Origin of the sequence: Hugonella massiliensis, assembly GCA_001486445.1 — a bacterium.
In the GTDB taxonomy this organism is placed as follows: Bacteria; Actinomycetota; Coriobacteriia; order Coriobacteriales; family Eggerthellaceae; genus Hugonella; species Hugonella massiliensis.
Genome location: LN908984.1, coordinates 56,154 through 111,750 on the forward strand (window position 1 = coordinate 56,154; position 55,597 = coordinate 111,750).

Genomic DNA, 55,597 nt, shown 5'->3' on the forward strand with positions numbered 1-55,597 from the left:
CCTCAAAAATATTGGATAAAATGTCCGATTTGTAACGGAAAGACGAGAGTTCAAGTATTTCATAATACTGTATTAAAAGATTTTCCTCTTTTCTGCCCTAAATGCAAATTGACGCATATCATTGATGTAGAAAAATTAGAGATTGTAATCAAAAATACAGAAAAACAAACTTTTATTATTTAGAAGAAAGGATATAAAAATGAAACGTTTACCTAAATATACGCCTGCGGAAGTACGGAATGATCCATACGGATTTACTTACAAAGAAATGTCGGAAGTTATTGGCGAGAATGAAGCAAAAGCCTTATATGAAGAATTATATAAGCAATTACCACGCAAAAAAAATCTATCAATGTTGGTAAAAAATATTTGCAAAAGCAGTGATACTGAAAAGTATGTTTACGAACTGAAAGACAACAAATACATTGAAACGGTTTTTATCAAGCGGCGAGATGGTGGAACTGTTTGCGTGAGCACACAAGTCGGTTGTCCTGTTGGTTGTATTTTTTGTGAGTCCGGGCGAAATGGCTTTGTTCGTAATCTAACATCGTCAGAAATCGTACAACAGATTATATTGTTGCGTCGAAAAGTAAACCGTATCGTTTTTATGGGTATGGGAGAGCCTTTATTCAATTATGACAACTTGATAAAAGCAATCCATATTCTCCGAGATAGATATGGGCTCAACTTTCCAACCGACGGCATTACCATATCAACAGTTGGTCCGGTCGATCAATTAAAAAAATTGCGCGAGGAACATCTTAAAATTCAGTTGACAATATCTTTACACGCAGCAACACAATCTGCAAGAAATCGTATTATTCCTCACATGCGCATATATGCTATTGAAGATGTTGTTAAGCAAGCCTTATCCTATTCTGAAAGGCATAATCGCAAAATTGTCTTTGCGTATTTGCTTTTACCGGGTATAAATGACCGGCCCTCAGATGTAAGACAACTTGCAAAATGGTTTCGGGGCAAAAAAGTTATGATTAACGTGTTACAATACAACCCAACAAGCAATTCAAGAATTAAAGCACCACAGAAACGGGAAATAGTTGCATTCAAACATCAATTAGAGCAAGCAGGACTTGAAGTTACTATAAGAGTTTCTCATGGCAGAGAGATTAACGCGGCTTGTGGACAGTTAGCTAACACATATAATAAATTCAAAAAAAATGATTAAAAGTGCCAGACGCATAGACGCAGAGCCGATAACGCATTAGGTCAAAAAACCTATGTGTTATCGGCTTTTTTAGAGGCTTCGGTAGTTTGTGTGACAAGGGGCTAGCCTAGGCAGCAACGCTCTTCGCTCCCTTCACGCCCTTCTTCCTCGCCTTCACCGGGCGACCCGGGAGCTGGGGCTGGCAGTCGCCGCACCTGAGCATGAGCAGGGCCACGAGGTTGTCGGTGTTGCGGAAGCCGTAGCCCATCCTCACCGTCACCTTGATCTTGTTGTTGATGGCCTCTACGCGCCCGTTGCTGATGCCGAGCTCGACTGCGGCGATGATGTCGTCGCGCCGGCGGCGCACCTTCTTCTCCACGGCGACGACCTTGGCGATCTTGCAGTAGGCGGCCCTGTGCATCCAGTCGTCGAGCAGCTCGGCGGCCTCGGAGCCGTCGGCTGCCCGGAAGACGGCCCGCAGGTCCTCCTTGAGCTCCCAGGCCCTGACCAGCCGCGAGCCGGCCCTCTTCTTGAGCGCCTCGAGCCTCGCCCTCTGGCCGTCGGTGAGGTCCTCGGGGTTCTTCACGAGCGCGTAGCGGCTGCCCTTGATGGAGGCCGCCTCCTCCTCGAGCGCCCTGACCTCCTCGGGCGGCAGCTCGCCTTTGGCAGGCCTGCCGCGCTTGCCCTCGGGCCTGGGCCTGGCGGCCCTGGCGGCGGCCCTGGCGGCGTTCCACTCCTCGCAGCGCACGGCGTCGAGCGCGTCGTTCATCCACTGGACCACGTGGAAGGGGCCCATGACCCACCTCGCGTTGGGGCAGCGGCGCTTGACCAGCTGCCTTATCCACCTCGCGCCGTCGGCGGTCACCACCTCTATGGCGCGCCTCTGCTCGCGCGTGAGCTCGTCGAGGAACAGGTTGAGCACGTCCTTGCCGGTGCCCTCGTGCGCCCAGATGAGGCAGCCGCGGTCGTGGTCGACGACCACCGTGACGTACTTGTGGCCCTTCTTGTACGACGTCTCGTCGATGCCGATGCGGCGCACGCCGTCGAACCTCGAGGCGCCGCGCGCTGCTCGAGCTGGGGCGTAGAGGTGCATGCCAGCGCCGCCCACGCTGTGCCACTCGACGCGGGCGAGCTCGGAGACCGCCGAGGCGGTGCAGCGGACCGCCAGCCACGCCACCCAGTCCTCGAAGTCGCGCGTGAAGCGCGCCCCGTGCCGCGCCCAGGGGACGGCCTCGGTGCGCACGCCGTGCTCCGGGCAGCGCACCCTGCAGGGCGCGTACTCCAGGTAGCAGGCCGAGCGCGCCAGGTCCATCGCCCTCCACAGCCTGGGGGCCCCGCGGTTCGCCATGTCGTAGAAGTCGCAGGCCCTGCCGCATACGGGGCAGCGGCGCTGCTCGCGCTTGTAGGGCCGGACGCTCACGACGATGCGCTCGGCCTCGATGCGCGCGCCCAGGACGACCGTGCGGGCCAGACCGAGGGCGAGAAGTAGTAGACTCTTCATGCGTCACACCTCTTCGGTTGTCTGAATTTGGCTTAGCAATCATAGGCGGATGACGCGGAAACGGCCCCTCCCGGGGCCGTTTCAGTTCCAGATCGTTGTTTTCGCCCGCTGAGCTGGGCCTATGCCGGAATCTCTCCCACAGAAACCACCGAAGAGCCATATTTTTCCATTGAGCAGGATGCTTCCGACCCGCATAAAATTAAGATTTCGAACACGAAGGCAGTCGACCGATCAACAACCACGTACGTGCGCTTCATGGTCGATATGAGCAACGTGCCCGTCGGCTACACCGTGAAGAACTCGGTTGGCGGAAACACGACGAAGACCACGAAGTACGGCGGTGGGCTGGTGCTGACGGCGAAGAAGACCATTGACGGCAACGGCACCCCGAAGGACGGACAATTCGCATTCCAGCTGGTGTCTGACAACGATACGGCGATTCAAACGAAGCGCTGCGATGGCACAGGCGCCATAACGTTCGACGAGATTTCCTACAGCATCAGCGATGTAGGAAAAACCTTCACGTACCAGGTGAAGGAGGCCCCCGGAGATGACGCCTCTTATACTTACGATTCCAGCGTGTACACCGTGACGGTGACGCCGCAGCTCGAAACGGACAGCGACGGGAACCCGACCGGGATCATTATCGCCACCCCCAGCATCAGCAAGGCTGGCACCGCCGTTGACGGCATGGCGTTCGACAACACTTCTAACACCGGTAGCCTGAGGCTGACCAAGACCTCCACCGGGCACGAGACGCCCGCCTCGGCCGAATTCGCGATCTCCGGGCCCGGCGGCTGGAGCAGGACCGTCACCTACGGCGAGCTCCAGGGCGGCAGCATCACGCTGGACGGCCTGCCGGTGGGCACCTACACCGTCAAGGAGAGCGGGGCCGACGTCGCCGGTTGGACGCTGTCGGTCGGCGGGGACGCGACGGCCGAGGTGACGAAGGGCGGCACGGCCGAGGTCTCGCTCGAGAACGCCTACACGCAGGACACCGGTAGCCTGAGGCTGACCAAGACCTCCACGCAGAGCACAAGCAATTCGGCAAGCACCGTGGAAACGCCTTCTTCGAGTTCCAGCGTGCCCGAAACGGGCGATTCCGTTGGCATGGCATCCTGGCCGCTAGCGTTGATTGCCGCGAGTGCTGCAGGGGCGCTACTCTTGGCAAGCCGCCGACGGAACAAGGGCGGCGACAAAAATGCGCGATCAGCGGCGTCTTCGAAAAGCTAGTCTGCCATAGTTTCGGTCATTTCAAGGCGAGCCGCATGAGGACGGGCGGCTCGCCTTTTTTAAGGCACTCAGGATCGAGGCACAGTCAGGCGTCGTTTTACGCTCCCCCCGCGATTGAAGAGGTTTAGGAATATCCCTTTCTCGATGTTGCTAATCAATGCGTCTCACCTGTGTCCCCAGCACCTTGCGGGCGGCGATCACGACGTCGCCCGCCCTGGTAAAAATCGGGGCTCACGTTGCCCGCAAGTTACATCGGTACGTCCTGCAATCGAGGCACCGCCTGAAATCGGTCTCATTCTACTGCAGCAAGCCCGATGACGGCTGCTGGACGCGATTGGCAGCCATCGGGCTTGCCGCCTCTGGGTGGGGCTCCGTCGGCACAGGATTATTCCGCTTGTAGCAGGTGGCTTAGAGGTGATGTCGGAAACCGTGCTCTCGAATGGCGGTATCCGCAGGTCAACAGCATTATTCCGAAAAGATGCCGATTATTCTCCGAGGGCCGCGCGGGCGTTGTTTCGGGATAATCGCGTCTGGGACCGATTGCGGTACCAGCGATTATTCTTCTCCGTTGTTTTCGCAGATGGGAAGCCCTGCCGAGCAGTACCGGCAACTACTGCATGTGTTGGGTGGTACTGCATCGGTACCACCCCTGGTACTGCGGTGGTACCGCGATTTCGGGCCATTTACGAGCATAGAGGATAAAAGTATACCCAGGTCAATGCCCGGGTTGGTGCTATGGGAAGTGCTAATTTTCATTATCGAGTGGGAGTGAAGTCCATGCCCTCCATGCAGCCCGCAGGGTTCATGGAGCCCGATTTGATGCGCTGACATGTAATAGCCACTTGCAACTTTGAATGAATAATTTTCCGACGGACGGCTCCGAAAATCGCTTTCGGAGCCGTTTCTTTTGCGCATTCACCTGCGCTTTTATTCTCGAGCCATTACACAGCAGCGACGAGACGCGACGAAACTCGGCTCGGTGCCAACCCAGACAGCACGTGAAACGGCAACTTTTACAATGAATAATTAAAAACGGCCGATTTCGCGGTTTGCAGTACCAGCACGGTACCGCCTCCTCCCAAAAACGCTTTCCAAAAAAGAAACCGCAGGTAAAGTGCGAGAATTATTTTCGTCCGATGCGGGTCTTGACAAACGAAGGGCCACGGAGCGGTGAGCGTTTCGGGACGCCTTCCCGTCTGGGGATCCAGACGAAATTATTCTCGCGATTCGTCCCAATACCCCTGAAAACCCGTTTCTGGGACGGGCTCCATCCCGTTCGGGGCCGGGGAATGGCTTCGCCGGCCAAACACGGGCGCGATCCCCGCGGACCGCGCCGGGCGTTCCGGCGCCCTCGTCCCGGCAGTGCGCGGTGGGACCCTCGACAGCCCAGCCCGCCCGTGGTATAAACTGATTGGCGATCCCAATAGGATGGCCTCCAAGTGCCGGGGCCTTTTTCCCCGGCGTTTTCTTTATCTAGGAGTTCCCCCTTGAAAGAAGTGAGCTGCTTCGTAGACGAGTCGGGGTCGGACAACCTTCGGGACCGCTACTACCTCGTCGCCCTCGTCCTGCACGACCAGTCGGACCCCATCGCGCACGAGATCGAGCGCTACGAGTCCTCCCTGCGCGACAGGGGACTCCCGGACATCCCGCTGCACGCGGGGCCTCTCATGACGGGCCACGAGGACTACGAGGGCATGGCCATAGCGGACCGCAAGAGGATGCTCTCGTCGTTCCGCGTCTTCTTCCGGAACATCCCGATACGGTACACGTGCATAGGGCTCAGGCTCTCCGAGTACGCGGACGCGGAGCGCGTCGAGGCCGCCATGCGACGCGGCATATCCGACTTCCTCTTCGACCACCTCGAGTACTTCCAGGGGTTCGACGAGGTGAAGATCTACTACGACAACGGCCAGGCGACCGTGGCCCATGCGCTGCACCGGGCGATGGACTTCGCCCTTTCCAAGGACGCGGTCGTCTACCGCGCCGCCGCGCCCGAGAAGTACCGGCTCTCCCAGGCGGCCGACTACGTGTGCACTATGGAGCTCGCGGCCCTGCGGTACCGCGACAAGCGGGCCACGGCCACCGACGAGAAGTTCTTCGGCGGCTGGTCGCAGTTCAAGAAGGGCATACTGAGGGAGATGCGGGCGAAGCGCTTGTGAGGTGGTTTTCGGTAGCCCTGACGATGCGGCGACGTTTCTCCAAAGCATAAGGTTTCCGGATGTGCAGCCGCACTTCTGACAGCAGTTCCCGGCTTAACGCCAACACCGAATGGAAGTACGCTCTCCATCAGTTCGGGCCTGTAATTCTTCGGCCGCCGGGAAGCGCTCTCCTAAAGCGACTGCGTGGCGCACAGCCGCCCAGGCAAGATTCGAAGGAGGACCGCAATGTTCGACATGACGCTCGATGAGGAGAACGACTTCCTCGATGAGCTTCTGCGGAGATCTGACATCATCTGCGGCGACAGCAGACCGGACGAAGACTGCCCGGTCGATGGCTATGTCGCGCTGACATGCCCGAAATGCCACCGCGGAAAGATCCAAACCACGTGCATGTCCACCGTCGGGACGGCAAGCTGGTCTTATGGAGCTTCGAGCATCGCTGCGACAATTGCGGAGAGGCGTTCGAGACCGGCCGGCTCCGGAAAGGCATGAGGCTGATGAGTCGGTTCGATGTGCTCCATTCCCTGGAGACCCCTTTCGGGAGGTTTCATGCGCTCGTCGGCGAATCCGGGATTCCGTTCAGGCATCGGGCAATCAGCCACAAAATCGGCGGCAGGTACGGAGAAGTGCGGTTCCACGACATCGACGTAGACATATCCGGCTGCTCCGTCGGCGACGTCGTGAGCTGCCGCTTCGAGGGGCCCGCTTGGTGCACTACGACGCCGACGTGCGAATCGAGTTCAAATGCGGGGTCAGCGAGGAATTCGCCATCGAGGTTGGCGCGTACAATCCGGAGTTCGACATCTACGGGGGGGACGGAATATGAGAAAGAGCTCGAGGGGGAGTATCCCTACGACCTCCTCAGGGAGACGTGGGAAGGGTTCGACTACGTAATCCAGAGGGACCCGAAAGGCTACGACGCCGAAGCCTTCTACCCTCCGGGTTCATCTCCCTCGGGGTCGCTGTGATGCGGAAGCCGTACGAATCCTTCACCTTCGACGACGCGGTGGAGCAAGACCTCGATTTTCGGCTATGGCCTTACTGACCGAACTAAGGACGGGCGAGAACATCCGCCAAAGCGGCGCCCGAATCTCCTCCCGTAGACTGACGCGAAATTAAACCATTAGTTGCAGGTGGCTTGCAGGTGATGCCGGAAAACCGCGCTCCAGAATTGTCGTTTCCGCAGTTCAACGCCATTATTCCAGAAAGTTGCCGATTATTCTCCACGGACCGTGAAAACGTCTTAACGGGTGGATTCGCTCCCAAGCCCGGTTACAGTACCAGCGATTATTCCTTTTCGGCGTTTCCGCAGGTGGGAAGGGTCGTCGGGCAGTACCAGCAACTACTGCAGGTCCGGGGTGGTACTGCAGCGGTACCACCCCTGGTACAGCGGTGGTACTGTGATTTTCGGCCATTTCCGGGAACTGGGAATAATGAAAAGCCCAGGTCAAGGCCCGGGCTGGTACTGCGGAAAATGCTCGTTTTCATTATTGAGTGGGAGTAAATTGGGCGTTTACCTGGGGTTTTGCGCATACTCTTCATGTGTTCCACAGGGTTCATAAAGCCCAAACTGGTACTGTAATTCACGATAGCCACTCGCAACTTCATGTGAATAATTTCATCGAGAACGGCTCCGGAAATCGCTCTCGGAGCCGTTCCTTTTGCGCGTTCACCTGCGCTTTTATTTTCGGGCCATTACACGGCAACGACGAGACACGACGAAAATCGGCTCGGTGCTAACTCAGACAGCACGTGAAGTTGCAACTTTTGCAATGAATAATTAAAAACGGCCGATTTCGCGATTTACAGTACCAGTACAGTACCACCCCCTCCAAAAAACGCTTCCCAAAAAGAAACCGCAGGTAAAGTGCGAGAATAATTTTCGTCCGATTCGGGTCTTGACAAACGAGAGGTCATGGAGCGGTATGCGTTTCGGGACGCCTTTCCATCTGGAGATCCAGACAAAATTATTCTCGAAATTCGTCCCAATACCCCTGAAAACACGTTTTAGGGACGCTGGCTTGGCGGTTCGAGGTCGAAGAATAATTTCGGCAAGCAAAAAAGCGGGGCGCGATCCCTGCGGACCGCGCCCCGCTGCATCACGCTTTGAACGACGCCTTCCAGCGCTCGTAGTCGTCTTCCGAGACGTCTCCGGCCTTCAGGGCGTCCCTCATCCTCTTCCAGGCTTTCAGGGCCGCAGCGGACTTCTGAGCGCCCGGAGCGTCTGGGCTCACGGCGATGGCTATCCCGTCTTTCGTCTCGACGGGCTTGAGGCCGAGCGTCCCCTCGAGCCTGAAGAGGACCTCGAGGACCTCCCTCGCGTTGTTGGCGTCTATCTCGTAGAGGGCCTCCGGGGCGATGTCCATGGCCTTGGCCATGGCGTCCAGCTGCTCCTTCTTCGGGGTTCTGATGTCCCTTTCGTAGTTCCTCACGGCCGATTCTCCGAGACCGATTGCCTCACCGAGCTGCTTTTGCGTCAGCCCGGCCGCCTTCCGATAGCGCTTGATGCGAGAACCTACGGACATCGCCCCTCCTTCTGCTGATAACCAGGCAGATTATACAGCACGCCGATGTGCTGCATTTGACAGCACGATACCGTGCTTTTATTATTCATTGGAAACAGCACGTTACCGTGCTGTTTCCAATCTGGAATGGGGCGATGGCAAGTGAATGTGACGAGGGAAGAGAACGGGACCTGGACGGCGCGCGTCTACTACCGCGACTACGGCGGGGACCAGCGCCGCAAGACCAAAAGGGGCTTCGAGAGCGAGGCGGAGGCCGAGGAGTGGTGCGAAAGCTTCGCGCAGGAGAACTCCGGCGCGGTGGATGTGACCTTCGAGAAGTTCTTCGAGACGTACAAGGCGGACGTGGCTCTCCGGATCCGCTTGAACACCTGGCTCACCAAGGAGAGCATCGTAGAGAAGAGGATCATGCCCTGGTTCGGCTCGATGCGCATGAACGAGATCAAGCCCGTCGACGTCGTCCGCTGGCAGAACAGCCTCATGGGATACAGGCAGAGTAACGGCAAGCCCTTCTCCGCGACTTACCTGCGGACGGTGAACAACCAGCTCTCGGCCATCTTCAACCATGCGGTGAGGTTTTACGGGCTCCCGAAGAACCCGTGCGCGGCGACCACGCGCATGGGGTCGCAGAAGGGGCCAGAGATGAAGTTTTGGACGAAGGACCAGTACCTCGAGTTCGCCGATGCGATCGCCGACAAGCCGCAGGCGTTCTACGCGTTCGATCTTCTCTACTGGTGCGGCATCAGGGAGGGCGAGCTGCTTGCACTCACCCCGGCCGACTTCGACCTCCAGAACGCCAGGCTGAACATCACGAAGTCGTACCAGCGCATCAAGGGCGAAGACGTGGTGACCGACCCGAAGACGCCGAAGTCCAAGCGCTCTATCCTCATGCCGAAATTCCTCGTCGAGGAAATGACCGAGTACCTCGAGGAGCTGCACATCGGGGACGACGAGAGGGTCTTCCCCGTGACGAAGCACTTCCTCGAGCACGAGATGCGGAGGGGGGCGATGCGGCGGGATTGGAGTGCATCAGGGTTCACGACCTGCGCCACAGCCACGTCTCGCTGCTCATCGACATGGGGTTCTCGGCGGTAGCCATCTCTGATCGCATGGGGCACGAGAGCGCCGACATCACGTTTCGCTACGCCCACCTGTTTCCCAGCGCGCAGATCGACATGGCCGACCAGCTCGACAAAGCGAGGAGGGTGCCGCGATGAGTGCTAGGAACCTCGACATTCATGGGCGCCTGAGATCGAAGTGCATCGGTTTCCGCATGTCGGAACAGGAGGCGGGGCTGCTCGACGCCCTGGTCGCCGTCTCAGGCTTGAGCAAGCAGGACTACATCGTCTCGAAGCTGCTCGACAGAGAAGTCGCGGTGAAGCCGAATCCTCGCGTCTAAAGGGCATTGCGTGAACAGCTCGAGGACGTCACCCGCGAGCTTTCCAGGCTAGCGAGAATCGACGAGGCGGAGCCGGAAACGCTCGAGTTGGCAAGGCATCTGATCGAGATTTGCGAGAGCCTTTCCGGGGCATCGATTCCCGAGGTGGGGACTCTCGAACGCGACGTCTTTGAAATGGGAAGGTAGCTGGGTTCGCTATTCGACTTGCTTGGACGCCCTATTTGTCGATTGCCTGCTGCGTGATGTACTCGGCGGCTTCCACGATCTGCTCTGCCTTCTTTTTCCTCGATCGGGTTATAGCCCTGTCGGTGACGGTGTCGTTTTCGTCCTCTTCTAACAGTTGCGGGAAGGTGGCGCCGCCGTACTTTTCCATGGCGAGCTTCTCAACGTCTTTAATGAAATCGTCCATGTCGTCGACGCTTATGGCGCCGCCGGCCAGGATGTCCGAGTCTTCATCGTCGTCAAGCGTGTCGGTCAAAATCAGCAGCTTGTTCAAGCGCTCGAATTTGTCTCCAGCCATTTGGGGGTGCTTCCTGTCGAGGGCCCATATGTCAATGGGAATCAGCCCATTGGCTGTTGATTCTACTTGCTAAACGCTATGTTTGCTCGCTTGAGACATGCTTTCGACAATGCTTCAAGCCTCAGACGCATTCGGCTGGTGGTATCCTGTTATCATGCATCTGTACGATACTTTGTCAGGTGATAGTTCTGCTCGAAGGTGTGACCATAAACGAAAGCTCGGGTGTCCCCATCTGGCTTCAGCTGCGCGATAGGATCCTGTTCCTCATCAAATCCCGCCAGCTCAAGCCGGGGGACACCCTTCCGACCGTGCGCGAACTCGCCACGCAGCTCGGCATCAACTACAACACCGTGCACAAGGTGTATCAGGGGCTTCAGGCAGACGGCTATATCAGCTCCCAGCGTGGCCGACGCTCGACCGTTACCGACCGCATTCCCGAAGAGGTTGGGGAGCTCAAGTCGGACATCGACATAGCGATCGAAGAGCTCGTGCGCGTCGCCGAAGCAAGCGGCATGTCCGAGGAAGAACTCGTTGCCCGCGTAATTACCTGCTACAACTCGATGAAAGCCTCATAGCGAGAGGACTTCTCATATGAAAGAGACGAAGGAAAAGAAGAGCTTCAACCAACTCGACAGCGAGATTGAACAGGGGCAATCAGAGCTATCGGAGTCGGTTTCCCAATCGGCAAAGCCCGCTTCGGTGGGTCCTACGACCCTCAGAATCGCTTTCACCATCGTTCTGCTCGCCATTTTCTTGGCAGTTGCGATTGCCGTCCAGTCTTCGGCAATTGGGATAGTGGGAGCTGTTGTTACCCTTCTCTTCTGCATGAGCTTCCATGTGGTGTTCGAATGGGATCGTGCGATTGTCTTGCGAAAAGGCAAGATCAATCGGGTGGCGGGCCCGGGCTTCGTTTTCACCGTCCCGTTCTTCGAGTACGTGGCGGGAACGGTCGATATGCGCCTTCGCTCCATGCGCTTCGGTGCCGAGCATACGCTGACCGCCGACTTGGTCCCCGTCGACGTCGATGCAGTGCTCTATTGGCATGTGTGGGATGCGAAACTCGCTTGCACCGAGCTCATGGATTATGAAGAATCCGTCCTGCTGGCTTCGCAAACCTCTCTTCGCGATGCGATAGGGGAGATGGGCGTCTCGCAGTTGGGGGCTCGGAGAGTCCAGCTCGACCATCAGATCCAGGAGGTCCTCGGTGAGAAGACCAACGAGTGGGGCATCACGGTGATTTCGGTGGAAATTCGCGACATCCGCATCCCCGAAGAGCTGCAGGAGTCCATGTCGGCAGAGGCGCGAGCGGAACGCGAGTACAACGCGCGGACGTTATTGGCGGAAGCGGAGAACGAAGTCTCGGACATGTACGTGCAGGCGGCGCGGAAATACAACGAGGAGGAAGGCGCCCTTCAGCTTCGCGCGATGAACTTCGTTGCGGACAGCGTGAAGGAAAAGGGCGGAACCATTGTGATTCCCAGCGCCCTCTCGGAAGCCTTCGAACGACTCGGCGGACTCGGGAAGAAGTAGCGCATACAGGCTCGCCCTGCTTTCGGGCGCGGTTCGTTCGACATCGAAAATTATCATAATTAATTAGGATAAAAGTATCATATATCACAGTGATATATGATACACTCCTTTTCGTAGAGAAGCTTCCGAGGAGAGGAGGGGAAATGAACCTTTCGAGGAGGACCTTTCTTAAGGGAAGCGCGCTTGCTGCCGCAACGGGTGGAGTATTGGGCAGCGGGGCGTACCTGCAAGGTTACATTTCACCGGCTGACGCAGTCGAAACCATCGAGGAGAAGACCGCATTCACGTACCATCCGCCCGATTGCGGAGGGCGCTGCTCGTTCGAATGCCTGGTGCGCGACGGCAAGCTCGTCCGCATCCAGCCCAACCAGAACTGGAACGACGACGCTTGGAAAACCTGCTGCGTGCGCGGCCTTTCCGAAGTTCAGACCATCTACAGCGCGAACCGCATCCAGGCTCCGATGAAGCGCACGGGCGATCGCGGCTCCAACCAGTTCGAGCAGATCAGCTGGGACCAGGCGCTCGACGAGATCGCCGACAAGATCAAGACCTCTATCGACGCCAACGGGGCAGATTCGGTCCTGTGGTCGCCGGGCTTTAGCTCTTACGCGTATTCCCGTATCGCCACGCTGCTCGGGTCCCAGATGACCGGCGGCGCCGGCATCGACACGGGCATCGCAAACGGCATCGACCCGGTCATCGGAGATGCGGGCGGCTACGCCATCATCTCCAACGAAGTGCGCGGGTGGGACGCGACGCACAACGTGTTCATGTTCTCGAAGAACTTCTGCGAATCGAACATGACGACCACGCGTCTCCTGTGGGACGCCCTGGAAAAGGGCGGCGGGAAGCTCTGGGTGATTGACCCGATGCTCTCCACCACCGCTAGCAAGGCCGACAGGTGGATCACCATTAATCCCGGAACTGATCCCGCGATGATGCTCGCGATGATCACCGCCATCATCGACAACAACTGGTACGATGCCGATTTCATGGCCCGCAACACCTCCGCACCGTTCTTGGTGGACGTTGAAACGGGCAAGCAGGTGAGCGCCGGCCATATCGACGAGGAAGCCCCCGAGCTCACGGACATCGTCTACTACGTGTGGGACAGGAACTCCCAGAGCGTGCAGCCCTTCAACGCCGAGGGTATCGACCCGGCGATCGAGGGCGACTACAGCTACAACGGGCGTACGGTCAGAACCGTCTTCAGCCTGCTCAAGGAATCCCAGGAGTCGTACACGCTCGATTGGGCTGCAGACATCACGTCGGTTCCCGCGGAAGCGATCGAAGAGGTCGCGCGCGTCTACGCGACCGACGGCCCCAACGTGCTCTGCGCGGGCTTTGGCGGCATGGACAAGACCGCCAATTCCGACATCATGGGCCATTGCATGGGCATCCTCGCGGGGCTCACGGGCAACATAGGCAAACGGGGAACTGCCGTGGGCGTGCTCGACGGTCCGGGGTCCCAGGCGGGCAGCGCGGCGGAGCTCGGCGCTTTCGCGCTCCCCGAGCAGTTCGAGCTGGCGGAAACGCAGTACGAGCTGCGCGACATCGCCGCAGTGGACGATGCCAAAGCGCGTGTTGCCATCAATATCGGCAACTCGTTCGAGCAGCAGACGGCCAACTTCAACGAGACGACCGAGTGGCTGAAGTCGCTCGACACCGTCGTGTCCATCTGTCCCTATTACAACGAGTCCACCAAGTGGTCCGATTACATTCTACCGGCGGCAACCTGCTTCGAGAACGAGTACGAGTACGGCCAGATGATCAACACGCGCAACCATCTCGTTCTGCAGCAGAAGGTCATCGACCCGCTCTACGACGCCAAGACTGACTTCCAGATCGAGCATGAGTTGGCGCAGCGATTCGACCTCGACCAATACCTTCCCGAAACGCCTATGGACCTGGTGAGGGCCCAGCTCGACACCGACGACGAGATGGTCGCGGGCATCACGCTCGAGAGCATAGCGGAGCACGGCGGCGTGCAGCCGCTCAACTGCGATTATTCGCCGCAGACCTATCATACCGACCAGGTCTACACCACGCCGTCCACCAAAATCGAGTTCTACGTCGACGATTGGACGGACTACGGCCAGGCGCTGCCCACGTGGGAGGCGCCCGACGAGATCGACGCCGACAGTGACCTCGCCTCCAAATACCCGCTGCAATTCGCGACGACCCATTCCCGTTTCCATTGCCACAGCCAGTTCATGGAGTCGGCATGGATGCACGAGATCGACGGGGGACCCAAGCTGGAGATGGCCCCCGAGGACGCCGAGGCGCGCGGCATCTCGGCGGGGGACATCGTCACCGTCGAAAACGACCGCGGCTCCATCAAAGTGGAAGCCAAAATTAACAACTCCATGCGGCCGGGCGTGACGCGCCTGCACGAGGGCTGGTACTCGGAATACATGCCCGATACGTCCGCGTGCCTCCAGACGCTCACGAACAGCGTTCGCGAGGAGCGCCAGAAGGCTATGCCGTACGGCACGGTGATCGCCTACAACGATACCCGCGTCGAAGTGAAGAAAGCGTAGGTGACCGAAGATGACCAAACTCGGAATCGCCATCGATAAGAAGCGCTGCATCGGCTGCCACGCCTGCGCGGTCGCCTGCAAGACGCAGAACAACGTTCCCGACGACATCCTATGGAACCGCGTGCTCACGGAGGGTACCGACGTGCTCGACGGGTCGGTGGGCACCTATCCTAACATCACCAAGTCCTTCCGCCCCCAAGCCTGCCAGCATTGCGAGAATCCTGCATGCATGAAGGTTTGCCCGGTCGGCGCCACGTACAAGGACGACAAAGGCCGTGTGGAAATCGACTACGACAAGTGCATCGGCTGCCGCTACTGCATGGCGGCGTGCCCCTACAACGCCCGCGTGTTCAACTGGGAGGTAGGCACGCGCGTGACGGGGCACGACTACGGCGAAGCTGCGGCACGTCCCAAGGGCGTGGCCGAAAAGTGCACCCTCTGCAAGGAGCGCACCGACCAGGGGCTCGAGCCGATGTGCGTCGTCTGCTGCCCCGCGAAGGCGCGCGTCTTCGGCGACCTCGACGATCCGGAGTCCGAGATCTACCGTCTCGCGCACTCTGGGAACGCTCATCAGCTCCTGGCTGAAAAGGGCACGAACCCGCAAGTCTACTATCTCAACTAGGGGATGAGAAAGATGAGCAACAAAACGAAACTCGCGACCCCCGTGACCATCGTCCTCGCCGTCGTCGCCATCGTCGGCATCGCGACCTGGGCGTTCCAGACCGCCAACGGCCTCGGCGCGGCGACGGGGATGAACAACTCCGTCTCCTGGGGCGTCTACATCATCATGTTCGCCTTCCTCGAAGGCCTCGCCGTCGGCGGGCTCACCGTCGCCTCCGCCGCTGTGGTCTTCGGCGTCGAGTCGTTTAAGCCGATCGTCAAGCCGGCGGTGCTCCTTTCGACGGTATGCATCTGCGGCGCCGGCGCCTTCATCATGCTCGACCTGGGCTCTATTCAGAACGTCATGGGCATGGTGATCCACCCCAACTTCGAGTCGCCTCTGGTATGGGACATGTTCATGATCAGCATCTACCTGATTATGAACATCATCGCCCTGGTAGTGTTCGTAGGGGACAAGCCGGCGAAGACCAAGAAGGTCGTCGCATGCATCATCCTGCCCCTCACCGTCCTTGTTCCCTCGGTGACGGCTTGGATCTTCGGCCTGCAGATTGGCAGGGAGGGCTGGTACTCGTCCATCATGGCGCCCCTGTTCGTGGCGTCCGGGCTCGACTCGGGTCTCTCGCTGCTTTTGCTCGCGCTCCTCGGCATGAGGGCGAAGGGGCTGCATAATGTTCCCGACGACCTGTTCGGCAAGATGGGAAAGCTCCTGGCCGCATTCGTCGCGGTGGACGGCTACATGATCGGCTGCGAGCTGCTTACCATGGGCTATCCGGGCGACGATGCGGGGACCGCCGTATTGCAGACAATCACGTCGGGCGCCATGGCCCCATTCTTCTGGTTCGAGATGGTCTGCGGCATTCTCGCCCCGTTCGTCCTGCTGGCCTCAAAGAAGCGCCGCGAGAGCAAGGCGGTGCTGGCGGTTTCCGGCCTGCTCGTCATGTGCGGCGTGCTCTGCAAGCGCATCTGGCTGGTGATCACCTCGCTCATGCAGCAGAATGCCATGGCGGCGCCGGGCGTTACCACGGGGTCTGCGGACTACCCGGTATGGGTGACCGTTGGGCAGTACACTCCCCAGCTTCCCGAAATCGTCATCTGCGTCGCTGTGTGCGCTGCCGTCGCCCTGCTCTTCATCCTCCTGTGGAAGGGCGTCGTCTCCGGCGACCGTGCAAAGGGCGCGCACGTCGAGAACGTTGCTCGAACAGCCGAAGCGGCGGCACGCTAGTAGCGTTTGCAGGCATATTCCGCTAAATAATCGAAGGAGCTTGGCCATGGAAAAAGACGGCACGCGTAAGGGAAAAGCCCCGGTAGGGGAGACCGATGCGATGTATGAATTCCTGGCCAGGCTCCTTCTTCGGCCGATGGACGCGGACCTGTACGCGCTCGCGGCGAATGAGAGCTTCTGGGAAGACCTGGCGAAAGGGGATGGGCAACCTGATCGTTTCACAGATGCGTGCCGCAAAGTCGCGAGTGCGCTCGCCTCTTTCGAAGGCTCGTCGCCCGACGAAGCGCAGACGCAGCTGGCCACCGAATACACGCGCTTTTTCGTAGGTCCGGAGAACCAGCTCGTCCCGCCTTGGGAATCCCTTTACCAGGGCGATAAACATCACCTTTACGGACCCCCGGTGGCCCAGGTGCGGGCGTTCATGCGGAAGCACGGGCTCTCCAGCGTCCAGGGCGCGTCGTGGCCCGAAGATCATCTGGGCATGGAGCTGCTCATCGTGCAGGAGTTCCTGGGGAAGGGCGCTATCGACGATGGGGACGTGCCGGATATCCGTGCTTTCATCGAAGAGCACCCGCTCCGGCTGGTTCGCGCCATGAACGAAAAAGCGCGTTCGCTCGTCCACGGTGGGAGCGGGTTCTACCGGTCCTTGCTAGAATTGGTTGAAGCCTGTCTCGAATCCGATGTGGAAACCTTGCGCGCTGCGTAGGTGAGTGAAGGAGCTTTGCGTGCTTCAGTCCGTCTGGGGTCTTCCGATTGTGTGCTACCTTTTCTTGGGAGGACTCGCGGGTGGACTCGGCAGCTGCAGCGCGCTTGCCGTCATATGTGCGGGAGCGTCCGCAGGGCGATCCGTCAGACTGTGCGCGTGGCTTTCCTTTGCTTGCGTTGCTGTGGGCACCTGCTTCCTGCTTCTTGACCTCGGGAAACCCTTGAGGGCGATGGGACCGGCGATATTCATGCATGCCGATTCGTGGATCAGCAGGGGAGTGTGGATCATCTCCGCCTTCGCCGTGGTCGCGCTTGTGTTCCTGCTGCTCGTTTCACGGATGAGCTCTTCTATTCTCGCCCGCATATTCGTCGGCTACCGGCGCGTGCGCGATGCCCTTATCGCAGGCGTTGCCTGGGCCTTACTGGTATGCGGATGCCTGCTAGGCCTGTACACCGGGTTCCTGCTGGGCGGATCCGTAGGCGTGCCCTTCTGGCAATCGCCCCTCCTGCCGCCCCTGTTCCTGGCTTCGAGCTTGGGAGCGGGCATGGCGGTGTTCGGGATGAGCCTCGCCCTCGTCGAGCGCGGCCTTCCCGGGCGCCTGAAGAGGTTCTTCGCGAACGCGTCGCTAGCCGTTACCATTGCTGAAGGGGCGTGCCTTCTCTTCCTTGTCGGGCTCTCCTGGGACTCGTCGGACCCCGCCGTCCACGGTGCGGCGGAAACCCTGCTTTTCGGGCGGAACGCGACGGTGTTCTGGTTCTGCTCAGTCGTTCCCGGCTACGCGTTGGCCCTTCCGCTTGGGCTGCTGTCGCGCCGCGAGCGCCTTCGTGCAGTCGCGTCTGTGCTCCAAACCGCCGAATGCCTGTGCGTGCTGATGGGGATGTTTGCCCTCCGTTGGTGCATCGTGTTCTCGGGACTGCTCGTCTCGGCGTAGATGCGCAGAAACGGGGAAACTCAGGCGATCCGCCTCGCGCTCTTCCTGCCTTGTGACCTTGCGCGGTCCCCGGGCCATTTTCCGCCCTCCTTTTTGTGCTGACCTGAACACCTTGGATGCCTCTATGTCGTCCTTCGGTACTCGCAACCTGCTCTTCGGAACGAACGCCTTTCATCATGTGCAAGATGACGCTCCTGCATGGTTTGGTCTGAGCTTCCGGACCTCCTGGGCGACGGTGCGTCCCATGGCTCCTCCTTGGACTCTGCAGGCTCGTCGAAGACCTCTACGGCAGCAAGGGCCGCAAAAACTTTTCTGGCGATTGCCTTATCGGCGCCCGAAAACTCGAGCCCCCCAGGTTTTGCTTCCTCCCTTGCCGCCTTCGCGAATCCCGACGGCTTGCGAGTCGCAAGGTTCGCCAAAGGGGCGGGCCGGAACCTAAGGAGGTCAACCATGGAAGCAATCGAGACCAAGGCTATGAAGGGCATCAAGACCTATCTCGAGCGCAAGGGCTTCGAAGTCGTCGAAGAGGGGTGGGTGCACGGCAACGACACCGTCGACTTCATCGCCAGAGACGAAGAGGACCTGGTCTTCGTCACCTGCCTGGTCAAGCAGAACGACGGCGAGGGATTCCCCAAGGAAGCTCTCGACCGCGACTCACTCGAGCGCTTGGCCGCCGCTTATCTAGCCGAGCATCTCAACCACGAGGATTGTCAGGTCAGGTTCGACGCCGTGAGCATGCTGGTCCTCAGCGATGACAGGGCGTTCCTCCGCCACCACCGCAACGTGCTCAGCGAGTACTAGCTGCTCGAAGGCCGGGAGCGTCAGCTCCCGGCCCTTTCAGCCCAACGGCGAGTGTTGCGTCGTTGGGCTGAAGCCTTCCCCAAAGGGCGGTCGGCATCGACCTCCGTCGACAGCCTTTCGGGGAAGACGGGTGCCGACGTCCCTTCTGCTTATCTGGTAATCGAAATTCTTTGTCTTGCTCTCTGCTTGGCGGGCTTCTTACTTTTGGGTGAACCTTGAAGCCGCTTGCCGATAACGCGTCTGCGCGCCGTCTCTTAGGCTGTGCATCTGGACAGACTTTCTATGTCGCAGGACGGCCGAAGGAGAACATTTGTGTGAAGTAGGAATTATGGTCATTGTCCGATGTGCCATTAGGGTCCTTATGAGAAGCAGAACGGAGATATCTCAGACAGGCAAATGGCTATTTCGAAGAGCTGGTGGCGACGAAGTTTTCCAATGACTTTGGGCATGATTGCCCCACTGTGAGGCTGGACGATGTTTTGCGCATCTCGACAAAGTCCATGAAGCCGCAAGATCATGCAGGAGAAATATGGGAGCACTACAGCATTCCAGCTTTTGACGAGTCGCATTGTCCTGTATTGGAACTCGCAAACGATATAAAGAGCAACAAGTATGTAGTCGATAGGAACAGCATTCTCATCTCTAAGCTCAACCCCTCAATCAAGAGATTCTGGCTTCCCGAATGCCGAGCTGAGTACTCAATGTGCTCAACCGAGTTTATTGTCTATAAGCCGCTCAAGCCGGAGAACAAAAGCTTTTATGCGGCAGCCATCTCGTCTGATGCCTTTCAGAACTATCTCTTAGCTCACGTAACGGGCTCGACGGGTAGTCGGCAGCGAACTCAGCCAAAAAGCACGCTAAATTACCCGATGCCTAACCCAAGTGAGAAAGACATTAGAGACTTTTGCTCGTTCGCAGACCCTATTTATGACAAGATAGAAGCAGTTGAGCACGAGTCGGCGACGCTCAAACATATTCGCGAGGCTCTGCTCCCCAAGTTAATGTCTGGAGAAATCGATGTATCAAGAGTTGAAGTTTGATGTGATCTTGAATGTACGAGCCCTATTCTAGGCAGTCGTTGCCAGAGGCAAACTACAGAGCCTTGCTTGGCAGTGCCATATGTGTCTACAACTCTAACTTCGCATTCATTATTGAGAATATGCTTCAGGACGACCCTTTGCGATATAGCTGGGGAGACTTGATTGATTTGGAGGGTGGAAGGCTGCAACAACGTATAAAGCAAACCAATCTATCAAATCGTGATGACATATGCTCCCTTTTTAGATCAATCTGCTTAAAGCGAAATCGAATTGTTCATAGCTTTCAGATTACAAATGAAAGGAGAGAACAGGTTTTGGCTACCAGAGAAAAGAATGGCATTCAGTTTGAGATTACGGAAGAGTATCTGCTGAACTTCATTACCGAAAACGAGCAGCTGTCAAGTCTTCTCCATTCGTATCGAGGTTGTTAGTCAGCCAAATGGCCATTTATACGATGCCTCTCTGATAGAAAGATATCATGCCCGATATCACCCAGGACGGCGGCGTAAGCGACATCGAAAACAATCATCGACTGTACAGGATGAGGATCATCTCCATCTGGCTTACGATCGAAGTAGGGGCGGTCGTAATACCGTTCATCACCTTTCCGACCCTGGAGAGCATCGACTTTGCATTAGATGGGTACGAAGGCTGCAGCGTCGTCGCCTTCAGCACGAAAGGATGCTTCGGTCACCCTATCGAACGTGACGTACTGCGCGAAGCAATCCGCCTAACCGTAGATAGGCTCGGCAACCTTACGGACATCGTTGCCTATGACGTCTGCCAGGACAACGGCAAGGCGGAAGAGCTGTTTTCCTATGCAAGTGAGCAAGGCATCAGCGTTCACATTTCTATGAACATGCTGAAGTCCCGCAACATCGCGAGCGATGCGGGGCCTTCGATGGCCTCTCGCGTCGGGTGGCTGCTGTCCGCGAAGAAGGCTGAATGGCACGTGGGCGAGGAGAGCCTGTCGCTGCTCGAAGGCTGGCTCGGGCCCGGACCTTACCGCCTGGGGCCCGCGAGCGCGGGATCGGCGGGCTGGGCCGCCAGCTGGCGGCCCAGCCCGCCCGAAGACGAGGAAGAGGTGATGTCGTGGATAACGCGCTCGTGAGGGAGTTCCCGCCCCGCACGCTAGACAAGGTCGAGAGGCTTCTCGACCTGCTCGCGGAGCTCGACGAGCGCCCCATGCTCAGGGGCGAGTGGGCGCTGCACGGCGGGACCGCGATCAACCTGTTCATGTTCGAAATGCCGAGGCTGTCGGTGGACATCGACCTCTCGTACGTCGGCGCGCTCGACAGGGACGCGATGCTTGCCGAGAGGCCGGCCGTCGAGAGGTCCATCGGCGAGGTGGCGCGCTCCCAAGGATATGCCGTCTCCGGGGCTCCAGGCGGCCATGCCGGTAGGACCTTCATCCTCAACTGCAGGTCGCAGTGGGGCCCGACCGCGTGAAGATCGACTGCATCTATATGAACCGCTCCCCGTTGATGGCCATCGAGCGCAGGGCTTCGACCCTCATGCCAGGGCTCCGCGTCCCGCTCTTCGCCGATGCCGGGCTCGCTGGAGGCGAGGTCAAGGCGTTCTTCGACCGCGTGAAGGTGCGCGACCTATATACGACATCGCGAACTTGAAGCGCGTGCTCGACGCCAGAGGCGTTGAGGAGCGCGGCGTTGCTCATAGGGTCATCCTCTTCTACGTTTCGCTCTCGGCGACGTTCTCGCACGGGTTCGAGAGCTGTCCCGAGCGATTTGCCGGCAGGGGACGCGAGCTCGAGGAGCAGCTCCTGCCCCATGCTCCGGAGGGATGAAGAAGCCCCCGTTCTCGAACAGCTTGTCGGCACTGCGCGCGAGTTCGTTTCCGCCTACGTTCTGCCGCAGACGGACGCCGAGGAAGAATATCTCGGCCGATTCTCGCGAGGGGCGTTCGAGCCTGCCCTGCTGTTCGGGAACGAGACGACGGCGCGTGCGGCCATTGCCAGTCCGGAGGCCCAGTGGAAGCTGCAGAACACTAGAAAGATGTTCGGGACCGAGTAAGAAGGCGTCCGATGGCTTGTAGTCACTCAGCGAACTCGCCGGCGCATCCCCCCAGCTCAAAGCCGTCACTCTCCACCCGGGAAACGTCACTCTCGGGTCGGGGTGCTCGCAGCAGCATTCGGACTGTCTCTGGGCATGTAGCCAGTTGCGAGCAACCGAACGGCGTTTCCGCAGGCCAGGCGTGTCACTCTTCGGTCGGCGGAAAATACTCTTCGAAAGTGACTACAGGGCGTGTAGTCACCCCCGACTACACGTTTGCCGAGAGCGAAGAGTGACGAGAACCGCAGGTCAGGCACCGTGTTGACTACACGAATTTGGGGTATGTTTTCATTGAGTGGGAATAAGCCTCATTTGGCATTGGCTGGCAGCTGCTGGCATCGAATGCTGTTCCGTAGGCTTTCACAGCGTCATTAGTACTTGAGTTTGGGATAATGTGTTGCAATTGTAGGGAAATAGCCTACGATTGCTACATGAAGCATTCGAAGCACATAGAGAAGATTGCAGAGCTCTCCGAGTCTGAGGGCGTTTTCACCACTGCACAGGCGGCCCGCATGGGCATCCCGCGCGACGCCCTACACGACGCGGTCGAGTCCGGTCGCCTCGTGCGCGTCGTGCGAGGTGCCTACCGCATGGTGGGGTCCGGCTCTTCCTTCACGGACGAGCTGGCGGCGATATGGAAGCTCACCGCCCCGGCGACGTTCTCCCACGAGAGGATGCGGGTTTCCGATTGGGACGGCATCGCCGTCGGAGGGTCCACCGCCTCCGCCCTCCTCGGGATCGGAGACCTGCAGCTCTCGCCCTACCGGCTCTATGCCCCAAGGAGAATCAACACGAGGAACCCGTCGGCGAGCTTCGCCAGGCGCGCGGTGGGCCGCGACGAAGTTACGTTCGAGTCGGGGCTCCCCGTGACGCGCTCCGAGCGCACCGTCTTCGACCTCGTCGCGGACGACGAGGACTTCTCGCTTGTGGCGGACGTCCTGGCGGACGCCTCGAGGAAGTACCAGGATTTCGACTACGGGAAGCTTCGGGGACTGCTCGAGGGCCGTTACGGCGAGAAGCGGGGATGTGAGATTTTCCGGAGCCTGATGGATGATGCCGGGCTTCTCGGGAGGGGGACGCGGGAATGAGGTACAAGAGCGCGGCCGCACTCGAGATGGCGGTCAAATCCGCGGCGTCGGCGTCGCCGATGGATACCGGGCGCGCCGTGTCGGCATTCTACTTCCACCGACTGCTGTGCCGCGTGTTCGCCGGCGGCAACGGCTCGTTCGTGCTCAAGGGCGGTCGGGCGATGCTCGCCCGTACCGTCGACGCCCGCGCGACGCGCGACATCGACCTGCTCTCCACGGAAGGGAGCCTGGAGGATGCGCTCGAGGAGCTCGTCCGGCTCGCCGGGACCGACCTGGGCGACTTCGTGACGTTCGAGTTCGCGGGGTCGCGCCCGATAAAGGCCGAGGACGAGTACAGGAGCGGGCTGTCTGTCGGGTTCGTCCCCATGCTCGGCGCGAAGCGCATGCAGCCCGTCTCCGTCGACCTCGTCGTCGACGAGGTGCCGCTCGAGGGAGCCGAGCGCATCTCCCCGGCGGACAGGATAGAGGTGGAAGGGCTTGAGACCTGCGACTACCTCGTCTATCCCGTCGAGGCCGCCCTCGCGGACAAGCTCTGCGGCATAGTCGAAGTTCACGGAGGGAGAGCGTCCTCCAGGGTAAAGGACCTCGTAGACATCGCCGTCTATGCCACTACGGCCACGGTGGACGGTTCGGGGTTCCAGTCCCGACTGCGCCGCGAAGCCTCCGCGCGGCGCATCTTTCTGGGCGATTCCTTCGGATTGCCGAAGGCCTGGGGCGCTCCCCAGGCGCGCCAGTACGCGAAGCTCTGCCAGAGGACGGGCCTTCCGGAGGCGTTGAGGAACATGGAAGCCGCATCCGAGCTCGCCGGCAGGCTCCTCGACCCCGCGATCCGGGGAGAGGCGGGCGGCAGGCACTGGAATCCGGCAGCGCGCGAGTGGGAGTAGGCGCCGTGCGCCCGGATGGCCGGTTTGACGGCGCGCTTGCGTTCGGTTAGAACGGTGTGCATGGAAAACCTACAAGTTTTGTAAGGGCGGGACCCACCGGGCCCGCTCTAGTTTTTTATAGGGACAAAGGCAGGGACCCGCCGGCAGGTGCGATGCCTGCAACGGGGCCTCCATGTCCGATATCGCTTGCGGGGCTGAATCTAGGCTTTTGATGCGGTCCCTTTCTTAAGCCTCGGGAAGCCTTTCAAAGCTGTCGGGCCAGGACTCCTACTATTTGCTGCCAGGCAAGTTGCGCTTGCCCGTTAAGACGTCGAGCGTGTATCGTTGCCGCCGATGGGGACGTGGGGCATGAGCAGAAGCGCCACGAGTCCCAAAGGCTTGCTGGAGTCCGCTCGCTTTGCACCAGGGCGACATCGAAGGGTCGTCGCGCAGGCTCCGGCCGAATACGTAACACCTGGCATTGTGTGGACAGCATCAGGGATGCGTCATTAGGGCGTTCTTCGCATGGCTGCAAATCCGCTTTGCATCCAGGTCAGAGCCATGCTACAATGCTCGTCGACAATTCATCAGCGGGGCCTTTGGCAAGCGCCGCTTCGAGTTAGGTCAGGTTAGATGAAGAACTAGCGATGCCCATTTCGGGCGCCCCATACGACCATGCCGCTAATCGGGTCGCGCTTCAGGGTGCCGCATCGCTTCAGTGTCTTCTCGTTTCAAGTTCATGCATCGCGTGCCTGACCCTTTGCGCGACCTCCCCTCGAAGGAGCTCGCCATGCAACTGAATCTCAATCACATCAGCTATACCTACCCTGGTACGGTATCGGCCGCCATCGATGACGTCAGCGTCACGTTCCCGTCGGGATGGACGGGCATCATCGGCGATAACGGATGCGGGAAGAGCACGCTTGCCCGTATCGCCGTGCACTCCATCGCGCCAGATTCCGGAACGGTGAGTCCGAAGCTGTTCTCGGCGTACTGCCAGCAGGACTCGACCCAGGAACCGGACAATCTCTTCGACCTCGCATCGGACTGGGGCAAGGAAGCGCACGAGCAAGGGCTTTGCTTCGCGTCGAAGACGACTGGTTCTGGCGCTATGGCACTCTATCTGGCGGTCAGCAGAAGCGACTCCAGATCGCATGCGCGCTCTATGCGCGACCGGAAGTCCTCATCATGGACGAGCCGACAAACGACCTCGACGTCGTGACACGCAACATCGTGAGGGAAGCCCTCGCTTCCTTCAGCGGCATCGGAATTCTCATCTCGCATGACAGGGCTCTGCTGGATAGCCTTGTGAGCCAGAGCCTGATGTGCGAGGGGGTGCGTTGGACCATGCGACCCGGAGGGTACTCGAAGGCGAGTGGCCAAGCGGCCATCGAGCGCTCTGCTGCAATCAGGGACCGCGAGAAGGCCGCCCGCGAAGCGAAGCGCTTGAAGGCGGAAGCCCAGCGCAGAAGCGAGGAGGCGGCGCGTCAGAAGGGCAAGCGCAGCAAGCGCAACCTGGACAAGCACGACAGTGACGCACGGGAGAGGATTGGACGCGCCATAGTCTCAGGAAAGGACGGCGTGGCTGGCAAGCTCTCGTCCAATATGAGTGAACGGCTGGCAAAGGCCGAGGGAGAGCTCTCAAAGAGAGTTGTCTCGAAGCGATACGACCATACTATCGGCGCGTTCGGCATTGCCGCGCGTTCGAGCTGCGTGGTGCACCTAGAGGCGACGCGACTGTCCGCTGGTGATTTCTCGATAGACGTGCCAGAGCTCTGGATCTTGCCAACGGATCACGTGGTGTTGACTGGCGCGAACGGAACGGGAAAGAGCCTGGTGGTACGAAGCGTCATTGAGTCTGTTCCCGATACCGTCAAAGTGGCGTACGTTCCCCAGGACGTCGGACCGGAAGAACGCGGGCGGGCCCTGAGACGACTACGGGGTCAGGACCAAGAGACGAAGGGCCGCGTCCTCTCCATCGTGGCGCGGCTGAATTCCGACCCCGATAAACTGCTCGATGGAGACGATTTGAGTCCTGGCGAGCTCCGCAAACTCATGCTTGCGCAGCAGCTTGTTACGAATCCCAACCTCCTCGTGCTCGATGAACCGACGAATCATCTCGATATAGGCTCCATCGAAGCGCTTCAGGGCATGCTGATTGGTTTTCCCGGCGCGTTCCTGCTGGTCACGCATGATGGGCAGCTGTCGGAGGCGGTCACGCAGATTGGATGGGAGACAAGACGAGGCGAGAATGGGATGAGACTACAAGTCGCCAATGAATAAGTTTTGTTCGCCTTCGGCCGATGCCGCGATTCAGCACGAGCGTGGTTCTCAGCACGCTCGTGCTAAGCAGCAGGGCAAGCGTCGATGCAAGAGATTTCACTGCTCGATTCAAACGACTCAACAATTGAATCTGATGCGTGCAAAAAAGCGATGCTTTGCGGGGCGCCGGGTACGGTTCGTCTCTTGCAAACCGTGCCCGGTGCCTTCCCCGCGCACCGAAGCGGTGAGATTAGCTAGCCGCTACTTGCTCACGACGCTGATGCGCTGGCGGACGTGGTCGCCGGACTCGACCTCGTCAACCATTGCGATGGCGTAATCGGCATAAGAGATGGTGGATTCGCCGGCTGCGTTCAGCAGGAGCTCTTCGCCACCCAGCTGGTACTCGCCGGTGCGCTCGCCGTCGGCCTGGAAGTCACCGGCGGGGCTCACGTAGGTCCAACGCACGTCGTCGCGGCCGCGCAGCATCTCGAGCAGCTTGCCGTGAGTCCTGACGACGGGGAGCGCTGCCTCGGGGAAGGGGGTGACATCCAGGACGGTCTTGGTGTGCTCGGAATCGACGTAGAGGCTGCCCGCACCGCCGACGATGACAAGACGCGTGTTGGTGCCGGAGAGCACGTCTGCCAGGTGCATGGCGACGTCGGTGATGGCGCTGACCGTATCGGGCGTCCAGGCACCAACGGCATCCACCACAGCATCGAAGCCGACCAGGTCCTCGGAGGTGAGTTCCATGGCGTCCTTGACGAGGGCCTTCTCGGCCTCGCTCTTGTTCTCACCGCGCACGACGGCGGTAACGTCCATACCGCGATCAACGGCCTCCTTCACGATGAGCTTGCCGGCCTTGCCGTTTGCCGCTACCACTGCGATCTTCATGTCTGCTACGTCCTTTCGGTTTGATGTAAATGGCTCACTTACAACACGTACTTTGCCATGCGATAGTTGTAACGTCAACACTTACAACAAACGAGGCCACATCTTCTCCATAGTTGTAATATGTGACATTACAACTATGACGTGGTACGCTGTTTGAGGAAAGAAAGAGGGTCCATGAAGTTCTCGACCAGGCTGTCCATAGCCGTCCATATACTGCTCTGCCTCGACGTCCTTGGGGACCGGCGCAAGTTCACGTCCAACGTCCTAGCTGGAAGTATCGGCGTGAATCCCGTCGTCGTGCGTAACGTTCTCGGTCGGCTTAAGGCTGCCGGACTCGTCGCCGTGGAGCCGGGCGTTGGAGGGGCTCGGCTCACAAAGGATCCGGCAGAGATAACGCTTCTGGACATTCTCAACGCAGTGGAGGACGATGTGAGCGTCTTTCGCATGCACGAGCATCCTAGCCCCGAGTGTCCGATCGGCCGCAACGTGCACGCCGTGCTTGGCGCGGAGCTTGACGCTGCGGAGCAGGCCATGCTTGACCGCCTTGCCTCCACCACCTTGGCCAATCTGGCCGACGCTACGAGGGAGCGCATCTCGCGCCAGGAGCAAGCCTAGAAGTCCGAGTCTGCGAACTCGTCCAGATTGACTGCGCTCGCTTTAGTCAACAACCCCGCCCAACATGCGGCCCGATACCAAGGCCGCCAGTTCCTGCGGGGTCTCTTTCCAGCCCCTGCGCGCCCACGTGACGAACAAACCGTAGAGACCGTAGGCGAGAAAAGCGGCCTCGTAGCTCCCCTCGCGTCCCAGGTCGGCGTCGCTTACGATCGTTTCGAACGCGGCCAGGATGGCATCCGTGCATCCTTGCTCGATCATGAGGTCGTTTTCCGTGCGCAGTGACAGGCAGAACTCAAAGTAGCGCAGAGCCCGCTCGGGATTCGAGAACGCGAGCTCCTTCAGGCGGTGCCCTTTCTCGTATGCCCGCCATTGGCGAACGAGGTAGGTAGTCAGCAGCTCCTCCTTAGACGAGAAGTTGCGAAAGTACGTGGCCCGGCCCACGCCCGCCCGTGCGGCAAGCTCGTCGATGGTCACCTTTCTGATGTTCTTCTCGGCCATAAGCAAGAACAGGGCGGGCCCCAGTCTGTCTGTGGCATATTCAGACACTGCAGACCTCCTGATACGAAAGCCGTCGATGCGTATCGATTGCGCTCGCGACATCGGGACGCTTGCAGGACGGACGATACGATTGTATCAGCTGAAGCGAATCTGAGGAATCTTTCGGGGGCTGTGATGAAGGAGAAGACACGGGGACGCCTGCGGCTGCTCGCAAGGGTGGCGGGAGGAATCTGCATCGCCATCGTCGTGCTCGCCCTGGTGCTCACGACCCATACGCAGATCGTTATCGGAGCGATCCAGAAACTCTCCGCCGGTACGGTCAAGACGACCAATACCTACAAGCCCGAGGGCAAGCACATGGATGCGGTGCGGGATAACGGACAGCGCATCGTGACCGAAATCGCCTATGCCGACAAGTACCCCAATAGCTTCCTGGATATAACCTACCCCGACGCCGACACCTCCGTGCGCAGGCCGACGCTAGTCTACTTTCATGGCGGAGGGTTCTTTGCAGGCAGCAAAAGTGCGGGCGACCCGCTGGCGTCGAGTGACGTCACGTCGCTGCTGGATGACATCTGTGCGGCCGGCTACAACGTCGTGAACGTGGACTACGGTCTCGTGCCCGACTGTCACTTCCCAGTTCCTGTCATACAGGCCAATCAGGCACTGGCCTGGTGCGAGTCGCACGCGAAGGAATACGGCCTCGATATGGACGATGTCATCATCATGGGCTCGTCTGCCGGCGCCATCATAACGAGCCAGCTGGGCGCCGTCATCGCAAATCCAAAGTATGCCGACGCGCTTGGCATAAAGCCCAAGTTGGAGCCCAGCCAGGTGCGTGCTCTCGTGATTGATGACGCACCCCTTGTGTACAACGAGTTCTCCCTTGCCACCAAGGTTATCGTAGGCAACTACGTGAGCGGAACGATCTTCCTCGGTAAGGATCAGGTGCATCGTTACGACGCCACCCAATGGGTCACCTCAGCCTACCCGCCCGCGGTACTTCTCGGCAGCGAATATCACAACGACATGAGGCACATGGACAAGGCACTTGCCAAGAAGGGGGTCGTTCACGAGCTCATCGATCCGCTGGCCGAGCGTGGTCTGAAGATGCCGCACTGCTTTGTGGCCTCCGAGCGCAAGAACAAGGTCGCACGTGACGCGTTCGAGAGGATGCTGGCCTTTCTCGCCGACCGGACGGACTAGCTCACTGGGAGCGTAGCAGGGCGATCGCGAGGTGGTACTTTTGCACCCGCTCTCGGTCGGCATCCGTGACTTTGGTCAGGCGGCTGAGGTCGCTGTTATGGGTGAGGTCGGCGAGCTTCACCGTGCGGGCGAGCACGTTGTGCTTCAGGTTTGACACATAGTCAAGATAGGGCACGCTTTTGTCGTGCGTGAGCAGCTCGAGGGCGTCGATCACGTCGTCGTCGATGCCAGCCGCGCGCAGGTCGTCGAAGGTGATCGGCGTATCTTCCACGACGTCGTGCAGCCATGCCGTCGCCTTTGCCTTGTCGCCGTTTACCTGTGCGGCCACGTGCGCGGGATGTTCGATGTACGGTGCGCCGGCTTTGTCGGTTTGCCCCGCGTGCGCTTTGCGCGCGATTGCTTGGGCAATCGTTTCCTGCGGTCCCATGCGCTTCCTCCCTTTCGGTAGCTCTAGCTGTTCAGTGCCAAGACGTTGTTTACATTCGAGGGGTGACAAATAGGGAGGCCTCCGCCAAGCTGTGAGTTGTCTAGGCCTGCAGCGAAGGGAGCTCTCCCATGACACAACATCCTAACGCAAGGCTCACCCCCCCCAGGGGGCGCGAGACGATCGTCTCCCGCATGGGGTCCGGCGCCGGCGTGGCCGAAACCGCCCGCCAGATGGGCGTGGATTGGCAACCCCTATTTGGACAGTTTTTTCAGAGACTGAGACCCGCATTCCTGAACTCAACCGGACTCACGCAGCCTAGCTTCGAGTGCAGCCTGGAATGGATGTGCCAGCGGACGTGGTCGTTCGGCTTGACCTGCAGCCCGTGCAGCGTCGAGAAGCTCTCCCTGTAGACGAACTCGGCCTTCGGCATCTTGTCCGTCGACTCGTCGACCGCGTTGTCGTACGGGCAGCCCTTCCTCGAGAGGGGCCTTTCGATTCCGAAGGCCCCCAGGAGGATTTGTCAGGTCCGGCACCGCTATCACCGCCGACCGAGCGCCGCTTTCGCCAGCACGTCCTCTCGCGGGAGCGTTTGGTACAATTTCCGCCGACTTCGGAAGTAAGCCGCGCAACGCATTGTGTTACCTGGGAGTTCACGCTTGCCCGCAACGTCGGATGCAGGCGGCGTCTGCGCATTGAACTACAGGAGAGGAACAACATGCGCGAAAAAGTTACCAGGCTTGTTGAGAGCCTTGCGTTTCAGAATTTCATCCTCGTGGTGATAATGATCAACGCGGTAACGATTGGAATCCAAACCACTCACCTCAACCCGGAAGTGGCCCAGGCGCTCGCCGTGTTCGACAATGTCTGCTTGGCCATCTACATCGTCGAGGCTGCGCTCAAACTGATAGCTTGGCACGGTGATTATTTCCGCAACGGTTGGAATGTTTTCGACTTCACGATTGTGGTGCTCTGCTGCATCCCCACCGGCATCATCCCCTTCCCGGTTCAGGTGGCGAGAGTTCTGCGCGTCCTGCGCGTGTTCCGGGTGCTGCGCCTTGTGTCCATGTTCCGCGAGATGCGCATCATCATCGAGGCGCTCGGCCGCGCCATTCCCGGCGTTGCATGGACGGCGCTCTTGCTTGTCGTCATTTACTATGTGTTCGCCGTCATCGGCACCAACATGTTCGGCGAGGCGTTCCCCGAATGGTTTGGCGACTTGGGCAAGAGCTTCTACACCCTATTCCAAGTGATGACGCTCGAGAGCTGGTCGATGGGCATCTCGCGTCCCGTCATGGAAGTGTTCCCATGGGCGTGGGTGTACTTTGTGCCGTTCGTCATCATTTCGGCGTTCGTCATCGTGAACATCGTTGTCGGTATCATCGTCGGTGTCGTGGACCAGACGCATCGCCAGGCGGAAGATGAGGACCTTGAGGAGCGCAGCAAGAGGGAAGGCCTCAGCCCTGACGACGAACTGCTGAAGCAGATCGCCCAGCTGAAGGAGCAGGTCGAACGCGTGGACGCGCTCGTTTCGCTCCAAGCCGAACAACGCGGGCAAGACCAGAGGAGTGCCTAGAAGGCTGAGCCCGAAGCATAACTACGCGCGAAAAATGGCGCATGGCCTTGCATCAGCAGGGTCATGCGCCATTTTCGACAAAGCAGCGGCACGTGACGCGTTCGAGAGGATGCTGGCTTTCCTCGCCGATCGGACGGACTAGATGAAACGCCTTACGACGCAGCGGGAGAAGTTGGAGCGAGTGTGGATGCCTTTACGCTTGGATGGCACGCAGCATTATTTGCTTCCTATTTCTCGCAGGAGGTCGTCAATCAGGCTGCTTGACATTCACGAAGCCGGATGGTCTGGAATAGCCTGGGTCGCCCTTCAAAATAACGAAGGTCTCAGCGTTCTGGCAGGAGATGGTGCAAAGGCGCGACCCTCCGCTCGTGGTGGGGAAGGCTGTGGCGGTCCAGAGAGTGCCTGCGGTGTCCTCCGGGGCCGGTATCGTCTCTCACGTTCCCAGGGGATGGGCGCGCTCCAACCTGCTCCGGTATCGACCACGATACTCATTTCCCCGCGAGGCCTCCCGGTCTTCATGACGTTGAGAAGCGGATATCCCTTTTGCTCGAATTAGGCAATAGTTTGAGTTTCGGCGTAGTCTAGCTGCCTCTCGCTGCCGTGTACTTCAGCCCGCAGCATTCTCTTCGGGATACGGATTGGGTGTTCGTGGCAGTATTCATGCATGTGTTGTACATGTCGCACCTTCACATTTTTTGACTTGCCGACGTACCACATGCCGTCGGTAAACTCATAAGCATATATTCCAGACGCCTGCTCGTCCGTGAGATCGGTAGATATGGAAGCTCTTCCATCGAGTTCGAGTTGCTTGAAGTACAGTCCATGAATCATTGGCATTGGCATTGATGTTCCCGATTGGAATTGAGATACATCCGTCCCTAATCAACCAGATGTTAGCTTGCCGGGGTGTGGAGGGTGGTCGAGGACGTTTGATGACCTTGGGCCGATTTCCACAAGGTGATGTCGTTGACCCTCACGTAACGTCATAGTTTAGAGTGCAGCCAAGACGAGCGAGGGGAGGTCCCGTGAGAACCGTGCATGAAGTAAGCGAGCTCGCGCACGTGAGCGTGCGGACGCTGCACCACTACGACAAGATAGGCCTGCTCAGGCCAAGCGCGCGCAGCGAGGCCGGCTACCGGCTCTACAGCGACGGCGACGTGGCGCGGCTGCAGCAGATCATGCTCTTCCGCGAGCTGGAGTTCTCGCTCGCCGACATAGGGGCGATCCTCGACAGCCCCCGCTTCGACCGGGAAAAGGCGATCGACCAGCAGATCGAGCTCCTGGAACTCCGTCGGGAGCGCATCGGCAACCTGATAGACATGGCAAAGGCCCTAAAGGGCGGAGAGGGGAGAACCTTGGAATTCGGGCCGTTCGACACGAGCAAGCTGGACGCATACGCCGAGCAGGCGAAGGCGTCGTGGGGCAAGACCCCGCAATGGAGGGAATACGAGGAGAAGTGGGCCGGCAGGCCGAAAGGGGAGCAGGCCGCGATGGGCAGGAGCCTGATGGAGCTCTTCGTGCCGTTCGGGCGGATGGCCGCCGAAGGCGCCGACCCCTCGTGCGAGGAGGCGGGGGCCCAGGTCGCGAAGATCCAGGCCTTCATCACCGAGAACTACTACGCCTGCACCGACGAGATCCTGGCGGGGCTGGGCCGGGCGTACGGCGCAGGCGGCGACTTCACGCGCAACATCGACGCGGCGGCCGGTCCCGGTGCCGGCGCGTTCGCCGCTGCCGCGGTGCGCGTGTACTGCGGCCGAGCGTAGGTTGCGAGAAGTCCGTCCGGCAAGGCCTAGCTGTTGTGTGCCAACGGGTTGTTGGCACACGACGTGACAAAAGGGGAGGACTCCTCCAAGCTGCGACTTGTCGAAGGTTGCAGCGAGGGGCCCCCTTGTTCCAGCATTTCCGAAAGTTGCCGATTATTCCCTCTAGCCCGCTCGGGCCTTGCTCACTGGAGAAACCGGTTTGGCCCCGCTCCTCGCGCCGGCGGTTATTCCTCGCGGTTGTTTCCGCAGGAGAGATGGGCTGCCGGCGTGTGCCGGCTGCCGTCATGGGCACGAGGTGTAATGTTTTCAATTCTTTGGAAATGAACCCTGATTGCACGCCATGCAACGACGTCACAGGCTCGGCCCGCCCGGAAGGGGCGTGGTGCGAAGAATGTATTGACATATCGCGGTATTACGATATGATGTGCCCATGGACATGACAGAGACATTCAAGGCGCTATCGAACCCCACGCGGCTCCAGATCCTCATGTGGCTGAAGGACCCCGAGGCCAACTTCCCCGAGCAGGGAGGGCACCCCGGCGTGCCCGACGACCTGAGGGGAGGGGTGTGCGTGGGCTCCATCCGCGACAAGGCGGGCGTCTCCCAGTCGACAGCCTCGCAGTACCTCGACGTGCTGCAGCGCTGCGGGCTGCTTCTCTCCGAGCGTCACGGCAAGTGGACCTACTTCCGCCGCAACGAGGAAGCCATAGCCGAGCTGGCCCGTTTCGTGGGAGACGAGCTCTGACACCGCACCTGGGCGAACCGGAGAAGTGCCCTAGCATGCCATAACGCATCGACATATCACGATATCTAGTATTAAAGAGGACGAAACAATGCACTACACGGGACCGGTGATCAGGCCGCCCTACGAGGCGGGGAGCGTAATGCTTGAGGTGACGGTGGGCTGCACGCACGACTCGTGCACCTTCTGCACCTACTACAAGGGCCACCCCTTCCATCCCGCGCCGCTCGAGCAGGTGCGCGCCGACCTCGTCGAGATCGCGCGCTTCCGCCCCGGCACCGACCACATATGGGCGGCGGGAGGCGACCCGTTCTCCATGAGCGCGCGCAGGCTGCTCGAGCTGGCCGCGCTCGTGCACGAGTACCTGCCGGGCGCCACCATCTCCACCTACGCGCGCGTCGACAGCATGCGCAACAAGACGGTCGACGACCTGCGGGCGCTGCATGACGCGGGCTACACCGACATCATGATCGGCATCGAGTCGGGCGACGACGAGGTGCTCGCGCACGTGAGAAAGGGCTACACCGCTGCCGACGTCGTGGAGCAGTGCGGGAAGCTCGACGAGGTAGGCCTGCCCTACAACTGCATCTACCTGGGCGGGATCGCCGGCGCGGGGCGCGCAGAGGAGACCGCCGCGCGCTCGGCGGAGGTGTTCAACCAGATCCGCCCGCGGTTTATGTACCTCACCACCGTCACCGTCTTCCCCGACTCCGAGCTCGGCGCCGAGGTGGCTCGCGGCGACTTCGAGCCCATGAGCGAGCTCGAGCGGTTCCGCGAGTTCCGCGCGCTCGTGGCCGCGCTGGAGAACCCCGTCGTCGTCGACACGCGCCTGATCACCAACTCCATCGGCTTCGTCGCAGAGCTGCCGGCCGACCGCGAGGAGTGCCTGGCCGCGCTCGATCGCGCCATCGCCGGCTTCACGGAGGACGACGAGCGGAGGCTCTCGCGCAGGAGGGCGATGATGCGCATGGTCTGACGCCGGAAATCGTGACTGAGCGGCTCCGTTTTAACGTGCGCTGCCTGTCGCGCCACCCTGGTTCGGGGAAGGGTCGATTCATTTGATGACGTACCCTTTCGAGACGTGTATCGCCGAGAAGTTCGAGGCGGTGGTCAAACGCGGCGTCGCCATAGATCAAAGCCACCAGCGAAATAACGGGAATAACGGCCTCCGGACCCTCTGGTTCGGAGGCTTTCTTTTTCGTTCTGCCCAGAAAGAGCCCTCCCTTGCCGGAGTCCCATGGGCAGCGAACGGCTTTATCGAGCGTGCGCGTTTTCGTAGACGCCCTTGATTTCTTCCGGCAAATCGTCGGGAATCAGCGCCTTCAGCCTGTCCTCACCGCCATCTTGAATCGCCTGCTCGTAGTACCAGCATTTGAACTTCAGCATGTCCAGCGCGCGGTTCATGTTCGCGATCTCCGACTCCATGTGGGCCTTCCGCTCCTCGAACATGGCCTTCCGCTTGGGGTAAGTGGACGGGCCCTCGGCGCACCATTCCATGAACAGCCGGATGTCCTTGATCTCCATCCCTGCTTTCTTCAGGCATTCGATGACCCGAAGCGCCTCGAGTTCCGCATCGCCGAATCGGCGAATGCCGCACGTCCGTTCCAATCCCGGGAACAGCCCCTGTTTGTCGTAATACCGCAGCGTGGAAACGGGCAAACCGAACATCTCCGCCACCTGTCCGATTGTGTACATGGCCCCTCCGAATAAAGCTCGAATTGACTCCTTGACCTAAAGTCAGGTTTAGGTATTACCTTCATTCTCGTCAATATAAAGCGGGAACGCAAGGAGTACTCCCTAATGGGCAAAGCGGTTTTGATAGTCTCTTCAAGCCCTCGAAAGAATGGCAATTCCGAGACGTTGGCTGACGCCTTCGCCAAAGGAGCGCGGGAAGCGGGTCACAGCGTGGAGACCGTGCGCCTGCGCGAAAAGCAGCTCGGCTTCTGCAAGGGCTGCCTTGCCTGTCTGAAGCTGGGACACTGCGTCATCCAAGACGATGCCGTGGAAATTGCCGCTAAGATGCATGACGCCGACGTCCTGGTGTTCGCAACGCCCGTCTACTACTACAGCGTCTCCGGCCAGCTCAAGACCATGCTGGACCGCGCCAACCCGCTCTTTGGCTCCGATTACGCATTCACCGAGGCGTATCTTTTGGCAACGGCGGCGGAGGACGGGCGCTCGACCTTCGACGGCGTGAAAAAGGCCGTGCAAGGATGGGTCGACTGCTTCCCCCGCTGCACGCTTGCCGGAACGGTTTTCGCCGGCGGCGTGAACGGCGTGGGCGAAATCGCTGGGCGTCCCGCCCTGGAGCAGGCGCGACGAATGGGCAGGGGAGTCTAGGCGCGGCTGAGCTGCGCGGAAGCAGTTTTGCACTCAAAACCATCGACAGAAGGAATCAAACATGACGATTAAGCAGACGGCGGGCAGGGATGCCCTGGGGGACTTCGCCCCCAAATTCGCACAGCTCAACGACGACGTGCTGTTCGGCGAGGTATGGAGCCGAGAAGACGGGCTCTCCCTTCGAGACCGCAGCGTGGTGACGGTGGTGGCCCTGATGGCGCAGGGGCTGACGGACTCTGCGTTCCAATACCACCTGATGTCGGCAAAGAGCAACGGCGTGACCAGGACGGAGATAGCGGAAATCCTGACACATGCGGCGTTTTACGCGGGATGGCCCAAGGCGTGGGCGGCCTTCCGCATGGCGAAGGAGGTCTGGGTAGATGACGATGCCGCTGACGCGAGAGCCGAGCATCAAAACGAGATGGTCTTTCCCATCGGCGCCCCCAACGACGCATACGCGAAGTACTTTGTCGGGCAAAGCTACCTCGCGCCCCTTTCCACCGAGCAGGTCGGCATTTACAACGTTACGTTCGAACCCGGCTGCCGCAACAACTGGCACACGCATCACGCTAAAAGCGGCGGCGGACAGATTCTCGTCTGCGTGGCTGGTCGAGGGCTTTACCAGGAATGGGGCAAACCGGCACAAGAGCTGCGCCCTGGCGATGTGGTGAACATCCCCGCGGGCGTAAAGCACTGGCACGGTGCGGCGCCTGACAGCTGGTTCTCCCATCTTGCGGTGGAAGTTCCGGGTGAGGAGACCTCCAACGAGTGGTTGGAGCCCGTGGACGACGAGCAATACCTTAAATCGACTGACGAGGAGGCTTAGGCATGGAGCAGTTGAAACTGACGCAGGAATGGGACAAGGTGTTCCCTAAAAGCGAGATGGTGGAGCACGGCAAGGCGACCTTCCATAACCGATACGGCATCACGCTGGCGGCTGATGTGTACGTGCCGAAGAACGCGGAAGGCAAGCTGCCCGCAATCGCCGTCAGCGGTCCGTTTGGCGCGGTGAAGGAGCAATCGTCCGGCCTTTATGCGCAGAAGATGGCGGAACTGGGCTTTTTCACGCTTGCCTTCGACCCGTCCTATACCGGGGAGAGCGGCGGCACGCCCCGCTCTGTGGCATCGCCGGACATCAACACCGAGGACTTCTGCGCAGCGGTGGACTTCCTCTCGGTACAGGAAAAAGTCGATCCGGAGCGCATCGGCATCATCGGCATCTGCGGTTGGGGCGGCATGGCAATCAACGCCGCAGCCATCGACACCCGCATCAAGGCTACTGCCGCCATGACGATGTACGACATGACCCGTGTAACCGCCAACGGCTATTTCGACGCCGAGGATTCCGAGCAGGCGCGCTTCGAGAAGCGGAAAGCGCTGAACGCGCAGCGCACCGAGGACTATAGAAATGGCAGTTATGCGCTGGCGGGCGGCGTGGTCGATCCGCTGCCGGAGGACGCGCCCCAGTTCGTGAAGGACTATTACGCCTACTACAAAACCCCGCGTGGCTACCATCCCCGCAGCCTGAACTCCAACGGCGGCTGGAACGTGACGTCTTCGCTGTCCTTTTTGAATATGCCGCTTTTGCAGTATGCCAGCGAGATCCGCTCCGCCGTGTTGCTGGTGCACGGCGAGAAGGCGCACTCCCGCTATTTCAGCGAAACCGCGTACGGCAAGCTGACCGGGGATAACAAGGAACTGCTCATCGTCCCCGGTGCCAGCCACACCGACCTCTACGATCAGGTGGACGTCATTCCGTTCGAGAAGCTAAAGGCGTTCTTTGGGGAATATCTGAAATAAGGCGCACCTTGCTTTTTGCTTATTAGCGGTCGTGGCGCCTTACGAGAAAGGTTCTCGTAAGGCGCCACGCTGGGCGGACTCGAACTAGCGATTGGGTTATTTCATCTTGCCGACAGGATGCTTATTACCTGGAATTTTGTCTGTTTTGTCCTTGGGACAAAAACGAAACTGAGCGCCTGCGGACAGTGGCTAAAACTCACTCCGCGTCATTCGTCGCCGGCCCGCGCCGCCGCGAGCAGCGGGCGCAATCGGCCTGGATCGCCTCCGCCTTGCTCCCGAGCTGCAGCGGGGCTGAGCCACCCGAGATGTTGACGCCCAGCAAGTGCGCATCCGGCAGCTTTGCGGTCATGCTCCAGAACGGGAGCGTGATGATGCCGGGGGTCATGTCGCCCACGCCAAGCTCCAGCAACAGCACGCGGCAATCGGTGCGCTCGCGCACGAAGCGCTCATATCGTTCGATGCTTTCGCGCCATACCGCGCCCTGCAGAAATGTGTCATCGCGCACCCACGGCACAAGCTGCCAGCCGCAGTGCGGGCATCGGGGGACATCCTCGCTGCGAATCTCGAACCTCGCCATGCCCGCGAGCATGCGCTCGACGTAGGGACCCGCGTCGAAGAGCTCGTCGCAGCATGGTTGCTTGCATTGAAGGTGCGCGAAGCTTCCCTGATAGTTGCAGGTCCTCTCGGCGGGAACGTCTTTTCGACCTGGGTGTCCACTCTAGAGGCGGCATCGGGCGATCTCCTCGAAAGCCGGGGCCAAATCGCCGTCAACGAGAATCGTCTCGCACGAAGCGTCGGGCGCCATGGCCTGGCTGTAGTTGAACACGATGTAGGTGGCGTGCTCGCAGGCGTTCGCGATCTGGGCGAGCATGTGCTTTATGACGCCGTTGCGCAGTCCCACGCCAAGTTCGAGGATGGCGACCCTGCCGTTACGATGGGTGCGCACAAGGCGCTCGAGCTCGTCGAGCTGGGCCATGGCGAGGGCGTCTGGATGAGCGAGACGCATTTCGTCGACCGACGTGCGCGTGCTCCCCTCAGTCTCGAGTACGCGGTTCTCGTTGAACCCTGCACGTGCGAAGTGTCCGTCGATATTGCACGTGATCACGAAGGTGTCAGCGTGCTCCGTAAGACGCCGCAGCCCGTTCATGAGCGGGCTGGGCTCATACTCAGTATACTCCTTTTGATGGAAACGCTCGGCCCATCGGTGTCGCACGTTTGCATCCGGAGAGGCGAGCCCCTGCAGTATGCAGCCGATGCCGTCGGCCTGAGCGAGGTCCCCGTACGTCTCTTGGAAATGAGCATTGGCGCTAAAGAGGTTGAGCCCCTCCGCCATGTCGAGCCCGTTGCTGGCGCCGATGATGACAAGATCCGCCTCGGAAAGCGCCCTGCCTATGCGAACTGCTTTTGCCGTCTCCATGTGCTACCTCCCCAGTGTCTTGCGCACGTCGGCGAGCACGTCGGCGATGTCGGCGCGAACGGCGAGCCCCCGATCCTCGATCGCGCGGGGGAGAAACTGCGTCTTGTCGTTCACGGCGATGTAGCTAGCCTTCGGCAACTGCGCCGTGAGGGCCCAGAACGGCTCCTGGATAAACGCAGGCGTCATGCGGCCCACGCCCAGCTCGAGGAAAAGAATCTTCTGCCGCGCGTGCGCGTCGAGCCAGTCGGATACCTTGCGGTACTGCTCCTCGTAGAGTTCGCCCTGCAAGAAGTTGCCGTAGCCGCGAACCCAGGGAAACGCTTCGGCTCCGCAGTGGGGGCAGCGTGGTACGAGTTCTGTCGGAACCTCTAGGCCGTCTCCCATGGCCTCTACCATGTGGGAGACCGGCTCGATGGCGTCCCACACTTCATCGGTGCAGCAACGGGAGCACTGGAAGAAGCGGTGGTCGCCTTGAATCTCGGCTACCTTCTCCCAAGGGTAGATTTTCATGAACTGCGTGTCTTGGTTGGTGGTGATCACGAAGAAGTCTTTCTCGGCAAGAATGGCGTCGAGGTCCTTGTAGGGCTTGCGCAGCGGGGCGTTGAGCGTGGTGTCGAGGAAGGTGGCGAGATATCCCCAGCGCGTCTCGGCGGTGGGCCAGCGGTAGAACGACCCCTCGAAGGCGCCCCTGAAACCGTAACGCTCGGCGAATTTGCCGAAATGCCTGCGATAGGTCGCGTTGTCCTCGTAGTAGAAGTCGCCGCCGCCCGCCGCGGAGAGCCCGGAGGCCCCGCCCACCAGCACGCAATCAGCTTCCTCGATCATGCGGGCGAAGTCCTTGATTTGCTGGTCGTAGGGCTCGGGCTCACGGTCACTCAGCTCATAGGGCGTGCCGCCGCTGCGGTAGGCCGCCTGATGGGAAAACGATTGGTTGGTGAGTTCGATAACGAGCTGCTCGTATAGGGTCACTTTATACTCTCTTTCAGCTATAATGAACAGGTGTCTATAAAAAGTATCAATGTTGATTTGCATCAGAGCAATGAACAGCTTCGAGCTGCTGTCGATAAACGAGCGGCTGCTGGATATTGTTGAGCGCCGCAATTGGAGGGGCCATGGAATCGGGGAAAATCGATCGTCGTCGACGCTATACGCTTTCGGTCATACGGGAGGCGTTCTTTGCGCTGCTGGCCGAGGTCGGCTTCGCGAAGATGACGGTAGCGGATATCTGCCGCCGCGCCGATATCAACCGCGGCACGTTTTATCTGCACTACGACGACAAGTTCGCGCTGCTCGACGCGCTTATCGACGAGGCCCTGACGGCGGCGCCGCCGCTCGAGGGAACGGAGGCGGCTGCCCTCTGCCAGCGCCCGCCGGCAAACGACGACTCTTACCTGCTCTACTCGGATGACGACGCGTACGCCCGCGTGGCGCAGCGCGTCGTCGAGCGCAGTGCCGAGCAGATGGTTCCCGCGATCATGGAGAAGACCGGGCTCTCGCACGAGGACGCCTACCTGCTCTTCGTTCACAACGTCCAGGGAAACCTCGCGGTCAACCGCCTACTCGGTTGGAAACGGGGACCTGAGTTCGCCCACGCGCAGGAGCTGCTCGGCGCCTATTCCGAAGGGGGCATGCGGGCGGTGTCGGGTCGTCACGATTCTCGCAGCTCATCTTGAGTGTGGACCCATCCCGGGCGGGTGGCGCTATCGAGCGTGGGCGTTTTCGCATGCCTTCCTGACACTGTCCGGCAAATCGTCGGGAATCAGCGCCTTCAGCCTGTCCTCGCCGCCATCTTGCATCGCCTCCTCGTAGTACCAGCATTTGAACTTCAGCATGTCCAGCGCGCGGTTCATGTTGGCGATTTCCGACTCCATGTGGGCCTTTCGCTCCTCGAACATGGCCTTGCGCTTGGGATAAGTGGACGGGCCCTCTGCGCACCATTCCATGAACAGCCGGATGTCCTTGATCTCCATTCCCGCAGCCTGAACTCCAACGGCGGCTGGAACGTGACGTCTTCGCTGTCGTTCCTGAATATGCCGCTTTTGCAATACAGCAGCGAGATCCGCTCCGCCGTGTTGCTGGTGCACGGTGAGAAGGCGCACCTTGGTTCAATGCCAAGCCCCCAGCCCCGATTCTTCCAGCCATGGTCACAGCATACGACGTTTGACCTGCGGAAACGTGCAGGGATAAAGCCGCTAGTGTACCGCGTGAGGAAAGGCATGAAGGAGCTGGGTATACGGGGAATCGGCCCGAACCCCAAGAAGAAGACCACGATCCCCGACGAGGACGCTCCGGCCAGGCCCAATTTGATAAAGCGCGACTTCACGAGCCCGGTGGCCACCTGCAAGCTCGTGGGCGACATCATCTTCCTCAAGACCAGGGAGGGCTGGCTCTGCCGGGCCACCGTGATAGACCCGTGCGCGAGGAGGGCAGCTTAGAAAGGGAGCGTTTCCCTCTGTCCCGCCTTTTTGTTGTGCGGACGCGTTCGATTCCAGCTAGACTTGCAACGGAGCAAACTTTGCACAACGTTGGATCGGCGGTCGGAAGCATTATGAAATCCCTCTCACTATCGAAGGAATCCTTGGGTCGAATCGGCGTTGCCGCGTGCGCATTGTCCCTTCTTGACCTTTCAAGCCTGTCCATGATCTCGTCCATGGGCGGCGTGCCGTATCTTCCAGGCCTGCATCCTTCGATATTGTTCGTCGCCATGCTGGCCGTTGCCTCCATTGCGTTCGCGCTGTTCGGCGGGCGGCCGCTTTCGCTTCGTGCGCACAAAGCCGCCTTCTATCTGTTCGCCTTCGTGGCGGCGCTGGGGCTTCTGGCGCTTTGGACCGCGCCCGCGCTTTCCCTGGCAAGCTTCTGCGCCTATTCCATTGGTTACGCGTTTCTACTCTTTTTCCTGCTGGAGCTGCTGCTCGAGGTTTCTTCGATCGAGCTTGCGCTGGCCATCGTCGCGGGGCTCGCTATCTCCACGGTGGGTTCCCTAGCCCTGAACGCGATCGATGCATGGCCGTTCGCGTGCGTTATAACGCTGCTCGGCGCGCTGTCCTGCATCAAATATCTGGACGAGACGCTGGGCTCTTCTGAAACGGAGCCGCAACGCGCCGAGCTTGGCGTGGACCCCAAGATTCTTTGGGGAACGCTCTGCGGGCTCTTCTTGGCGGGCCTTTCGATCGCCATCACGCAAAACATCACGGCAATGCAGGACGTCGCAAGCCCCCTGTACCCGGAAATCACCTCCATCGTTGCGCTTGCGCTTCTGGCGTATCTGTTGCTGTTCACCAGCGACACCAACGTGTCTTCCGCGGTGAAGCTCATTTCAAGCCTTATCGTGGCCTCGCTGGTCCTGCTGCTTCTGTCCGATCGGCTTGAATACCAGGCCTACCTGCTGTCGAGCGTCGCATATGCGCTCATGAGCAGCCTGGCCTATTACGTGGCGGTGCTGGTTGCCAAGTCCCGGGTGTTTGCGCCCCTGCGAGTGTTCGGCGTCATGGGCGTCGTGCTTTCGTCCGGGGCCATCGTCCTTGTGGCCTTCGCGCTTTTGGGGCTGAATGTTGCCGACCGCACCTTCATCGCGGGCCTTACCCTGGTGTTCGCGTTGACGACCATCTGGCTTATGGGCGACCGCGGCATCGACCAGCTGGTCAGCCCCAAGCAGCCCGCTGCAGCAAGCGACGATGCCGGCCCTTTGCGCTTCGAGGAGAAGATTCGATCGGTCGCACAGACCGCAGGGCTCACGCCCAGGGAGCAAGACGTGTTCGAGCTTGCCGCAATCGGCCGAAGCGTTCCGTTCATTGCCGAGAAGCTGGTGCTCAGCGAGAACACGATAAAGTCCCATTTGCAGAAAGTCTACGTCAAATGCGGGGTGCACTCGCGTCAGGAGCTTATCTCGCTGGTCGAGGACGCAGCGGACGCCTAGGCCTCAGACGAGGTTTGGGCTTCGGCGGGGATTCACAACCTTAGTGCAAAACCCCAGATGAAACGCCTGCACCCGATTCGTATGTACGGCAATTTTCTGCAATATCGTACGTTTCGCGTCTTTTTTCGGCGGTCTTAACGCCCCTAGAATCCTTCTCAGCCAAACGCCCCCAGCAATGCGGGGCACAGCACATGGAGGAGGAAATCATGACTACGAACGAGATGACGCGCAGGGGCTTTCTGGGTCTTGGGGCCGCTGCGGGCGTCCTGGCGGCAGGCGCAGCGCTGGTTGGCTGCAGCCCGAAGCAGAGAACCGGAGAGGAAAGCAAGGAGGCCGCCGTCGAAGGGCTTGAAACCATTGACGAGAGCCAGATTACCGACACGGTGGACTGCGACGTGGTGGTGTGCGGCCTGGGCGTTTCGGGCGTGGCGGCGCTGCGTGCGGCTGCCGAGTCCGGCGCGAAGGTGATCGGCGTGGAAAAGACCAGCATTCCCAACTGCCGCTCCAGCATGTTCGCTGCGTTCAATTGCGATACTGCCCGCCAGCTGGGCGTGGAGGACATCGATCCCACCGAGATCGCCAACGAGCTCATGATCCAGATGGCGCACCGCGGCGACTTTCGCGTCATCAACAAGTGGCTGGCCAACTGCGGCGAGGCCTTCGAGTGGTACGTGGGCGCCTACGACGGCCTGCTGATGGTGGGCCCGGAAGACGAATTCCCCGAAGATCCCAATCAGATTTACCTGTACGCCGACACCATGACCCCGCCGTACCGCCCCGGCATCGACCACGAGCGCACCTTCGCCGGCTGCTGCTGCGTGGGCGGTGGCGACGAGACGCATCGTCCCATCCTCGAGGCGAATATCCAGAAGGCCTTGGACACAGGCAACGCGCAGACCTTCTTCGATTCGCCCGTGGTGCAGTTGGACGTGGCCGACGGCCGCGTGACCGGCGCCGTGTGCAAGAATCTGGCCGACGGGTCGTACACGCGCTACGTGGCCGCCAAAGGCGTGGTGCTGGCAACCGGCGACTACAGCTTCAACGACGACATGCTGAAGCAGTACATGCCCTGGGTGTACGCCAACAAGGACAAGTACCTGTTCTCGCATGAGGCCATGGACAAGAACGGCAAACACGCCAGCATGGGCGATGGCCAGCGCTTGGGCATTGCCGCGGGCGGTCACGTGGACGTGGAGCCCCACGCCGTCATGGCACACATCTTCACGTTCGGCGCCGAGTTCTTCCTCGAGCTGAACGAGCACGGCCAGCGCTTCTGCAACGAGGATCTGAGCATGGCCAACATCGCCAAGGTGATGGTAAACCAGCCGGGCAGCAAGGTGTACCAGATTCTGGACGCCACGGCTGAAGATTACTACCCAGTGGAATCGATGCTGGCTAACATCCGCAGCTACGGCGACGGCGAAATGTTCTCGGCCGAAGCGGACACGCTCGAAGACCTGGCCGCTCAGCTGGGATTTACCGGCGAGGACGCGCAGGAGTTCGTGGCCAGCGTGGAGCGTTACAACGACCTGTGCGCGAAGGGCCACGACGACGACTTCGGCAAGGCGGCCGAGAAAATGCACGCCATTGCCACGCCTCCGTTCAAGGCCATCACCTACGACATGCTGAAGCACACCTCCGTTGAGGACGTCAGCTGCATGCGCCTTCTGGTGACCATGGGCGGCCTGGTCACGAACGACAAGGCCCAGGTGCTCGACGACGACCTGAATCCCATTGCTGGTCTGTACGCTGTGGGCAACACGCAGGGCGGTCGCTTCGTGGACGATTACCCCTTCAGCCTGACCGGCGCAAGCCACGCCGCGGCGCTCACCTACGGCTACCTAGCCGGCAAGTACGTCGCCCAGCAGTAAGGCATACCGAAATCTGTGCCCGGCTCAGCTCGGCGAACCGGGCATTCTTTTTGTTCTAAAGGAGAAGGGACCCATTATGGACATGACACGCAGAAACTTCCTGGCAGCAGCCGGCGTGGCCGGCGCAGGGGCCTTCGCCACGCTTGCGGGGTGCTCGGCACCCGCCCACCGCCAAAAGTCCTCAGACGCATCCGACGGTGTGGTACAGGACGCATCCGCCGCCAACGTCGTCGAGACCGCGGACGTCGACGTGGTGGTCGTGGGCTCCGGCACCGCGGGAACCTATGCAGCCGTGCGCGCCGCCGAGAACGGAGCCAACGTGCTGTGGCTGGAGCAGAACCAGGATCGAGGGGGCACATCGGCCATTACGGAGGGCATTGCCACCATCGGTGGCTACGCCATGCGCGAGCAGGGGCTGGACCTGAAGCTCGACCAGCTGTATCACGACTTCATGGAGTTCCAGTCGTGGGGAGCGTCGCCCGAGGTGCTGTCCATGTATCTGACGAACAACGGCCCCGCTACCGACTGGGCCATCGACCATGGCGCGAAGCTACAGTACAGCCCCATGAGCGAGGACACCTACTGGGGCAGCGTGTGCTTCGACGACGAGGGGAACTTCCTGCACATGGGCGAGGGCATGCTTCAGCCGCTGTGGGACTACGGCGACACCATGTCGAACCTTGAGCTGCGTACGGGCGTCACTGCGTCCGATCTCGTGATGCAGGACGGCACCGTGACCGGGCTTTTGGCCGAGGGCGGCAAGGGCACCATCCAGGTGAACGCCAAGGCCGTGGTGCTGGCAACGGGCGGTTTTGCCGACAACCCCGACATGATGAAGCAGTACGTTGGCGCCGAAGAGGGCGAGATCGTCATCGTGGGCATGGGCGGCCGCATGGGCACGGGCGTGAAAATGGGCCTTTCCGCTGGCGGCAGGATGCACGGGCAGTCCGCCATGATGTACACCTTCGGCGCCGTAGAAGGGGCATCCGGGTTCAACGACATCGTGAACATGGTGTTCTGCTGGGACGCAACGCTTTCGGTGAACGAAAAGGGTGAGCGCTTCTTCAACGAGGCCGCAACCGTAAACGACCGGACGGACTTCCGCAACCTTTCCGTGCGCAACCAAAAGACGGCGTGGTCTGTGGCTGACGCGTCCTACGTGAACTCTATTGCCGAGATGGGCCAGGTCGACTACGTTACCGGTAAGACCGAAGGCGACCTGATGCAGGAAATCGAGTCGTATGATTCCATTGTGTCCGCCCAGACTTTGGACGAACTTGCAGAGAAGATGGGCGTTCCCGCCGATGCGCTGAAGGCGTCGGTCGAGCACTACAACGCCATCGCCGACGGCGAGCCCGACCCCCGTTTCGGTCTGACCGGCGAGTCCGTCATCCCCGTTCTCGAGGCTCCGTACTATGCGGCGAAGATTGTCCCGTCCGCGTACGGCACCGAGGGAGGTCCGCTGACCAACGACAAGATGCAGGTGCTCAGCGACGAGACTGGTGAGCCCATTCCCGGCCTGTACGTCGTCGGTTCGGACAACGGGTCCATGTACCACACGAACTACCCGATGCACATCGTCGGCGGCACCGCGCAGGGCTTCGCCGCCGCCAGCGGTTTCGTGGCTGCCAACGCGATTACCGCGTAGCCAACCGTCCAACTTCAGCCCCCCCCTCCAAAAATCCGACCAGAAGAGAGTCTCTCCTGGTCGGATTTTGCATAAATGGGGACAGTCCCTTTTATGCTTTTATGCGATCGGCCGCTTGCTCGGCAGCGGGGCCAGAAAATGAGCTGTGCCAAGATTTCGGACACAAAACGCCGCTCCATTTCTAAGCGAGCTGCTGTTCGCCATACCCGGAATGGTGCGCGACCGCCACGACGACCTGCCCGCGTGCCTGCTCGCGTCCTAGACGCCCGAGCAGCTCAACTACATGCACGACATGGCTTGGTGGCGCGCCAACCTCGAGCAGACCGGGGACGCCGAGATCCTCGACATGCGCGAGATGGCCTGCACGCACGAGGCGTGGGCCGACTGGCTCGAGTGCGACAACGGATACGCCGCAGGCGACCGTGCCGCCGTCGAGGCCGGAGCCCTTGCCTACCTCAATACCATCGCCGTGAGGCTCAGGCGCAGGTAGCGCCAAACCCTAGCTAGAGGGCGATGGCACGGGCCGTGTCGCCGACGTGAAGGCGCTGCTCGCCGTATCCCGCGTTGACGGACGATGGGGGAAGGCGGCTCTGGCTGCGGGGTCGCGCTTTCCGCTGCCTGCGTGGCCGTCTTCATCCTTGGCTGCGGTCGTCGGTCTCGCACAGGGCCAGCAGCTCCTTGCGGCTGTGCACGTCGAACTTGCGGTAGATGTGGTTGATGTGGGCCTTGATCGTCCCCTGGGCCACGAAGAGCTCCGCTTCCATGTCGGCCATGGTCTTGCCGCGCACGAGCAGCTGGAGCACTTCGCTTTCGCGCGGAGTGAGCCCGTGAAGGCGGGAGAGGTCGGACACGCGCATCGAGATGTGGGCGGGGCGGTCGGCTTCGTCGGTCCCCAAGGATTCGACTTTGATGCCCCATTTCGAGAAGATGTTGCGTTCTGAAACGAAGACGACGACGAAGACGGCGATGAGGGCTGCCGTGAGCGTGTAGAAGATGGCCTCTGCGGTGAGGGGCATCGCCTGGGAGGTGACGAGCGCCCCGAAGGCCCAGCCCGCAAGCTCTACGAGATAGCGGATGCCGCGTTCGATGCCGTTGATCCATACGGCGCTGATGCCGAACCGATAGGTGATGTTGCTCATCACGAGCATGATGAACATCGACAACATGGTGTAGCCGGCGTCGTAGCAGAGCGCCATGAGCCAGCCGGCGTGTCCCCCGGCTGCGGGCTGCATGAGCAGGAAGCCCACGATAAAGAGGGGAAAGGCGAGTTGGTAGATCGTGTCGAAGTTGAACCAGCGCGCCTGCGAGAGCGCGCCCAAGAAGACGAGCGCCGTCACAAGCATCGCGCCCGCCACGTTGCCGCCCACGAGCGGCTGGGCGGGAAGGGTTCCGAAACCGCCGGCGAAGGTGCAGGCCGACATGAGCAGGATGGGCTTCCAGGGAAAAACGCGCGCAGCGTCCTTGCGCGTGGCGCGCGGGAGCTCGTGATCGGGCAGATGGCGCATGCTCAACCGGACGTCGGCAACGCTGACGAGGGGCAACACGAGCGCAAAGAACATGAGGTAGCCGGCGCTCATGCCCATGAAGAGCCATTTGATGCATTCGCCGACGAAGATGGCAAGGGCGTGGTAGATGGCAACGCGCATAGGGTTGAGCGACCCGTAGAATTCAGCCCACATGAGGATGAGCGAAGCGAGACCGGCACCCGCAGACACGAGCCCGGCCGCCTTGAGCAGGGGAAGGGGCGCGAAATTGTAGGCCACGAGCAGGGTCGACCCGCCGATCATGGTCGCCAAGGTGACCGCGACCATGCGGTTATTGGCCCACAGGGGCGTGATGCGCGATGCCAGCAAGGCCAGCACGAGAGAAGCAACGCCGATAGCGCCTTCGAAGACAAAGTAATCGAAGATCCCGACAGCGGGGAAGGCCCCGTAGCGGAAGAAGATCGAAAGCCAGGCGCGATAGATTCCCACGCCGAAAAAGACGATGGGTATGGCGACGATACGACGGGCGACAGCGCCCCAACGCATACGGAAATCCGGCATGCGGCAGGCGGTGCGAATCACGAGAAATCCCTCCCTTCTCCTCGTAATGCGCACAACACTATATCAGAACCGTTCTCCGCGCGTGGTTTATACGCGGTTTCTTACTGTTGGGGGCTGTGCAAAGGCCCAGTTCAGCGATGGGTTAGGGCAAGGGTTAGGGAAATAACCGCTCCAGTCGATTTCCAAATGCCCCCGCAATGCCTAGGGTCGAGGCATGCGGAAGGTTGAGGGATCCGCGTACACGATACTGCAAGGAGGGGCATTCATCATGAAAAACGTATCAAGACGTTCCTTCGTCACGGTAGGAGCCGTCGCCGCGTTGAGCGGTGCTGCGGCATTGGCCGGGTGCGCGCCGCACGGCTCGTCTTCGAAGGGCGCTTCGGGCGCCGCCGACGGTGCCTGGGTGGGCCACGGCGTCGGCAAGCATGGCGACGTGGAAGTAGAGGTTGCGACCAAAGACGGCAACATCGAGCGCATCACCGTGCTGAAGTCGCGCGAGACCACCGGCATGGGCGACGTCGCTATGCAAGAGCTCACCGACCTGATCGTCAACAACCAGACGCTCGACGTCGACACGGTGTCCGGCGCCACGCTTTCGAGCATGGCCTTCACCACGGCCGTTGCCGACGCACTCGACCAATCGGGGGCCAAGTCTGAAGAATGGAAGAAACGCGACCATGCCGCGCTCGAGCGCACCGACGGCGTGCCCGAAAGCGCCGACGTCATCGTCGTGGGCGGCGGCGGAGCCGGTTTTGCGGCGGCCATTACCGCAGCCAACAAGGGCAAGAGCGTCATCCTGCTCGAAAAGCTCGGTATCGTGGGCGGCGACACCTGTCTGTCGGGCGGCGAGATGGCCGTGCCGGGCAACTGGATCCAGAAGAACGCCGGCGTGTCCGACAGCCCCGACCTGCTCGCCCAAGACATGCTCAAGGGCGGCGACAACGTGGGCGACCCGGCGCTCGTGAAGGTCATCGCCGACGGCACGCTCGACTCGTCGCAGTGGCTCACCTTCGAAGCCGGCGTGTCGTGGGAGCATGACCTGCTCTTCTTCGGCGGCCATTCCGTGAAGCGCTCGATCATCCCCAAGGGCCACACGGGTTCCGAAATGATCGCCAAGCTTTCGGCGCGCGCGTCGAAGATCGACAACATCACCGTGGTGCGCAACATGCGCGCGACCGAACTAGTGAAGGACGCTTCGGGCAATGTGACGAGCGTGAAGGCTGAAGACCAGCTCACGGGCGACACGCACACCTTTACGGGCAAGGCCGTGGTGCTTGCCTGCGGCGGGTTCGGCAGCAACGTCGACATGCGCGTGAAGTACAACCCCGACATGGACGACAAGATTCTTTCTACCGACAGCGTGGGCGCCACCGGCGACGGGCTCACCATGGCGAGCGCCCTGGGGGCCAACCTCATCGACATGCAATACATCCAGACCTATCCGACCTGCGACCCCGAAACCGGCGCCTTGCTCTACGTCGACGACATGCGTCTGGAAAGCCGGGCCATCATGATCAACAAGGAAGGCAAGCGTTTCGTCGAGGAGCTCGGGCGACGCGACGTCTTGTCCGACGCGATCAAGAACCAGACGGGCGGCATGGCCTACATGCTGTGGGACCAGTCGGCCGTGGACGACACAGGCCTGCTCGCCGAGCATGAAGACGAATACGAGAACCTGGAAAGCCGCGGCATCATCGTGAAGGCTGACACGCTCGAAGAAGCAGCCAACCACTTCGGCATCGACGCGGACGCTTTGAAGCAGACGGTCGACACCTGGAACAGCTACTGCGCCCAGGGCAGCGATCCCGACTTCCATTACCGCGACACGATGACCCCCATCAAGGACGGCCCCTACTACATCAACTCCTACAAGCCGGCAGTGCACTACACGATGGGCGGTCTGCACATCAACACCGATGCGCAGGTGCTCGACGATGCCGGCAAGGCGATTCCGGGCCTCTTTGCGGCAGGCGAAGTGGCCGGCCACAAGATGGGCACCAACCGCTTGGGTTCTTGCTCGATGGCCGACATCTACACGTTCGGTCGTATCGCCGGCGCCAATGCGGCTGATTTCGCCAAGTAGCCCCCTCCTGGTCGCTTGAGCCCTCACCGGCTTCGAGCGGCTGCCTTTCTGCGGCGGGCCCGCACGTGCGATGCGTGCGGGCCCGTTGTTTTGTGCGCGCTAGTCGTTGAGCAGGGCGATGGCGCGGCGGTATTTTGCTACGCGTGCGCGGTCAGCGTCCGTCACCTTCGGCAGGCGGGTAAGGTCGCTGTTGTGGGCGAGGTCGGCGAGCTTGACCGCGCGGGCGAGCTCGTTGCGCTTCAGGTTCGTCACGTAGTCCAGGTAGGGCACGCTCTTGTCGTGGGTGAGCAACTTGAGGGCATCGATTACGTCGCTTTCGATACCGGCGGCGCGCAGGTCGTCGAAGGTCAGCGGCGTGTCCTCCACGACGTCATGCAGCCAGGCCACGGCCTTGGCGGTATCGCCCTGCACGTGCGCGGCCACGTGTGCCGGATGCTCGATGTAGGGGGCGCCGGCTTTGTCGGTTTGCCCTGCGTGCGCTTTGCGCGCGATGGAGCGGGCGATTGCTTCTTGCGGTCCCATGTGCGGCCTCTTTCTGCGCGGGTGCGCTTTGGATTCTATCAGGGCGGTGTCAAAGCTGGGCTTCGGCGCGAACGGTGCGTTGGTCGGAAGCCGCCGAGTTCGCGGAGCCCTCATAGGCCTGCGCCGTTTGTCGCCGAGCACGCGGACGTCTTGACCGCCCCCGTTCGTCCCATCCGCTGCCGGCTCTGGCACAGATGTGCCGATGTGCAGTAGATTTCGCGGGTCGCTGGCGCAGATGTGGCGATGTGTAGTTATCGAACGGGCGAGTTTGAGGGATTTCAGCTCGGATTGCAAACAAAACCCCAGGTCACGCATTTTGTGGGCACCTGTGCGCAGGAATCCGATGCTGCACATCGGCATTTCCCTGCCACCGTTCCTCGAAAACAACCGCATTCCGCGCGATTTGAGCCATCGTGCCCCGAAGCCGACCATGCTTCGCGCTTCCTTGCCACACCTCAGTCCTGAAACGACGTCTATGATGGTTCGGAGCTCAATCGTTTGCGAGAGGGGAGCGTTCGGTACATGGACGAAGGGTTCTTTCAGCGAGTGTACGATGTCGTGCGGCAGATTCCCCGGGGCCGCGTCACCACCTATGGGCAGATCGCTCGCATGATCGGCGAGCCGCGGAAGGCCCGCTACGTGGGCTTCGCCATGCACGCAAGCCCTGGCATGGCGGGCGGCGTACCCTGCCATCGGGTGGTGTTCGCCGACGGGAGGTTGGCGCCGGGCTTTGCTTTCGGCGGCCCCGATGAGCAACGTCGCATGCTCGAAGAGGAGGGCGTCTCATTCCTTTCCAGCGGTAAGGTCGACCTGCGCCGCTGCGGCTGGCCGCAGGTGGACTGACCGCCTCGTCTCTCTTTCGTTCAGAGGCGCGGATCGGAGCGGCTCTCTGCGGAAGCCGCTCGTCGAACGGGCTCATGTCGTGTTTCTCGCGAAAAAGCGATGCGCTCACAGCTTCACGGGCTGCGAGCGCGAAACGCATGCTTACACGAATTCGTAGCGGTTGATCTTGCGGCGCGGGGCTTTGCCTTCCTTGGCGGGATAGCCCAGGGTAAGCAGAGAGCAGAACTGCCCGTTGTCGGGCGCGAATGCGGCGCGTAGGTTTTCGCCGACGCCGGCATCGAGCGGAGCGGTGAGCCAGCAGCTCCCGATGCCCTTGGCACGCGCGGCTACGAGCATGTTCTCGATGGCGGCGCCGATCGACAGGCTTAAGACCTTGGGGTCTTTGCCGTTGAAGTCGGGCTTCTGCCAGAAAACGAGCACGTAGACGGGTGCGCCGCCCAGTTGGCGAATGAAGGAGCAGGTTTCTTCCACCACTTCGGGATGTCCTTCGAATGCCTGCTGCAGATCGGGCTCGACGCTTTTCGCCACCACGCCCATGAGCTCGTCGACTTTTCGCTTGGCTTCGGGACTGCGCACCACCACGAAGTGCCAAGGCTGCATGTTCGAGCATGACGGCGCGTAGAGCCCGCATTCCAAAATCTCTTGTAAGTCCTCGTTGCTGACCGGCTGGTCGGTGTAGGCGCGGATGCTGCGGCGGGTGAGAATGGCTTCCCTGGCTTCCATGGGGTTCCTTTCGCTGGCGGCTCGCGACGATGCTTGCATTCTAGCAACGCGGCGCCCGACCGTATCATTCATGCTCGGGGCGAAAACGCGCCCGCATGTGCGGCCGGATTCAATGGCGCCCGCGTGCTCGGCTTCCGGTCCGCCCTCGCTGTCGCAGCCCCTTTACGAATCTCACTATCGTGCTACACTCTGCGCTAGTACATTGCCCCGGTGCATGGGGGCGGGAACGTCGAACCGCACGCTTGCCCGCCTTCATGCGGGGAACAAGGTAAGGAGCGGCGACATGTCGGAAGACGTTCAAGCGCCCGCGCAGGCGGGCGCACGCAATCAATCGGCGAGCGGAGCGCGCATCATCCAGATCGGCGGCGCGGTCATGGGATCCATCGTGGGGTCCGGTTTCGCGTCGGGCCAGGAGGTCCTGCAGTTCTTCACCTCCTACGGCATCCCGGGCATCTGGGGCGCCATTCTCACCACGGCCCTGTTCGCCTTCATGTGCGCCGGCGTCACGTACTACGGCTACAAGTTCGCCGCCTCCCAGCACTTCAGCGCCTTCCGCCATTACTGCGGGAAGTATTTCGGCATGTTCCTCGACGTCTTCTGCGTCCTGTTCTGCTTCAGCGTGGCCATCGTCATGACCTCGGGCGCCGGTGCCATGATGGAGCAGCAGTTCGGTCTGCCCACCTACGTGGGTTCGATCGGCATGGCGGCGCTCGCCCTGTTGTCGACCATGCTCGATATGGACAAGCTCACGCGCCTCCTCGGCAGCCTTGCGCCGATCTGCATCGTCTACATCATCGTGGTTTCGGTGATCACGGCGGCCGCCAACTGGGGCAACCTGGGTAACGCCGACGCTATGGTCGCCGCCGCCGACGCCAACGGCGAGGTCCTGCGCGCGGTGGGGTCGGCCGGCATCGGCTTCGCCATGTTGTCCGCCTTCAACTACGTGGCCCACAACGTGCTCGCCGTAACGCCCTTCATCTCGAAAGTGGGTTCCACGGCCGCTTCGCAGAAGGAAGCCGTGTGGGGCGGCATCGTGGGTGGCATCATGCTCGGCCTGTGCGGCCTGGCGCTTAACATCGCCATGCTCACCACTTACGACACGGTGCACACGGCCCAGCTGCCCGGCCTCGCGTTCGCCCAGGCGCTTTCGCCTGTGGCCGGCGGCATCTTCGTGATCGTGCTCGTGATCATGATCTACAACACGATCGTTCCCATGATGCTCAACGTCACCAACTTGTTCGTCAAGCGCGAAGAGGATCCCGTCAAGTACCGTATCTTCATGATCGCCTTGGCCGTGGTCGTGCTGCTGGGCGGCCAGTTCCGGTTCTCGCAGCTGATCAACGTGATCTACCCGTTCGTGGGCTATTTCGGCATCGCCTTCCTCGCCATCATGGCCGTTCAGCTCATCCGCTGGAAGTGCGCCGGCAAGCCCGAGCCGCAGGATTAGCGCTACCATGGGGCCGTGCCTGGGACGCTCGGGAGTCGGGCGCCCTTCCAGAGAGGGTGGAACTGAATGACGAAGGCTAACAACGAACGTTCTCGCGCGCTGGTGGAAGAGGAGAGCGCCTACATGGCGCCCACCGCGCGCATCCCCTATTACGACATGGTGGTCGATCACGGCCGTGGCGCCAAGATTTACGACGTCGACGGCAACGAGTACATCGACCTCATCTCGAGCGCGTCGGCGACCAACGTGGGCCACTGCCATCCTCAGGTGGTGAAGGCCGTCTGCGACCAGGCGCAGAAGCTTTTGCTCTATTCGCCGGCCTACATGTATCAAGAGCCTGAGATCAAGCTGGTGGAAAAGCTCTGCCAGATCGCTCCGGGCGACACGCCGAAAAAGGCCGTGTTCGGCACATCGGGTTCCGACGCCAACGATGCCGTGATGAAGTTCGCGCGCGCCTATACGGGCCGCCCCTACATGGTCACCTTCCAGGGCTCCTACCATGGCTCCACCTACGGCAGCATGTCGCTTTCGGGGCTGTCGCTCAACATGGTGCGCAAGATGGGGCCCTTGGTGCCCGGCATCTACCATATTCCGTATCCCGACAGCTTCCACCAAGGCGTCGACCACCTCTCCGAAAAGGAACAGGTCGACTACTTCATGCGCCCGCTGCTCGACATGACGAACATGTACCTGCCGCCCGATGAGGTGGCCTGCGTCCTCATGGAGCCCATCGCGGGGGACATGGGCATCATTCCCGCGCCGCCCGCATACATGCGCGCCTTGTACGCGTGGTGCCGTGAACACGGGATCCTGTTCGCGGTGGACGAGATCAACCAGGGCATGGGCCGTTCGGGCACGTGGTGGTCGATCGAGCATTACGGCATCGAGCCCGACCTCATGAGCGTGGGGAAGTCGATCGCCTCGGGGCTGCCCTTGTCGGCGATCGTGGGCAAGGCCGATATTATGGACGCGCTTTCGTTCCCGGCGCACATTTTCACGACATCCGGCAACCCGGTGTGCTGCGCGGCCGCCCTTGCGACCATCGACGTGATAGA

At 60.5% G+C, this 55,597-nt stretch carries 60 protein-coding genes and 2 pseudogenes (2 of these 62 only partly in view); 46 read left to right on the forward strand and 16 right to left on the reverse strand.

Translation table 11 applies throughout. From position 1 onward, the window contains the following. Both BN3270_RS09175 and rlmN read left to right on the forward strand, forming a co-directional pair. Positions 1-183, forward strand: partial view of a cysteine-rich KTR domain-containing protein gene (locus BN3270_RS09175; protein ID WP_082673255.1) — the 3' portion only. Its footprint begins 21 nt before the window's first position; only the last 183 of its 204 coding nucleotides appear in the window; its start codon lies beyond the left edge, outside the window; its stop codon occupies positions 181-183. A gap of 16 nt (positions 184-199) precedes the next feature. Next, a complete protein-coding gene (gene rlmN, locus BN3270_RS09180) occupies positions 200-1,186 on the forward strand; it encodes a 23S rRNA (adenine(2503)-C(2))-methyltransferase RlmN (protein ID WP_082673256.1) in 987 nt (328 codons plus the stop codon). Positions 1,187-1,292: 106 nt separating this feature from the next. On the opposite strand, the gene BN3270_RS01335 is transcribed toward rlmN, so the two are convergent. After that, complete coding sequence (locus BN3270_RS01335; protein WP_058985408.1) at positions 1,293-2,666, reverse strand: ISL3 family transposase; 1,374 nt, start codon at positions 2,664-2,666, stop codon at positions 1,293-1,295. 255 nt (positions 2,667-2,921) lie between these two features. Here BN3270_RS01335 and BN3270_RS01340 point away from each other — a divergent pair, with 255 nt between their 5' ends. From BN3270_RS01340 to BN3270_RS01355, 4 genes are all read left to right on the forward strand, one after another. After that, positions 2,922-3,899 carry a Spy0128 family protein gene (locus BN3270_RS01340; protein WP_058985409.1) on the forward strand — a complete coding sequence of 326 codons (978 nt, stop codon included), beginning with the start codon at positions 2,922-2,924 and terminating at the stop codon, positions 3,897-3,899. Between the two features lie 1,496 nt (positions 3,900-5,395). Beyond that, the gene (locus BN3270_RS01345; RefSeq protein WP_271711873.1) at positions 5,396-6,058 is read left to right on the forward strand and encodes a DUF3800 domain-containing protein; all 663 of its coding nucleotides are present in this window, start codon (positions 5,396-5,398) and stop codon (positions 6,056-6,058) included. A gap of 225 nt (positions 6,059-6,283) precedes the next feature. Continuing rightward, positions 6,284-6,550, forward strand: coding sequence for a hypothetical protein (locus tag BN3270_RS01350; RefSeq protein ID WP_058985411.1), 267 nt, complete (start codon positions 6,284-6,286; stop codon positions 6,548-6,550). A gap of 5 nt (positions 6,551-6,555) precedes the next feature. Beyond that, a complete protein-coding gene (locus BN3270_RS01355; protein WP_058985412.1) occupies positions 6,556-7,026 on the forward strand; it encodes a hypothetical protein in 471 nt (156 codons plus the stop codon). A 1,131-nt stretch (positions 7,027-8,157) separates the two neighbouring features. Here the strand turns inward: BN3270_RS01355 and BN3270_RS01360 are convergent. Beyond that, positions 8,158-8,583, reverse strand: a complete 426-nt coding sequence (locus BN3270_RS01360; protein WP_058985413.1) for a helix-turn-helix domain-containing protein — start codon at positions 8,581-8,583, stop codon at positions 8,158-8,160. A gap of 147 nt (positions 8,584-8,730) precedes the next feature. On the opposite strand from BN3270_RS01360, the gene BN3270_RS01365 reads away from it, so the two are divergent. The 4 genes from BN3270_RS01365 to BN3270_RS01375 are packed head-to-tail and all read left to right on the forward strand — an operon-like array spanning position 8,731 to position 10,165. Beyond that, positions 8,731-9,675: a tyrosine-type recombinase/integrase gene (locus BN3270_RS01365; protein WP_456297721.1), complete on the forward strand. Its 945-nt coding sequence runs from the start codon at positions 8,731-8,733 to the stop codon at positions 9,673-9,675. Next, the gene (locus tag BN3270_RS09775; protein ID WP_456297722.1) at positions 9,600-9,797 is read left to right on the forward strand and encodes a tyrosine-type recombinase/integrase; all 198 of its coding nucleotides are present in this window, start codon (positions 9,600-9,602) and stop codon (positions 9,795-9,797) included. The genes BN3270_RS01365 and BN3270_RS09775 overlap by 76 nt, the downstream gene beginning before the upstream one ends. Next, a complete protein-coding gene (locus BN3270_RS01370) occupies positions 9,794-9,979 on the forward strand; it encodes a plasmid mobilization protein (RefSeq protein ID WP_058985414.1) in 186 nt (61 codons plus the stop codon). Before BN3270_RS09775 ends, BN3270_RS01370 begins: the two co-directional genes overlap by 4 nt. Before the next feature lie 6 nt (positions 9,980-9,985). Continuing rightward, positions 9,986-10,165 carry a hypothetical protein gene (locus BN3270_RS01375; RefSeq protein ID WP_058985415.1) on the forward strand — a complete coding sequence of 60 codons (180 nt, stop codon included), beginning with the start codon at positions 9,986-9,988 and terminating at the stop codon, positions 10,163-10,165. Positions 10,166-10,196: 31 nt separating this feature from the next. On the opposite strand, the gene BN3270_RS01380 is transcribed toward BN3270_RS01375, so the two are convergent. After that, positions 10,197-10,499: a hypothetical protein gene (locus BN3270_RS01380; RefSeq protein WP_058985416.1), complete on the reverse strand. Its 303-nt coding sequence runs from the start codon at positions 10,497-10,499 to the stop codon at positions 10,197-10,199. Positions 10,500-10,699: 200 nt separating this feature from the next. Here BN3270_RS01380 and BN3270_RS01385 point away from each other — a divergent pair, with 200 nt between their 5' ends. The 11 genes from BN3270_RS01385 to BN3270_RS01435 all read left to right on the forward strand — a co-directional run bounded on the left by BN3270_RS01385 (position 10,700) and on the right by BN3270_RS01435 (position 21,339). Next, positions 10,700-11,074: a GntR family transcriptional regulator gene (locus BN3270_RS01385; RefSeq protein WP_271711863.1), complete on the forward strand. Its 375-nt coding sequence runs from the start codon at positions 10,700-10,702 to the stop codon at positions 11,072-11,074. Between the two features lie 16 nt (positions 11,075-11,090). Next, the gene (locus BN3270_RS01390; RefSeq protein ID WP_058985417.1) at positions 11,091-12,029 is read left to right on the forward strand and encodes a slipin family protein; all 939 of its coding nucleotides are present in this window, start codon (positions 11,091-11,093) and stop codon (positions 12,027-12,029) included. Positions 12,030-12,172: 143 nt separating this feature from the next. Continuing rightward, positions 12,173-14,569, forward strand: coding sequence for a molybdopterin-dependent oxidoreductase (locus BN3270_RS01395; protein ID WP_058985418.1), 2,397 nt, complete (start codon positions 12,173-12,175; stop codon positions 14,567-14,569). A gap of 10 nt (positions 14,570-14,579) precedes the next feature. Then, positions 14,580-15,191, forward strand: a complete 612-nt coding sequence (locus BN3270_RS01400; protein WP_058985419.1) for a 4Fe-4S dicluster domain-containing protein — start codon at positions 14,580-14,582, stop codon at positions 15,189-15,191. A gap of 12 nt (positions 15,192-15,203) precedes the next feature. Next, positions 15,204-16,412, forward strand: a complete 1,209-nt coding sequence (gene nrfD / locus BN3270_RS01405; RefSeq protein ID WP_167551308.1) for an NrfD/PsrC family molybdoenzyme membrane anchor subunit — start codon at positions 15,204-15,206, stop codon at positions 16,410-16,412. Between the two features lie 46 nt (positions 16,413-16,458). After that, positions 16,459-17,118 carry a TorD/DmsD family molecular chaperone gene (locus tag BN3270_RS01410; protein WP_058985420.1) on the forward strand — a complete coding sequence of 220 codons (660 nt, stop codon included), beginning with the start codon at positions 16,459-16,461 and terminating at the stop codon, positions 17,116-17,118. 19 nt (positions 17,119-17,137) lie between these two features. Next, positions 17,138-18,049, forward strand: a complete 912-nt coding sequence (nrfD, locus tag BN3270_RS01415; RefSeq protein WP_058985421.1) for an NrfD/PsrC family molybdoenzyme membrane anchor subunit — start codon at positions 17,138-17,140, stop codon at positions 18,047-18,049. 450 nt (positions 18,050-18,499) lie between these two features. After that, complete coding sequence (locus BN3270_RS01420) at positions 18,500-18,850, forward strand: YraN family protein (RefSeq protein WP_058985422.1); 351 nt, start codon at positions 18,500-18,502, stop codon at positions 18,848-18,850. A gap of 416 nt (positions 18,851-19,266) precedes the next feature. After that, a complete protein-coding gene (locus BN3270_RS01425) occupies positions 19,267-19,890 on the forward strand; it encodes a restriction endonuclease subunit S (RefSeq protein WP_058985423.1) in 624 nt (207 codons plus the stop codon). Positions 19,891-20,368: 478 nt separating this feature from the next. Continuing rightward, the gene (locus BN3270_RS09575; protein WP_058985424.1) at positions 20,369-21,001 is read left to right on the forward strand and encodes a DUF4417 domain-containing protein; all 633 of its coding nucleotides are present in this window, start codon (positions 20,369-20,371) and stop codon (positions 20,999-21,001) included. Then, positions 20,983-21,339, forward strand: a complete 357-nt coding sequence (locus BN3270_RS01435) for a nucleotidyl transferase AbiEii/AbiGii toxin family protein (RefSeq protein ID WP_058985425.1) — start codon at positions 20,983-20,985, stop codon at positions 21,337-21,339. Before BN3270_RS09575 ends, BN3270_RS01435 begins: the two co-directional genes overlap by 19 nt. Positions 21,340-21,352: 13 nt before the next feature. On the opposite strand, the gene BN3270_RS09390 is transcribed toward BN3270_RS01435, so the two are convergent. Further along, positions 21,353-21,565: a hypothetical protein gene (locus BN3270_RS09390; protein WP_148335442.1), complete on the reverse strand. Its 213-nt coding sequence runs from the start codon at positions 21,563-21,565 to the stop codon at positions 21,353-21,355. A gap of 112 nt (positions 21,566-21,677) precedes the next feature. Between BN3270_RS09390 and BN3270_RS01450 the strand changes: the two genes are divergently transcribed. From BN3270_RS01450 to BN3270_RS01470, 6 genes and pseudogenes are all read left to right on the forward strand, one after another. Further along, positions 21,678-21,920: a hypothetical protein gene (locus tag BN3270_RS01450; protein WP_058985428.1), complete on the forward strand. Its 243-nt coding sequence runs from the start codon at positions 21,678-21,680 to the stop codon at positions 21,918-21,920. Positions 21,921-22,390: 470 nt separating this feature from the next. Then, positions 22,391-23,047, forward strand: coding sequence for a type IV toxin-antitoxin system AbiEi family antitoxin domain-containing protein (locus BN3270_RS01455; protein ID WP_058985429.1), 657 nt, complete (start codon positions 22,391-22,393; stop codon positions 23,045-23,047). Then, the gene (locus tag BN3270_RS01460; protein ID WP_058985430.1) at positions 23,044-23,931 is read left to right on the forward strand and encodes a nucleotidyl transferase AbiEii/AbiGii toxin family protein; all 888 of its coding nucleotides are present in this window, start codon (positions 23,044-23,046) and stop codon (positions 23,929-23,931) included. The genes BN3270_RS01455 and BN3270_RS01460 overlap by 4 nt, the downstream gene beginning before the upstream one ends. Before the next feature lie 769 nt (positions 23,932-24,700). Beyond that, a pseudogene (locus BN3270_RS09780) lies at positions 24,701-24,871 on the forward strand (ATP-binding cassette domain-containing protein); the annotation flags it as partial. Continuing rightward, positions 24,817-25,071, forward strand: a pseudogene (locus tag BN3270_RS09785) (hypothetical protein); the annotation flags it as partial. The pseudogenes BN3270_RS09780 and BN3270_RS09785, both read left to right, overlap by 55 nt. 27 nt (positions 25,072-25,098) lie before the next feature. Further along, entirely contained in the window at positions 25,099-26,193 is a 1,095-nt protein-coding gene (locus BN3270_RS01470) for an ATP-binding cassette domain-containing protein (RefSeq protein ID WP_271711864.1), read from the forward strand. A gap of 240 nt (positions 26,194-26,433) precedes the next feature. Here BN3270_RS01470 and BN3270_RS01475 read toward each other — a convergent pair whose 3' ends face one another. Continuing rightward, a complete protein-coding gene (locus BN3270_RS01475) occupies positions 26,434-27,063 on the reverse strand; it encodes an NAD(P)-dependent oxidoreductase (protein ID WP_058985433.1) in 630 nt (209 codons plus the stop codon). Positions 27,064-27,237: 174 nt separating this feature from the next. Here BN3270_RS01475 and BN3270_RS01480 point away from each other — a divergent pair, with 174 nt between their 5' ends. Then, positions 27,238-27,678, forward strand: a complete 441-nt coding sequence (locus tag BN3270_RS01480) for an Rrf2 family transcriptional regulator (protein ID WP_058985434.1) — start codon at positions 27,238-27,240, stop codon at positions 27,676-27,678. 42 nt (positions 27,679-27,720) lie between these two features. Here BN3270_RS01480 and BN3270_RS01485 read toward each other — a convergent pair whose 3' ends face one another. Next, positions 27,721-28,224, reverse strand: coding sequence for a TetR/AcrR family transcriptional regulator (locus tag BN3270_RS01485; protein ID WP_058985497.1), 504 nt, complete (start codon positions 28,222-28,224; stop codon positions 27,721-27,723). Positions 28,225-28,350: 126 nt separating this feature from the next. Here BN3270_RS01485 and BN3270_RS01490 point away from each other — a divergent pair, with 126 nt between their 5' ends. Beyond that, positions 28,351-29,382, forward strand: coding sequence for an alpha/beta hydrolase (locus BN3270_RS01490; protein WP_058985435.1), 1,032 nt, complete (start codon positions 28,351-28,353; stop codon positions 29,380-29,382). 1 nt (position 29,383) lies between these two features. Here BN3270_RS01490 and BN3270_RS01495 read toward each other — a convergent pair whose 3' ends face one another. Beyond that, the gene (locus BN3270_RS01495) at positions 29,384-29,809 is read right to left on the reverse strand and encodes an HD domain-containing protein (RefSeq protein ID WP_058985436.1); all 426 of its coding nucleotides are present in this window, start codon (positions 29,807-29,809) and stop codon (positions 29,384-29,386) included. A gap of 268 nt (positions 29,810-30,077) precedes the next feature. After that, positions 30,078-30,239 (reverse strand): IS3 family transposase, encoded by a 162-nt coding sequence (locus tag BN3270_RS09735; protein WP_082673262.1) that lies wholly within the window; start codon positions 30,237-30,239, stop codon positions 30,078-30,080. A gap of 285 nt (positions 30,240-30,524) precedes the next feature. Between BN3270_RS09735 and BN3270_RS01505 the strand changes: the two genes are divergently transcribed. The 4 genes from BN3270_RS01505 (at position 30,525) to BN3270_RS01525 (ending at position 34,863) form a co-directional block, all read left to right on the forward strand. Beyond that, a complete protein-coding gene (locus BN3270_RS01505) occupies positions 30,525-31,382 on the forward strand; it encodes an ion transporter (RefSeq protein ID WP_058985438.1) in 858 nt (285 codons plus the stop codon). Positions 31,383-32,407: 1,025 nt separating this feature from the next. Then, a complete protein-coding gene (locus BN3270_RS01515; protein ID WP_058985440.1) occupies positions 32,408-33,145 on the forward strand; it encodes a MerR family transcriptional regulator in 738 nt (245 codons plus the stop codon). A 430-nt stretch (positions 33,146-33,575) separates the two neighbouring features. Next, a complete protein-coding gene (locus BN3270_RS01520) occupies positions 33,576-33,890 on the forward strand; it encodes an ArsR/SmtB family transcription factor (protein ID WP_058985498.1) in 315 nt (104 codons plus the stop codon). Between the two features lie 88 nt (positions 33,891-33,978). Further along, entirely contained in the window at positions 33,979-34,863 is an 885-nt protein-coding gene (locus tag BN3270_RS01525) for a radical SAM protein (protein ID WP_058985441.1), read from the forward strand. Between the two features lie 278 nt (positions 34,864-35,141). Here the strand turns inward: BN3270_RS01525 and BN3270_RS01530 are convergent, their stop codons facing one another. Next, positions 35,142-35,582, reverse strand: a complete 441-nt coding sequence (locus tag BN3270_RS01530) for a MerR family transcriptional regulator (protein WP_058985442.1) — start codon at positions 35,580-35,582, stop codon at positions 35,142-35,144. A 105-nt stretch (positions 35,583-35,687) separates the two neighbouring features. Between BN3270_RS01530 and BN3270_RS01535 the strand changes: the two genes are divergently transcribed. The 3 genes from BN3270_RS01535 (at position 35,688) to BN3270_RS01545 (ending at position 38,027) form a co-directional block, all read left to right on the forward strand. Then, positions 35,688-36,227: a flavodoxin family protein gene (locus BN3270_RS01535; protein WP_058985443.1), complete on the forward strand. Its 540-nt coding sequence runs from the start codon at positions 35,688-35,690 to the stop codon at positions 36,225-36,227. 61 nt (positions 36,228-36,288) lie between these two features. Then, positions 36,289-37,053 (forward strand): carboxymuconolactone decarboxylase family protein, encoded by a 765-nt coding sequence (locus BN3270_RS01540; protein ID WP_058985444.1) that lies wholly within the window; start codon positions 36,289-36,291, stop codon positions 37,051-37,053. A 2-nt stretch (positions 37,054-37,055) separates the two neighbouring features. Next, positions 37,056-38,027, forward strand: coding sequence for an alpha/beta hydrolase (locus tag BN3270_RS01545; protein ID WP_058985445.1), 972 nt, complete (start codon positions 37,056-37,058; stop codon positions 38,025-38,027). A 196-nt stretch (positions 38,028-38,223) separates the two neighbouring features. On the opposite strand, the gene BN3270_RS01550 is transcribed toward BN3270_RS01545, so the two are convergent. From BN3270_RS01550 to BN3270_RS01560, 3 genes are all read right to left on the reverse strand, one after another. Next, positions 38,224-38,604, reverse strand: coding sequence for an SIR2 family NAD-dependent protein deacylase (locus BN3270_RS01550; protein WP_148335445.1), 381 nt, complete (start codon positions 38,602-38,604; stop codon positions 38,224-38,226). A gap of 141 nt (positions 38,605-38,745) precedes the next feature. Beyond that, on the reverse strand, positions 38,746-39,444 hold the full coding sequence (locus BN3270_RS01555; RefSeq protein WP_058985447.1) for an SIR2 family NAD-dependent protein deacylase: 699 nt from the start codon (positions 39,442-39,444) through the stop codon (positions 38,746-38,748). A gap of 3 nt (positions 39,445-39,447) precedes the next feature. Further along, positions 39,448-40,413, reverse strand: coding sequence for an SIR2 family NAD-dependent protein deacylase (locus BN3270_RS01560; protein ID WP_271711865.1), 966 nt, complete (start codon positions 40,411-40,413; stop codon positions 39,448-39,450). Positions 40,414-40,556: 143 nt separating this feature from the next. Here BN3270_RS01560 and BN3270_RS01565 point away from each other — a divergent pair, with 143 nt between their 5' ends. After that, positions 40,557-41,117 carry a TetR/AcrR family transcriptional regulator gene (locus BN3270_RS01565; RefSeq protein ID WP_058985449.1) on the forward strand — a complete coding sequence of 187 codons (561 nt, stop codon included), beginning with the start codon at positions 40,557-40,559 and terminating at the stop codon, positions 41,115-41,117. Positions 41,118-41,144: 27 nt separating this feature from the next. Here BN3270_RS01565 and BN3270_RS09580 read toward each other — a convergent pair whose 3' ends face one another. After that, entirely contained in the window at positions 41,145-41,414 is a 270-nt protein-coding gene (locus tag BN3270_RS09580; protein WP_167551307.1) for a MerR family transcriptional regulator, read from the reverse strand. Between the two features lie 246 nt (positions 41,415-41,660). Between BN3270_RS09580 and BN3270_RS09585 the strand changes: the two genes are divergently transcribed. The 5 genes from BN3270_RS09585 to BN3270_RS01595 all read left to right on the forward strand — a co-directional run bounded on the left by BN3270_RS09585 (position 41,661) and on the right by BN3270_RS01595 (position 47,369). Then, complete coding sequence (locus tag BN3270_RS09585) at positions 41,661-41,879, forward strand: hypothetical protein (protein WP_058985451.1); 219 nt, start codon at positions 41,661-41,663, stop codon at positions 41,877-41,879. Positions 41,880-42,022: 143 nt separating this feature from the next. After that, a complete protein-coding gene (locus BN3270_RS01580; RefSeq protein ID WP_271711866.1) occupies positions 42,023-43,360 on the forward strand; it encodes a helix-turn-helix transcriptional regulator in 1,338 nt (445 codons plus the stop codon). Positions 43,361-43,566: 206 nt separating this feature from the next. Beyond that, positions 43,567-45,231 (forward strand): FAD-dependent oxidoreductase, encoded by a 1,665-nt coding sequence (locus BN3270_RS01585; protein ID WP_271711867.1) that lies wholly within the window; start codon positions 43,567-43,569, stop codon positions 45,229-45,231. Positions 45,232-45,307: 76 nt separating this feature from the next. Next, positions 45,308-46,879, forward strand: coding sequence for an FAD-dependent oxidoreductase (locus BN3270_RS01590; RefSeq protein WP_058985454.1), 1,572 nt, complete (start codon positions 45,308-45,310; stop codon positions 46,877-46,879). Positions 46,880-47,162: 283 nt separating this feature from the next. Beyond that, positions 47,163-47,369 carry a hypothetical protein gene (locus BN3270_RS01595; protein WP_058985455.1) on the forward strand — a complete coding sequence of 69 codons (207 nt, stop codon included), beginning with the start codon at positions 47,163-47,165 and terminating at the stop codon, positions 47,367-47,369. Between the two features lie 142 nt (positions 47,370-47,511). Here BN3270_RS01595 and BN3270_RS01600 read toward each other — a convergent pair whose 3' ends face one another. Next, positions 47,512-48,945 carry a helix-turn-helix transcriptional regulator gene (locus BN3270_RS01600; RefSeq protein ID WP_271711868.1) on the reverse strand — a complete coding sequence of 478 codons (1,434 nt, stop codon included), beginning with the start codon at positions 48,943-48,945 and terminating at the stop codon, positions 47,512-47,514. A gap of 247 nt (positions 48,946-49,192) precedes the next feature. Here BN3270_RS01600 and BN3270_RS01605 point away from each other — a divergent pair, with 247 nt between their 5' ends. Continuing rightward, positions 49,193-51,007 (forward strand): flavocytochrome c, encoded by a 1,815-nt coding sequence (locus BN3270_RS01605; protein ID WP_058985456.1) that lies wholly within the window; start codon positions 49,193-49,195, stop codon positions 51,005-51,007. Positions 51,008-51,106: 99 nt separating this feature from the next. On the opposite strand, the gene BN3270_RS01610 is transcribed toward BN3270_RS01605, so the two are convergent. Then, entirely contained in the window at positions 51,107-51,529 is a 423-nt protein-coding gene (locus tag BN3270_RS01610; protein WP_058985457.1) for an HD domain-containing protein, read from the reverse strand. Positions 51,530-52,051: 522 nt separating this feature from the next. On the opposite strand from BN3270_RS01610, the gene BN3270_RS01615 reads away from it, so the two are divergent. Then, positions 52,052-52,372 carry an MGMT family protein gene (locus tag BN3270_RS01615; protein ID WP_058985458.1) on the forward strand — a complete coding sequence of 107 codons (321 nt, stop codon included), beginning with the start codon at positions 52,052-52,054 and terminating at the stop codon, positions 52,370-52,372. Between the two features lie 141 nt (positions 52,373-52,513). Here BN3270_RS01615 and BN3270_RS01620 read toward each other — a convergent pair whose 3' ends face one another. Further along, a complete protein-coding gene (locus BN3270_RS01620) occupies positions 52,514-53,095 on the reverse strand; it encodes a nitroreductase family protein (RefSeq protein WP_058985459.1) in 582 nt (193 codons plus the stop codon). A 283-nt stretch (positions 53,096-53,378) separates the two neighbouring features. On the opposite strand from BN3270_RS01620, the gene BN3270_RS01625 reads away from it, so the two are divergent. Both BN3270_RS01625 and BN3270_RS01630 read left to right on the forward strand, forming a co-directional pair. Beyond that, entirely contained in the window at positions 53,379-54,542 is a 1,164-nt protein-coding gene (locus BN3270_RS01625; RefSeq protein ID WP_058985460.1) for a YkvI family membrane protein, read from the forward strand. A gap of 66 nt (positions 54,543-54,608) precedes the next feature. After that, positions 54,609-55,597 carry the 5' portion of an aspartate aminotransferase family protein gene (locus BN3270_RS01630; RefSeq protein WP_058985461.1) on the forward strand. The gene runs 367 nt beyond the window's last position, so only the first 989 of its 1,356 coding nucleotides appear in the window; the start codon lies at positions 54,609-54,611; the stop codon falls past the right edge of the window.

Coding starts and splice junctions, on each gene's coding strand:
- BN3270_RS01420 (WP_058985422.1), top strand. CDS start 18,500: ATGGAAGCAATCGAGACCAAGGCTATGAAGGGCATCAAGACCTATCTC.
- BN3270_RS01550 (WP_148335445.1), bottom strand. CDS start 38,604: ATGGCGAGGTTCGAGATTCGCAGCGAGGATGTCCCCCGATGCCCGCAC.
- BN3270_RS01370 (WP_058985414.1), top strand. CDS start 9,794: ATGAGTGCTAGGAACCTCGACATTCATGGGCGCCTGAGATCGAAGTGC.
- BN3270_RS01360 (WP_058985413.1), bottom strand. CDS start 8,583: ATGTCCGTAGGTTCTCGCATCAAGCGCTATCGGAAGGCGGCCGGGCTG.
- BN3270_RS01450 (WP_058985428.1), top strand. CDS start 21,678: ATGCTCCGGAGGGATGAAGAAGCCCCCGTTCTCGAACAGCTTGTCGGC.
- BN3270_RS01585 (WP_271711867.1), top strand. CDS start 43,567: ATGACTACGAACGAGATGACGCGCAGGGGCTTTCTGGGTCTTGGGGCC.
- BN3270_RS01400 (WP_058985419.1), top strand. CDS start 14,580: ATGACCAAACTCGGAATCGCCATCGATAAGAAGCGCTGCATCGGCTGC.
- BN3270_RS01480 (WP_058985434.1), top strand. CDS start 27,238: ATGAAGTTCTCGACCAGGCTGTCCATAGCCGTCCATATACTGCTCTGC.
- BN3270_RS01380 (WP_058985416.1), bottom strand. CDS start 10,499: ATGGCTGGAGACAAATTCGAGCGCTTGAACAAGCTGCTGATTTTGACC.
- BN3270_RS09575 (WP_058985424.1), top strand. CDS start 20,369: ATGCCCGATATCACCCAGGACGGCGGCGTAAGCGACATCGAAAACAAT.
- BN3270_RS01390 (WP_058985417.1), top strand. CDS start 11,091: ATGAAAGAGACGAAGGAAAAGAAGAGCTTCAACCAACTCGACAGCGAG.
- BN3270_RS09585 (WP_058985451.1), top strand. CDS start 41,661: ATGAAGGAGCTGGGTATACGGGGAATCGGCCCGAACCCCAAGAAGAAG.
- BN3270_RS01535 (WP_058985443.1), top strand. CDS start 35,688: ATGGGCAAAGCGGTTTTGATAGTCTCTTCAAGCCCTCGAAAGAATGGC.
- BN3270_RS09580 (WP_167551307.1), bottom strand. CDS start 41,414: ATGGAGATCAAGGACATCCGGCTGTTCATGGAATGGTGCGCAGAGGGC.
- BN3270_RS01565 (WP_058985449.1), top strand. CDS start 40,557: ATGGAATCGGGGAAAATCGATCGTCGTCGACGCTATACGCTTTCGGTC.
- BN3270_RS01475 (WP_058985433.1), bottom strand. CDS start 27,063: ATGAAGATCGCAGTGGTAGCGGCAAACGGCAAGGCCGGCAAGCTCATC.
- BN3270_RS01355 (WP_058985412.1), top strand. CDS start 6,556: ATGAGTCGGTTCGATGTGCTCCATTCCCTGGAGACCCCTTTCGGGAGG.
- nrfD (WP_167551308.1), top strand. CDS start 15,204: ATGAGCAACAAAACGAAACTCGCGACCCCCGTGACCATCGTCCTCGCC.
- BN3270_RS01470 (WP_271711864.1), top strand. CDS start 25,099: ATGGACGAGCCGACAAACGACCTCGACGTCGTGACACGCAACATCGTG.
- BN3270_RS01610 (WP_058985457.1), bottom strand. CDS start 51,529: ATGGGACCGCAAGAAGCAATCGCCCGCTCCATCGCGCGCAAAGCGCAC.
- BN3270_RS01590 (WP_058985454.1), top strand. CDS start 45,308: ATGGACATGACACGCAGAAACTTCCTGGCAGCAGCCGGCGTGGCCGGC.
- BN3270_RS01490 (WP_058985435.1), top strand. CDS start 28,351: ATGAAGGAGAAGACACGGGGACGCCTGCGGCTGCTCGCAAGGGTGGCG.
- BN3270_RS01605 (WP_058985456.1), top strand. CDS start 49,193: ATGAAAAACGTATCAAGACGTTCCTTCGTCACGGTAGGAGCCGTCGCC.
- BN3270_RS01620 (WP_058985459.1), bottom strand. CDS start 53,095: ATGGAAGCCAGGGAAGCCATTCTCACCCGCCGCAGCATCCGCGCCTAC.
- BN3270_RS01555 (WP_058985447.1), bottom strand. CDS start 39,444: ATGGAGACGGCAAAAGCAGTTCGCATAGGCAGGGCGCTTTCCGAGGCG.
- BN3270_RS01505 (WP_058985438.1), top strand. CDS start 30,525: ATGCGCGAAAAAGTTACCAGGCTTGTTGAGAGCCTTGCGTTTCAGAAT.
- BN3270_RS01335 (WP_058985408.1), bottom strand. CDS start 2,666: ATGAAGAGTCTACTACTTCTCGCCCTCGGTCTGGCCCGCACGGTCGTC.
- BN3270_RS01545 (WP_058985445.1), top strand. CDS start 37,056: ATGGAGCAGTTGAAACTGACGCAGGAATGGGACAAGGTGTTCCCTAAA.
- BN3270_RS01340 (WP_058985409.1), top strand. CDS start 2,922: ATGGTCGATATGAGCAACGTGCCCGTCGGCTACACCGTGAAGAACTCG.
- BN3270_RS09390 (WP_148335442.1), bottom strand. CDS start 21,565: ATGAGCAACGCCGCGCTCCTCAACGCCTCTGGCGTCGAGCACGCGCTT.
- BN3270_RS09735 (WP_082673262.1), bottom strand. CDS start 30,239: ATGCCGAAGGCCGAGTTCGTCTACAGGGAGAGCTTCTCGACGCTGCAC.
- BN3270_RS01525 (WP_058985441.1), top strand. CDS start 33,979: ATGCACTACACGGGACCGGTGATCAGGCCGCCCTACGAGGCGGGGAGC.
- rlmN (WP_082673256.1), top strand. CDS start 200: ATGAAACGTTTACCTAAATATACGCCTGCGGAAGTACGGAATGATCCA.
- BN3270_RS01495 (WP_058985436.1), bottom strand. CDS start 29,809: ATGGGACCGCAGGAAACGATTGCCCAAGCAATCGCGCGCAAAGCGCAC.
- BN3270_RS01540 (WP_058985444.1), top strand. CDS start 36,289: ATGACGATTAAGCAGACGGCGGGCAGGGATGCCCTGGGGGACTTCGCC.
- BN3270_RS01615 (WP_058985458.1), top strand. CDS start 52,052: ATGGACGAAGGGTTCTTTCAGCGAGTGTACGATGTCGTGCGGCAGATT.
- BN3270_RS01350 (WP_058985411.1), top strand. CDS start 6,284: ATGTTCGACATGACGCTCGATGAGGAGAACGACTTCCTCGATGAGCTT.
- BN3270_RS01460 (WP_058985430.1), top strand. CDS start 23,044: ATGAGGTACAAGAGCGCGGCCGCACTCGAGATGGCGGTCAAATCCGCG.
- BN3270_RS01530 (WP_058985442.1), bottom strand. CDS start 35,582: ATGTACACAATCGGACAGGTGGCGGAGATGTTCGGTTTGCCCGTTTCC.
- BN3270_RS01455 (WP_058985429.1), top strand. CDS start 22,391: ATGAAGCATTCGAAGCACATAGAGAAGATTGCAGAGCTCTCCGAGTCT.
- BN3270_RS01395 (WP_058985418.1), top strand. CDS start 12,173: ATGAACCTTTCGAGGAGGACCTTTCTTAAGGGAAGCGCGCTTGCTGCC.
- BN3270_RS01595 (WP_058985455.1), top strand. CDS start 47,163: ATGCACGACATGGCTTGGTGGCGCGCCAACCTCGAGCAGACCGGGGAC.
- BN3270_RS01625 (WP_058985460.1), top strand. CDS start 53,379: ATGTCGGAAGACGTTCAAGCGCCCGCGCAGGCGGGCGCACGCAATCAA.
- BN3270_RS01520 (WP_058985498.1), top strand. CDS start 33,576: ATGGACATGACAGAGACATTCAAGGCGCTATCGAACCCCACGCGGCTC.
- BN3270_RS01410 (WP_058985420.1), top strand. CDS start 16,459: ATGGAAAAAGACGGCACGCGTAAGGGAAAAGCCCCGGTAGGGGAGACC.